The organism is Nostoc sp. (assembly GCF_036917095.1).
Taxonomy (GTDB): domain Bacteria; phylum Cyanobacteriota; class Cyanobacteriia; order Cyanobacteriales; family Nostocaceae; genus Nostoc.
Genome location: NZ_JBALFH010000014.1, coordinates 115,344 through 173,014 on the forward strand (window position 1 = coordinate 115,344; position 57,671 = coordinate 173,014).

Consider the following 57,671-nt stretch of genomic DNA (forward strand, 5'->3'; position numbering starts at 1 on the left):
TATTTTTATTAATTACTAGTGAATAAGTGTAAATATTATTATCAAATAAAGCTCTCAATTCAAATTTTGTAGGTTTTTGCTCAGAGATACTATCTAATTTAAAAGAGTCTAGTTTTACATATTTCAATAATTTCTGGAATGTGACTGCTTGCTGTGTGCCATAAGCTATTATGAGCAATAAATAATCCAAAGCTTGGATAACATTACTCTTACCTGAAGCATTAGCTCCAAAAATTGCCAGAACAGGTAAAAGCTCAATGTCCCACCCTTCAACATGATATCCAGGTGCAATTTCACGATCTGACTTTACCCGTTTGCGTTTGCTGCTTTGGCTTGTCTGACGATCGCTGTGTTTTTGAGCAACCGCACTTAGGGTTACAGGTTCTTTAATTGAGCGGTAGTTTTCAACCGTAAAATCTACAAGCATAATTCAACGCCCACAAGGCAGTTTTTTGTGATTTATTCACGTAAATCTTATCTTAAAGGTAGGCAAATCTCCACTTTCAGCACAATACATCACATGAACTCGCAGCCAGTGTAAGCTGTTACTACACTTTAATACACGCATTAATCCACAACTCACCACCAAATTTAGATCGACAATAACAATATAAGAAGTCTAACCAAAGCAGGTGTAGGGCAATGGTGCGATTAAAACCGTGGCAGTGGGTCGTCTTAGCAATCCCGATCGCGTTTATCATTATTTTCTTACTGGTATCCGCCGGTTTGCAAATCCATGCGTGGGGCATTAATTGGATTTGGGGTGTATTCACCGTTTTATTCGTTGGTTGGCGTTGGCTACTGGTCAAATGGACTCAACCAGCTGTTAACCAGGTGGAAGCTGTATTAACTCAAGTCCAAGAAGAACTGGAATCCAAAGCAGAGGATACAGTAGGGCTACCAGTCGGAAGTGATATCACAAAGCAAGCAGAAGAAGCCCTTCAAGAGATTTTGCAAGCAGCACAAAGCGATCGCCCGATTTGGGAAGACTGGCAAACTTTTTGGACGCGATGCCAGAATTTAGTCGTAGCGATCGCTCATATCTACAATCCTCAAATTCAATATCCGCTACTGAACATTTACGTCCCCCAAGCTTACGGGCTGATTCGGGGAACGGTGGATGATATGGATCGGTGGATGCAAAAGTTATCCCCTGTCCTCAATCAAGTAACGGTTGGGCAAGCATACCAAGGCTACGAAGTCTACCGGAAGTTGGAACCATCGGCTCGGAAATTCTGGAAAGCTTGGAACTGGGCACAGTGGGTTTTAAATCCAGTGGCGGCGGTGGCAAAACAAGCCAGTAAGGGTTCTAGTAATCAAGCAACTCAGCAATTGTTGGGGAATTTGAGTCAGTTATTTCGAGAAGCTGCCCTGAGAAACTTATGCCGACAAGCGATCGCTCTTTACGGACGTACCACATTACCAGTTTCAGCAACTGTAGTATCCACACCAACTCCACCCAAGGTAAAAACCCAAACACTCCGAGAAATCTTAACTCAAGCTCAACCAGCCGAAGCGGTTGAGCAAAAACCCGTGAATATTCTGCTGGTGGGGCGCACGGGGTCAGGGAAAAGTAGCCTGATTAACACGCTATTTCAGGCGGATCTCGCAGCCGTTGATGTTTTACCCAGTACCGATCGCATTCAAAATTATCAATGGCAGACTCAAAGTGGGGAAACTCTAACGCTTTGGGATACACCTGGTTACGAACAAGTCAACCGTGCCGATCTGCGAAATTTGGTGCTTGATTATGCCATCAACGCAGATTTGCTGCTGTTAGTCACCCCTGCCCTCGATCCTGCTCTGCAAATGGATGTGGACTTTTTGCAAGACATCAAAGCAGAAGTTGCAGATTTACCTGCGATCGCGATCGTCACTCAAGTAGATCGTCTGCGTCCGATCCGCGAATGGCAACCGCCTTATGATTGGGAATGGGGCGATCGCTCCAAAGAAATTGCGATTCGCGAAGCCACCGAATATCGCGCCAAACAGCTAGGAAACTTCTGTAATCTAGTTCTACCTGTGGTTACAGGTGACAGCAAAACAAATCGAGTTGCTTGGGGAATGGAGGCGCTATCGTTAGGATTAGTAGATGCGATCGCACCTACCAAGCAACTCCGTCTCGCCCGCTTTTTGCGTAACCTAGAAGCCCGCACTATCGCCGCTGCCAAAATCATCGACCATTACACCTTCCAAATGGCGACAACACAAGGACTAACGTCATTGCTCAAAAGTCCCGTCCTCCAGTTTGTTTCTACGCTCTCAACCGGTTCTCCAGCCCTAGCCTATATGCTGGCCGAGCAAATTCCCGTGGAACAGTTGCCGATTGTGATTGGGAAACTCCAAATGGGATATGAGCTTTTCTCGCTCTTGAATACAGCCAACCCTAACCCGGTCAACTTTGAATTGCTATCCCTCTGGCCGCTACTGCTGGAAAACTCCGCTTCACCAGATCGCAACGCCTGGGCATTTGGTCACGCCCTAGTGGAGTACTGGACTCAGAATCTAACGGTTGAACAACTCCGGCAGCGATTTGAGTATTATCTGTCGATTGCCAAATAATTGTCTGCATTGAGGAATTAAGGGAACTCCAAAAAATAAATTATCCAATTTTTGGAATCAAAACGACTTTTCCCCTCCCTGCCCTAAAAGTGAGGAATATTTTTTATTTGGAAGTTTCTAATGTCTATAAGCAATATCTACAACGGACTACGCCTATGCATCTTCCACTCTCACAATTTAAATTATTTTTTACAGTATATTCACGAGTAATTAATTGGGGAAAAGGAATGTATTTATACTAATTCTATAAAAAAAAGCGTTAGCGGGTCGTAATCTTAACATCGAAGTTAAGATTACGATTAAGAGTAGGTGTCTGCTGAAACCTACCCGCTTTACAAGAGTTTTGACACAGACATCCCTTTTGTTCGGAGTTATTTATGAAAAATATATTAGACATCTCCATCTCTCAAGAACAGAATTCAGGTCAGAGCTATAACATTTCGTCTTACAATCGGCTGCTTGCGGTTGTGAAAGATTTGGCTTGTGTGCGGACTATTGAGGAAATTATTGAAATTGTGCGTTTGGCGGCTCGCGATCTCACGAATGCTGATGGAGTAACTTTTGTACTGCGGGATGGTGAATGTTGCCACTATGTCGATGAGAACGCCATCGGGCCACTTTGGAAAGGTATGCGTTTTCCGCTCAAGTCTTGTATCTCCGGTTGGGCAATGCTCAATAAACAAGCAGCCGTGATTGAGGACATTTACCAGGATGCTCGAATTCCACTTGAAGCCTATAAAGTGACTTTTGTCAAGAGTTTAGTGATGGTTCCCATACGAGTTTCCGATCCACTGGGTGCGATCGGAGCCTACTGGAGTACACAACACCGCGCCACGCCCGAAGAAATCGGACTGCTTGAGATTTTGACCGATACTACGGCAGTTGCGATCGCCAACGTTCAACTTTTCCAGAAACTGACGAACCAAAACGCCCTTAAAGACAAATTTATTGCGATGCTAGCTCACGAGTTGAGGAATCCCGTTGCCCCCATCTCGAATGGGGTTCAGCTTCTCAAGTTGAAGCTAGGCGAGACTGGCGCAGTTGGACAAACAGTTTTAATGATGCAACACCAGATTAAGCACCTCTCGAAATTGATCGATGAGTTGCTTGACGTATCGTCCATCACATACGGGAAGATTTCATTAAATCTTGAGAAGCTTAATCTGGTGGAATTAGTTCGTCAAAGTCTCAATGACCATGCACAAGCAATAAAGAGATCGAACCTTAACGTAGTGCAAGACTTACCAAACAAGCCTCTGTGGGCTTATGTTGACCCGACGCGGTTCTTCCAAGTCTTTGGGAACCTTCTTGATAACGCCTTAAAGTTTTCCAAGCCAGATGGAACGATCTGGGTGGATCTTTCATTTATTCCAGGTGAAAATGGCTCAGGCAGTGTAGCAGTATTATCTGTCAGAGACTCAGGTATAGGGATAGAGCCGACAATCTTACCAGAACTATTCGAGCCGTTTACCCAAGCCGATCGCAGTTTAGACCGTTCCAGGGGTGGGCTAGGTTTGGGACTTTCGGTAGTAAAAAGTCTTGTGGAACTTCATGGTGGTAATGTTGAAGCCTCAAGTAGAGGGATTAATTTGGGAGCAGAATTCAAAGTCACTTTCCCTGTATGCGAAGAGATTACAGCTTGGCATAACGACCCGGAGATTATAGAAGCAGCTAAAAAATCGTTGAAGATTTTAGTCATCGAAGATAACGACGATTCAGCCATAACATTAAAAGCAGTGCTTGAGCACTTTGGGCATGAAGTTTCCATTGCCAATAATGGAATTTCAGGGGTAGAAGCTGCAAGGAAGCTTGAGCCTCAAGTGATTATTTGTGACATCGGACTTCCCGAAATGGATGGATTCGCCGTTGCACAGGAACTGAGTAAAGACTCCAAGTTTACTCGCTCAATTTTGATTGCACTCACCGGCTACGGTGGCCAGGAGGATAAGGAGCTTGCGCTTCAGGCTGGTTTTAAATGCCACTTGACCAAGCCTGTAGACTTTGAAATACTTACGGCAGAAATCGATCGATACTTTCTCATAAGCGCGTAAACATAGCCCGTCGTAGACATCGCTTTTATCCCATTAAATCAACTGTTGCAGGCTCACCCGGATAAAAGCGATCGCTCTTAACGCATATAACTAAATATTTTTGGCTAATTACTAACAGCAAATGTCTCTAAGCCTTCTTTTATCGTAGATACTAGCTAATTTACTATGATTACATTTATGCCCTACAACCTAACTACACAAAAAGTTTGATTATTTTCGGAGATGACACTCGAACCGGGACAGGTTGTGGTAATGGATAATGCCACATTCCACAAAGGTGGTCGGATTCAACAACTGCTCCAGGATGCGGGATGTGAACTGCTGTACCTACCACCTTATTCTCCAGACCTTAACAAGATTGAAAAATGCTGGTCTTGGTTAAAAAGTCGAATCCGCAAAAAACTGGAGCAGTTTGATTGTTTACGAGATGCGATTGAGGATGTCTTACATTCTGTCAACTTCTTGAAGACACATATACTCAACAACAATATCGGCTAAACCAATCAATTAACTCACCACTTTTACCTCGTCTCCAACTTCGCCTAAATGATATCCTTCCTCTTTAAATGTTGCACAGTGAGATGTTAACCAAACAGCAAATTCTTTCTGAATTATTTATCCTTTAGTAAATGGGTTCTTTTTATGTTCGTCGATTAACTAAAGTAGCGCTAGCTTGGTCAACAGGCATCAGCACAACTTCATTAATATTGACATGGGGCGATCGCGTCGCGCAGAAAAATATCACATCAGCCACATCATCTGCTGTCAGGGGCTTAACTCCCTGGTAAACTTTGTTGGCGCGTTCAGTATCTCCGTGAAAGCGCACCTCGCTAAATTCTGTTTCTACCATACCAGGGTCAACGGAAGTTACACGTACCCGCGTTCCCAACAGGTCTTGTTTTAAACCTTCAGAAATTGCTCTCACAGCAGCTTTGGTAGCACAGTAGACATTACCACCGGGATAGGTTTGATGTCCGGCAATAGAACCTAAATTTACCACATGACCGCGATCGCGACTTACCATTCCGGGAACGACATAGCGGGACACGTAAAGTAAACCCTTAACGTTGGTATCAATCATGTCTTCCCAGTCTTGAAAGCTGCCTTCGTGCAACTTGTCTAAACCACGACTTAAACCAGCATTGTTAATAAGAATATCGATGTCAGACCAGGCAGAGGGTAGAGTAGAAATGGCAGATTCAACAGCATTGCGATCGCGCACATCTAGCTGTAACAAATGAGTTTCAATGCTAAATTCTTTATTGAGAGAATCTGCTAACTGCTGCAAACGTTCTAAGCGTCGTGCCGCCAAGATCAGTTTTGCACCCGCACCAGCGAAAATTCTCGCACAAGCAGTACCAATACCACTACTTGCACCAGTGATCAAAATGATTTGATTTTGTAGGGAAGTCATTATGATTGTTAGGAGTGAGGAGTTAATAGTTATGAATTATGAAATAGTAGAGTTCCACAGTTCATAATTTATCATCAGTCGTCTATAACTCCTAACTCCTGTACGATTAATCTGACTTTTCACGGTATCTGGAAAACCTCACTTCTAATTTCTCTCTCGTAAAAGGAGAGAGACTTTGAATTTTCCCCCTTCCCGCTACGTGTTGGGGGTTAGGGGGTTAGGTTTTTCATGCGCTTTTCCACATAACATGAAAAGTCAGACGATTAATCGCATCTCCTAACTTTTGTACAGACGCGATTAATCGCGTCTCCTAACTACTTCACCACTTGAAGGCGCTGAGTTATCATCGTCATCCCATTACCCCGGAGGATGACAGCAGAAACCCATTGGCTACCAGGGGTAGATGGCGCTTGTGCCGTTTTAAACAGTCCGCCAGATGTGAGTAATTCCAAATCCACGGGTGTGGGGTTGAGAAATTTATCTGCTTGGATAGATTCTTCTAGCGCCGTTCCTAGTAGAAAATCATCACCAAGTGGCTCTTGGACGATCGCATCAAAATTATACTTCTGACCAACTTTTACCTGCTGCGGTAATTTAATATCAATTTGCGGCGGCTTGCTGCCAGAGGTAAGTAGGGTGCGTTCTGACAAAATGTCTTGGCGGACGATTTTTCCGCCTGCAATGCGCTGACGCGATTTAATCGTGGCATTGAGAGTCGAATTATTACTGTTACTGGAGGGTAAACCAGTTATCTTCGTTTCTGTTTCAGCAATAATCGCATTGCCTTCAGGTTTTGAAGATAGCAGTTTTGTGCTGTATTGTAATTTGGGATATCGCTGCCAAAGTGAAACCAAAGACCTTTCCAGAGTTTGGAGGTTTAATCCATCCCCATGAGTGAAATTGGGGCTATAGAATTGCAACACTCCTTTGATATCGCCCCGACTGGCGGCGGCGTCAACTTGTGTCAACAGGTTTCTCAGTTCGGCTGGTGCATTTTGGGGTGTACCAGCTTGGACTAATTGCTGTGGTGTCGTCGCTTGAGTGCGTTGCCAACCAGTTGTTAAACCAATGGTTAGCAGGAAGGAAATCAACCCGATGCTGGGAAATCTAAGTTGGCGTCTCACTAAGGCGGGAAAAATGTTAGTCATTGGTAAGAATTTACTGATTTGATTAGAGAAAGTAAGCAAATTGTTTTATCTTAGTTAAGCTAGACGCTAAACGGTAGAGGTTTGATGGCAAACGCACCGATACGATTATTAATAGCTGCCAGTGGGACTGGTGGACACTTGTTTCCGGCGATCGCGCTGGCAGAAAAACTTCCAGATTATCAAATAGAATGGCTGGGAGTACCCAATCGGCTAGAAACTCAACTTGTCCCCAAACAGTATCCTTTGAATACTATTGCAGTTGAAGGGTTTCAGCAAGGGTTTGGAATTTCCTCGGTTCGCACCTTGGGTAAACTCGCCCTTTCGATTCTGGAAGTTAGACGAATTCTGAAACAGGGAAATTTTCAAGGGGTGTTTACCACAGGGGGTTATATTGCTGGCCCAGCCGTGATTGCGGCGCGTTCCCTCGGTTTACCCGTGGTTTTCCACGAATCTAACGCCTTACCAGGGAAAGTAACTCGCTTTTTTGGCCCTTGGTGTAGTGCGGTAGCCTTGGGATTTGAAGTAGCTGCTAAGTATTTACCCCGTGCCAATAATGTCTATGTTGGCACTCCTGTGCGAGCGCAATTTCTCGATGGGGCAATTGATGCACCGCTAGATTTAGCGATTCCTGATGGTGTTCCCTTAATTGTCGTCTTTGGTGGTAGCCAGGGTGCAGTTGCGGTTAATAAGTTGGTGCGCGAATCTGCAAACGCCTGGTTTGATGCTGGTGCCTATGTAGTACACTTAACTGGCGATCGCGACGAGGAAGCAGATAGTCTCAAACATCCACAGTACATAGCCTTACCTTTTTACAACAATATGGCAGCATTGTTGCAACGAGCAACTCTTGCCATTAGTCGTTCTGGGGCGGGTAGCTTGACAGAATTAGCAGTGTGTGGAAAGCCAGCGATTTTGATTCCTTACCCTTTTGCCGCAGAAGACCATCAATCTTACAATGCAGACGTATTTACTTCATCTGGTGCGGCGTTAACGTTGAAGCAAGCGGAGTTGACGACAGAAGTATTGCAAAGTAGTGTGTTAAATTTGTTGCAGTCACCCCAAGAGTTAGCAAAAATGGGGGAAAAAGCAAAAGCGATCGCAGTTCCCGATAGTGCCGAAAAGTTGGCGCAATTACTGCGTGAGGTGATAGAAACTTAAAAAATTCAAATTTCAAAATTCAAGATAGTAAGAGAAAATAGGGATTTATTCTCCAGGTTATGAACATCTTATTTAACCAAAAATTTCGTTTGACAGTAGGTTGTGTTGGTTTATTACTTGTTAGTTTAGCCAGTAGCTGTTTATATACTCAGTCAAAAGCTAAACAGCTAGCTCAACAAGATCGGTCATTTACTCAGCAAGAAAATCTTGCCCCACTTCAATCACAGATTTCCCTTACCTCAAATCAAGCTGCTCGTACAGCCACCTCAAAATTTCAAAATCCTTTTGCCGCTCAACAAATATCTGATGAGATTATAGGCAAGCAAAACGCTTTTTCTGATCGGCAAAATTTGATATCAGCATCTGCACCATATCCAGTTGTCGATGAGTTCAAAAAATATAAATTTAGCATTAATGGTAGCCAAGTTGTTACTCCTGGAAAACTACCAAGTAGTAAGGTTAATTTCAATCAAGGAGATTTATTAACTGTTCTCGTTAATACTAGAAAATATTTTCAAGATTACGCTTCACAAGACCCAGATATTCTCCGTACAGGAATGCTTGCTACTCAAGGAGTTACTATTCCAGATGTCCTTAAGACTTTGGATTTCATGATTGCTGTCTTAAAGGAGGATATTGCTAATAATCGGGCTACTCGTTTACAAGACCCTAAATTTATCAATGCCAATTTTAGAGTCATTAAATGGTCTGCCTACAACCCAAATAATAAACAGCAAAAACAATTACGAATTACCAAATATGCTGTTTTTACTCACCCCGGTTCTCGCAAGAAAACCTCTACTTTTAATACACCGATTTATAGCTTAAAAGATAACTCTAATAACGATAAATTCTACACTAGATACACAAAACAGGACGTTTTGTCGGGTATTTATGAGCCAGGTGGTAGAGAATTTGGAAAAGTTACAAGTCTCGCTTATCTAACCAGAAATGGCTTAGAAGAAGCAATTATGGAAGGAACAATCCTGATTAATTTTCCAGATGGTTATAAGGCATTCTTTAATGTAGATAGAAATAATGGAATGGCTTATATTCGCGGATTGAAGGCAACAGCACAAAAGCGCTATTGGTATTTTCGAGAAGTTGATGCTATTAAAGGCTATGGATACAAAATAGATGCAAAAATTTCTATCAAACCCGGAGTCACTTTTGCTGGAGATGTTTTGAATATTGGTTTAGGTAAAGTAGTTGTGATCGAGCATACTACAGGTGGTCGCAAACATTTACAAATGGGAGTCATTGCCGATACAGGCGGAGCATTTTTACCCAATCTTTATCAACTCGATTTTTTGGCAGGTATTTTTAAGAATAAAAAAGATTTTGGGCAGCATATCACGCAATTGCCTGAGTATGCCACCGCATATTTTTTAGTAAAGAACTAAAATTAATTAAAAATTATGGCGTTGCATATTTGCGGGATGATTTTGCTAGTTTTGTGGGATGGGCATCTTGCCCGTCCCTTGTATTTCAGGGCGCTCGTGTCGCCCACCCTACAAGAATCATCCCTTGATTCAGCAACGCCAAAATTATTATTCTTTTTAATTTTTAATTAAAACTCAAGGGGAATAGAAACAATAAATTCAGCCCCTTGTCCTAAAACGGATAGACATTTCAACTGTCCTCGATGCTTATTAGTCACAATCTGGTAACTAATAGATAGCCCTAAACCAGTGCCTTTACCAACAGCTTTGGTAGTAAAAAAGGGCGTGAAGAGTTGCCGCCGCACATTTTCGGCGATACCAGAACCGTTGTCAGCAATGCGAATGACGGCGAAATCGCCTTCAACAGTAGTACGAATTTTAATCATACTTGGTTGACGTGCGATATCGGCATAAGTCCGATGTTCGTTAAATTCCTCTAAAGAGTCGATGGCATTTGCGATCAGGTTCATAAATACCTGATTCAGTTGGCCAGGGTAGCACTCTACAGGTGGCAGGTTGCCGTACTCCTGTATTACCTGAATTCCCGGAGAGTCTGGTTGGGGTTTGAGCCGATTTTGCAAAATCATTAGGGTACTATCAATGCCCTCATGAATATTAACGGCTTTAACTTCAGCTTCGTCTAGGCGGGAAAAGTTTCGTAAAGATAATACAATTTGGCGAATGCGATCGGTTCCTACTTTCATTGAAGCCAACAGCTTAGGTAAGTCTTCCATCAAAAAATCTAAGTCAACTGCATCTATTTCATCCCGAACTTTAGGTGGTAAATTCTGGTTTTGCTGCTGATAAAGTTGTACTACACTCATCAAGTCTTTGACATAATCATTTACGTAAGTCAGGTTGCCGTAGATAAAGCTAACTGGGTTATTGATTTCGTGAGCAACGCCTGCCACCAACTGCCCCAGGCTAGACATTTTTTCGCTTTGTACCATCTGGGACTGGGTGAGCTTCAATTCATCAAGGGTGTGCTCTAGCTGCTTTGCTTTCTCACGCGCTTGTGTTTCCGAAATTTCTAACTCCTGGGAGTATATGTGCAAATTTGTGTAGAGCCGAGCATTTTCTATTGAGATGGAAACTTGCGAAGTCAATAAGTTGAGTACCTCTAATCGCTCTGGGGTAAAGGCTCCAGTGGTGAGGTTATTTTCCAGGTAAAGAACTCCAGTTAGCTTACCCTGATGAGCAAAAGGCAAACACAAAACTGATTTAGGTTGATTGGCAATAATATAGTTGTCACTCAGAAAAAGCTCTGTGTGGCTAGCATCGTCTAAAACCAAATTTTCTTTTGTTCTTTCAACATAGTTAATCAGTAAAACTGGCAATTTAGGCTTTACTTGCACCAGACTGGACGATCGCACTGTCAGTCGATCTCCCTCAATCCTTCCTTCAGCTTCAATCACCCACTGGTTATCCTGTTTGACAAGTAGATAACCCATTTGGGCCCCAGCATTCTCGATCGCAATTGTCATCATCTTCTCTAGCAAGCGATTTAGCTCCATTTCGCTTGAGAGTGCCTGCGATGCTTTAATCGCCGTGCTGATATCTAGAGTTTGGGTTTTAGCTTCAGAAATATCCTGAATCTGGTTTGTAGCCGTACCCCACCCAGCTACTTCCCCGGCTGTATCTCTAAAAAATTGGGAATATTGTTCTTCCAGTTGCCGGACTTTACCCGTAGCTTCCCACTTTAAATAGCAATAGTGGGCTTCTTTAAAATAAACTTTGGCAAAGTTTTTCCTATCTTTGGCCAAGTAAAATCGAAATGCGAGTTCATTTGCCAAGGCTTCATTTTGTAAATAACCGTTTTCGGCAGCAGAAGCGATCGCCTTATCGTACAGATCCATTGCCTGATAATCTTGTTGGTGAATCCGAGCCACTTCAGCTTGAATCAGCAGTAACTTGTGTTGATAATTGGTTGGGCTGTGCATTGCCCATTGCTGGAATTTTTCTAAGTTGGCATTTAGTTTATGCAGATAAATGGCTTGAGTTTCCGTATCTGCCTCAGCGTAAGCCCCAGCCAAGGCAATACTTTGGTGAAAATAGAAAACAGGATTAATAAAAATCCCCCGCGCTCCTCCTACATATTTTTCTGCATTCTCTGCATACTCAACAGCTTTGGTATACTCTCCATACCAGTTACAGAGCGCAAGTTTATAGATGTAAACTACAAATGCACTCAACATATCCGAAGATGCCACCGCAAACTCTAGCACTTGCTGTTCATCTGCCCAAGTTCCAACAAGCCGATCGATCTTGTCTGTTGGCTTAGTCAGGTTAGCGATCGCTTCCATCGCCAGCAGATGGTAGTTCAACATATTTTTGTCGATCTTGCGGAGGGTAGGAATAAAATCTTCGGCTACTTCTGCGGTTTTTTCCAAAGATTCATTCCCAAATAAGCATTGCCATAAAAAATTAACTGAACAATAACCAGACCATTGATAAGAGCCTGTTTCTAAACCGCTATTAAATCCCTTTAATAAATAAGGTTTACTCTGGCTAATATGAACTTTGTAATGACAGATTAAACCTCCCCACATATTCAAAATATTTGCTTCTAATTCCTTCGTTTTTAAAATCTCATGTAAACGCAGAGATAGCTCGCCAAACTCATAACCTGAATCTACCTCACCATATTGAAATACTAAGTTGAAGGAATACAGCATGTAACCAAATACCGAAATTCGGGAGTTGCCATACTGAACTGAAAGTTGAGTGATGTTCATAGATGTGATGTGCAACGCTTTAGATCCTAAAAAGTAGGCAATGGGCCAGACTTCTTTTAAGATGCGTTGAGCCATTAGCTTCTCTTCGTCTTGCATTTGTGGTAACTCTGCGAGACTAAAAGTTGAGCGATCGCCAATAATTTTTTTGGTATGATTAAGTTTTTCTAACAAATATGCATCATCGGGATAAGCTGTAAACTCGAAGCCTAAAAGCTCTAAGGTATTTAGCCCAATTTTATATGCAGAGTTTAAATCATTTTTCATCCGATGACACATAATTCGATATTCATTCACTCGACACATATCAAGAGAAGTTTTAACCTGGCTGAAAGTCTGCTCAAAAATCAGCAAAGCTTGCTCATATTTCCCATTTAAAAATTCTGCTTCTCCAACTTGTAAATATAAATTTAATGTGAGCAAATATTTATCTTGCCAGCTATTTTCATGAAGATAGACCATTCCTGTTTTCAGCAATTTCAGAGCAGTTACAAAGGCTGATGATGATTTTGCTCGCTGACCTGCTTTCAGATTTAATTCTGCTAGTTCGTATCTTTCTGTTTGTTCAACAATCAATGATTCACCAGCATTTAGATGGTTAAGAATATCAAAAATATGTTCTTCTAATTGAGCTTTTTCAGTATTATGTAATAGTAATTTTCCCACCTTTAGGTGTACTTGTTGTTGCTGGTCGGTTGGAATTAAAGAATAGGCAGCTTGCTGAACGCGATCGTGCAAAAACTTATAGTCAACTTGTACCGCAGTATCGCAATATGTTGCCAATTCAGACTGATTCAACAACTGAGGAATTTTGTAAGTATCGCTTAAAGGAAGAATTAATCCCGCCCGCAAAGCTGACCATAAATCAACTGCTGTTGCTGATGGAGATTTTTCGTTGACTACAGCTAGAATTTCTAAATTAAAACGGTTGCCAACACAAGCAGCTAATTGTAAAACTTGCTGCGTCGGTTCTGACAGCCTTTGAATTTTTTTCACCATTAAATCGACTACATTATCGGTAATGGCTTGTTCTTGAATTTTGTTGAGATCCCAATCCCATAAACCCAAACGATAATCAAACGTTAAGAGATTATCTTGATGCAGTACTTTTAGTAACTGAGTCAAGAAAAAGGGATTACCTTGGGTTTTTAGAAACACCAAATCGGCTAAAGGTTCTGCCTGAGATAATTTGCAATTGAACGTGTCAGTAACCAATTGAGTAATATGAGGTGTTGCTAATGGCTTCAAAAGCAATTCTTCAACAGTTGCCCCAGATGCTCGAATTGTCTCTAGCATTAGCATCAACGGATGGGTGGGACTAACTTCGTTATCTCGGTAAGCCCCAATCAGCAATAGATACTGACTTTCTGGGTCAGTCATCAAATTCTCGACTAGCTTTATAGAGGCAGCATCTGCCCATTGGAGGTCATCTAAAAACAGTACTAAGGGATGAGCGGCGGCAGTAAAGGCATGGATAAATTTCTTAAACACCCGATTAAAACGGTTTTGAGATTCAGCAACCCCCAACTGCGGTACAGGCGCTTGCTCCCCAATAATCAGTTCTACTTCCGGGATGACATCAATAATAACTTGACCATTAACTCCCAATGCTTGTAGTAATTTAGTTTTCCAAACCTCAACTCTGGCTTGGCTTTCAGCTAACAGTTGTCGCATCAATTCTCGAAATGCTTGAATCAAAGAAGCATAAGGAATATCTCGCTTGAGTTGGTCAAATTTGCCACCGATGAAGTAACCTCGTTGCCGGACAATCGGTTTGTGAACTTCGTTAACTAGTGAAGATTTGCCGATACCTGAGTATCCTCCTACCAACACAACTTCGCTCGAACCAAGGCTAACTTTTTCAAAGGCAGCCATTAAAGCCGCCACTTCTACTTCCCGACCGTAAAGTTTTTGAGCTATTTGAAATTGATGCGAAAAATCTTGCTGACCTAAGTTAAAAAGTTCAATGCTGCCTTTTGCTTGTAGTTGTATCGCTGCTTGCTCTAGGTCAGCCTTTAAGCCGTAAGCGCCCTGGTAACGGTCTTCAGCAGTTTTGCTCAGTAGCTTCATGGCGATCGCAGATATTGCCAGTGGTACATTAGGATTAATCTCATGAGGAGCTATTGGAATTTTCGCAATGTGACAATGCACCAACTCCATTGGGTCTTGGGCATTCTGGAAGGGGAGCCGACCTGTCAGCATTTCGTAGAAAATGACACCTAATGAGTAAAAATCTGTACGATAATCTAAAGTTCGGTTGATGCGTCCAGTTTGCTCTGGTGACATATAAGCCAGCGTTCCTTCTAGGAGATTGAGGCTACTCATTTCTGGGCTTTCTTTTGACAGCAGCGAAGCGATGCTGAAGTCAATCAATTTTATTTTCTCGGTATCGGGGTTATAAAGAATGTTTTCGGGTTTAAGATCCTTATGGATAATGTGGTGGGTATGTAACTCTCCCAAAGTTTCAGTAATTTGACCGGCGATGTTGAGAAATTTTGTAAGTTTAAAGCCTGTATTAGATATCTGAACTTTTAAAGATTCTCCACCAAAGTCTTCTAAAACCATTGCTAGACCATTACTGTAACCGTTGTCGTAACTGATTAATTCATAAGCTCTGATTACACCTGCAACGTTCAAGTTTTGGATAATTTCGTATTCGTGCTTGAGTTGAGCAATTTCTTTGATAGTAGGATATTCTGCTTTGAGCAGTTTGATGACAACTGAGTGTTCCTTAGCCTTGGAGTATGCTCGATAAATTACTGTGGCAGTAGCTTCATAAATTAAACTTGTAATACTATAGTCAGGGATGCGAGCAATTAATTTAAACATTAATACTTGCCTGAATGCTGTTTTTTAATAGATTTTGGTAGTTCTTATCATAATTCCCAAAATTTAAGTCAAGTTAACTCTTCAAATCCTAGTTAAGGAAAGATTAGCCTCGCTAATCTTTCCCACGACACAATGACTCTAAACTTATTCATGCAGCGCGTGTAGATCGTTTGTCTACCTAATAATCGTAATAGTCTAAGAGGTTGTTTGAAAAGTCTAATTTATTACAGCCCTGGCGACTGGAAGTCGCGGCTACACAGACGAAACCCACCTGCGTGGGTTTGAAAACCTTAATTTTGTATTAGTCCACGGAGGTGGACTTAGCCTGTGTAGTAGCGAATTATATTCGCCGAAAACTTTTCAAACATCCTCTAAGTCTAGTTGTGCCGAATAACTGGCGAATTCGCTTACTTGCGTCAGTTCGACAGGTAAATCGAGTATACAGCACTGCATTCACTTGGTAAGAGCAACTCCCCTTATGAGCAGAATTCTTTTCTCAGGATAATGCCACTGTCTCAGGTTGTGTTGAAAGCCGCTTCTTGTTTGTGTTAATGCTTCGTTGTGAATTAGCTATTTCTGGGCAATTTCCAACTTCAATTCTTGTAAAAATTCAGTGCTAATAGGTGATGTTGCAAGAATTGGATGCTTAATACCTCCCCAAATCCTTCCAGTGCGAATACGATGGGAAACTAACACTTCAGGAATTTGGCTAGAGATTAAAACCTGTGGTGCTGCAAGTTGACCGAGCGATCGCGCTCTCTTGTAATGATACGATTCTGATAGAGCCAGATCCAGTTGTTGAGCGATAATTTCTGGGGTTTGTTTTGCCGAATCTAATAATAAAATATAGTGTGGAGGATCGGCAATAGGCATCAAGCTTTTAAAATTAGTTTCTTGCAAGTTCAAGAGAGTTAGAGCATTATTTACAAAGGTTTCTTGCAACTTTTCGCCCACTAAATCGCTAACAGCTTGATGTCGTCCGAGAAACTCTAAACAGGGAGTGTGGCGATAGTAATGAGTTACCCGGATGCGATCGCCAATTCGATAACGATACAATCCTCCTTTCTGCGATAAAATAATCGTGTATTCCTTGCCAATGTTGAGTTGGTGTAAACCATACAGGAAACCAGCATCATCCTCAAACTCAAAAAACACTTCATCAAGAACCGGTACACATCCCCCAGCGACAATCAACGGAATTGTCATAGGTGCTTCCGTTGCTAGTAGTCCTTTACCTTGAATTAATACACCTGGAAATTGCGATCTTAATCCTTGCGCTCGATCTGCTGCATTGGCACTATCCCAGCAAGAAATTAGCTTTAAATTTGGCCAGAGTTGCATCCAGGGAATATTACTTTCACTGAGAAGTTGCAGCCGATGATGTGAAATCCGGTTGTGTAATTCTGTTCGCAATAAATCCTGATTTTCTTGAATATATTTTAAATGTACTTGCAAAAAACTAGGACTCCAAATAGAGATAATTTCTAGTTTTTCAGCCTCTAATAATGCTAAAGCCAGTTGATGTTTAAACAAGTTCGCATCATGCAGCCGATTAAGTTTATTTGGCATCACCAACCAAGGACGCAAAAACCAACGCAACCAACCATCTAAATAATCTAAATCATCCTGTAAAGTTTCGCTATCAGCTACATTTAATTGCGGCGAGATACAAGGATAAAGCTTGCCTGTGGAAAATTTTGGCCCGTGTACAATCAAATCATGCGCCCATATACAGAACATTTGATTAAAAGATCGCCGCAAAGATTGAGTATAAGGAATCCATTTTATTGCCCCACTACTACCAGAGGTTTTTTCATAGAACAAAATCGGTTCTGGTGTGAGGGAAATTTGCTGCTGTTTTTGATTTAAGCAGGGTTCGAGTGCATCATAATCTACGATTGGTACACGCTGCCAATCGTCTACAGAATGAATTCCCAAAGTTTTACCATACTCACTCTTGATTAAGCGATCGCAAATCTCCCTCTGTACAGATGTCTGCGTTAACTCTGGGTTATCCAAAGCTTGATGAAATCGCCTCGCTGTTGGCGCGAGAATTTGCCCAAAAAGCTGAATAATCGGACGCATTATTGCACCTTTTGATTAGGATAAAGGTTGGTGGCTGCTGGTACATAAGAACCATCAGCAATGACGACACCAGCAGCAAGATTAGATCCAGCACCAACAAAAACATTGCTGCCAATCTTAACTTTTTTGACATACAACATTAGATTTTGCTTACGGGGTTTAATGATGTGAGAATAGATACCGACACCATGCCCGATAACGACGCGATCGCCAATTTCTAATAAACTGCGATCGGCAATCTCCAATCTTGTTGTCCAGTATACATCTCGCCCCACTTTAGCACCCCACAATCGCAACCAACAGGAAAATACCCCCGGAATCAATCGCAGCACTGCTTCCAACACCGGAATTGCAATATAAATTACCTGGATTTGATGACTACCCCACCAGGGACTATATTCTTTACCTTGTAGATAACTAATCCCCTCCCGCACAGGATAAACCCATTCATGCAAGCGGTAAACTAGCACTGGTAGTCCATAAATAGAAAGTAACACCGCCAGAATACTGAAGATGTTGGGTGAATAAGCAAGGTAGATTATTGCTGCCCCAGTTAGCAATAATATAAAGGTGGGAAAAAACGAAATAATTTTACTTATAACTGTCATTAAAATGGGAATAAAAGTTTTTGGAACAAGTTTAATGAGCTAGGAATTCCGATTATAGATGGCAAGTTTTTGCTTTCATAATATGTTCCATGTAACTTATCCCAAATTTTCAGATTAGCCCCATAGTTATAATTATGGATTTCCCGGCAATGATGCCAAGCATGATCCTGTGGTAAGATTAGCCAAGAAGATAAAAATTGATAAAGCCAGCTACTTTCAGGAATTATCAAGCTGCTATGTCGCCATAAATCTAAGGCAGAAGTTAGACTTACTCCAAGTAAATAACCTGTTGGATCGGCTAACAGATATAAAAATAAAGTGTGTATCCATAAATAAATAATTAACAAACTTGTCCAAAGTGTGTTGCGAGAAGTTCCTAATACATCCATCTGAGTAACAGTATGATGGACTTGATGAACTTTCCACAACAATTTAGTATGTAATAAACGATGATTCCAATAATATAAATAATCAACTATAACAAAACTGATCAGAAAAGCTGGAATTAATGATATTTCTAAATATCCTTGTTGAGTGGGTAGTAAATATTGATAAAGCCAATAAACTAAAGTAGCTTGTAGTAAAGGAATCAATATTCCTTGAATTGTTAATCCTGTACTATCTATCAGCCAATCTTCACGAATTTTCGCTTTAAGTTGAGTTAGTCCAACTTGATTGGTAATAGTCCAACCAAGTAATCCGATAAAAGAGCCAAAAATTAGTAGTTGTGAAAAGTTTTGTATTTCCACTTTTGATTGCTCACACTGATTTTAAACATGGATTTTACCCCACCCTAACCCTCCCCTTATAAAGGGGAGGGAACTGGATTTTCCGATCTCCCCCCTTTACAAGGGGGGATTAAGGGGGGTAATTACAAATTATTCTTAAACCCAAAATGTAACTTTTACTGATTGATTTGGCAATAAACGCGGATCTTCTCCACGAGATATAGCTGCCATAATTGACTCTACAAATATATGAATTGTGTCCGCAGGCGTATTATAAAATTGTGTCCCGTATTTAGCGATCGCTTCCCCCTGAATACCCAAAATTTCCACATCTTGGCGGATAATGTGTTGAGCAGTCCACCGCACAAAGGGACGTGCTAACTTATTCCAGATGCCATAGTTATAGGTGACATCTGTGTAAACCAGAGTGGAATTATCAGTTTCTGGAATAGATTGACTGGTAATGAACAAATGGCGATTATCTGCCATCTTATACTCTACAGAGGTAATGTTGGGCATATAAAAGCGATCGCTATGTTTAATCTCTGCACCCTGCAAATTCAGAAAACGGCTGTACCATCCCAAATTACTGTTTTCGTTGCGATACTCCACCAAAACTGAACCATTCCACCGTTCTACAGTCATCTCTAACTTTTGTTGGCGGGAAGTACGGAAAACACCAGGATGAACAAAAGCTGTATGGGGAATATCAATAAAGTTCTCCGCACAATTGGTAACATTATTAGCAAAACGGTTAATTACCCGTACCGTCTCCCATCCTGTTTGTCCGTATTGAGGCATAGAAAATGGTTCAAAATCAACGCTATCGGCTAACCGCACATAAACATAGCCATCTTGTTCTTTGGTAGCGTAACACTTGGCTCGACGCTGTGGGGAAGGTTTGAAATCATCTCCTTCGGCTGGAACAGCAATCACGTTTCCAACCGCGTCATATACCCAACCATGATAGGGACATTGTAAAGCACCGTTACAGATTTTACCTGATGATAGACGGCTATTGCGGTGTAAACAGCGATCGCGCAAAGCTACGGCTTGTCCATCTTCACCGCGAAATATCGCTAACCATTCTCCTAAAACGGTGCGTGATAATACTTTGTTAGCTTGTAACTGTTTGCTGAGTGCGACAATGTACCAGAAATCTGCAAATTGCATGGTGGGTGGGAGCGATCGTATTTAAATTATGGCAACCGTTCGGTAAGCTGGGCGTTAGATTTCATGTTATTTAAGGGCAACCTAATTTTAAGCATAAGTTGAAGTATATCCCTCAATCTCGTACTAACAATTTGAGCTAAAAACTAAAAAATTAGGTAGCTGAGTGCAACAATGGTAAATCAACCACAACGCCCTTTTACGGTAGATGCTAGTACCCATGCGTCAAATCCTGGAAATCTGCATATTGATTATTTTTATTGGATTCGTTCGTTTCCTAGCGAACCAATTGAATTGATTTTTCCGCTCACCATTGTGGTTGTATTAGCTTTTATTATCAATTGGATTTTTGGGTTTGCCTTTTTCGGAATACTGCGTGAGGGCAAAAGTTTACATCTTCTGCCATCTGCATTATTTGGAGTTGCTATATTTAATATTTTTTTCGGCATAGGAATATTTTGGTTTCTTAAGAAACTTATATTTCTGACAACTCGTACCCGCGAACACTTCCTTTATGGTTGTGTTAATCCTGGTGTTGTTGTTGCATTAAAGCCACCTCTAGTTGCAGTATTCACAGACCTCACTACAGGTAAAGCACCACATCATGCGATCAAAATTTTGCCTCAACCCCTTAAGTGGATGAAGAACGGAGTACCACCAGTGGGTACAAGGTTGGCTACAGTCGCTCTATATGAGGGCAACCTTCATAAAGGTTACTGGGACGACTTTTATCCAGTAGTAGTTGATTGCGTAACTGGCAATCAAGCCGATATACAAAAAGTCTTAGAAAGTATTCCAGATTGGGAATGGGAGCAGCTTGAAGCAGGACTTGGATATATTAGGACAACTAAGCCAGGACTGTATACCATACCTTTTGTTCGTTGTGCATTCTGCCACCAACTCATCTTCCTGCCGCTTTATCCTATGCACAGAGAAAAGCACACAGAACCTTTGGCAGATGGTCAAATGACTGACCATGTTACTATCCATCCAGAACGCCGTTATCAGGGCGCACTTGATGTAGTTCCGCAAGCTTACATCCACCCACATTGTGGCGGTGCAACAGGGATGCCAGAGGAAATAATTCGTAGCTACCTAGTTAACCCATTTCTATACAATGAGTACACATTTTGTTGTGGATGCAACGATTACATACATCAAAAAGAACTTTACTGGACTGAAACAGGGCAATGCTTGGCAGAATATTTTCAAGACTTACAAGAGGAATACATCCGTATACATGGTAATCCTCCTCCCAATCCATTCGTGTAGCAGCAAGTAAGTTGGTTTGAGGCTAGGAAAAAACTAACATTTTACAATACTCATAGGTGATATGAGCGATCGCCAAGTTGATAGTATAGACAGTGGGAAATTAAAGTTTCACTCCTCACCGCCCTCAAATGCTGCTAACATCTCATCTAATAAAAGGGTGTTAAAGTCCTCTGGCACTACAAAACGCCCTTTATCTTGTCCCAAACTATCGCGGCGATTTGATAAAGTGCGAAACGGAACCAATTTGGCAACAGGAATGCCTCTGTCAGAAATAATGATTTCTTCTCTATCCTCTACCCGTAACAAAAGCTGTGAGAGATTTGTTTCAGCTTCATGGATATTCACAGTTTCCATGATTTTATTTCACTAAGTCTTTAAACTAAGTATTTAGTCACCGCCAGCATCACAACTACCACCTCCATCAGAACCCCCACTATCGCAACTGCTTGAGTCATTACTGCTTGTATCGCCATAACTTAGAGGATCTAAAGAATTCCAACTAGTATCTGTGTCATGAGAGTAGTAGCTAGAATTAGTTATATTTGTTTTGTAGGAACTCTTTTGATCCAATAAAGTATTTAAAATATAGGGTATCAAAAACGCACCAATAAAACCTATTGATATCACGATGAAAATAATCAGGGGAAAAAAGCGATCGAGGTGCATAGCTTTTATCTTTTGGTGATGTTTTCAAATTATTCAGCAAAAAGTAAGTCTCAGTATAAACTTCAGTGCCATTAAGCCTGATTCCAGATTCAATCTTAACTAAATTTATCCTTTCAGTCTCCGAATTTCAATATTAACTGTAACATCATCAATCTGACAAGCTAACCGCGCATGAGGATGATTAGTTGCTAACGTCTCTAACATTTCCTGTTCATCAGGTTGGGGAGGCGGAATATCACCAATAACTTCAACCAAACAAGTACCACAAATACCAGTCCGACAACCAAATAGAACAGGTGAATTATGAATCGTAAGATGTTCAGACAAACTTTGATGACATTCCAAAGTTATAGGAGTAAAATCACTTTCTGGAAACGATATCTTACAGAAGTCAGGCATAATACGAAATAATTTTACCTAAACAACACTCTTCCATTCCTCTGTGCGCCTCTGTGTCTCTGCGTGAGATAAAAATAAATCCCCTTGGTGTTCAAAACCTTGAAAAGCTCTTTGTTGAGTTGCCAAATATCGAGAAATTGAATTAGTAGCCATCAATGACATATCCCGATTACGTGGCCAAATATAATCGAGCTTTTCAACATACACTTGATAAGATTTCATCGCCTCCTGATGAGTTGAAAAACTGCGCTGCAACCCTTCCGACTCCTCCGTAAAGCAACGCCGCATCATTTCTTTAGCATCCTTGTCACTCATCTCAAAAATAGGCGATCGCAACACCTGATAAATCTTACTATACAGCGCCGGATCGTACCAGAAAATCCCGTTAATCGCAGCAGAAAAATGAAAATGATCGCGTTGACATCCTAGCAATCCTAAATTAGCAACCAGTCGCTCAAAAGCAGTCGGTGGCTTAAGGCAGGTGATAACATCGTGAGATATAATTGTCGAACTATTGAAGTGAAAACTTTCATCCATGAAGTGATAATAGGAGACTTTAGCAGGAATTGGAGCAGCTTCAGGATGGGGATGTTTTTGATAATAATTACTGAGTTTGTGCTGTACTAACTTGCCGTTTAGTGTCCTCACTCCCCGGACTGTGAAATACTGACAAGCTAAAAAAGTATTATTCGCAGAAATCAGCCCAAAGTATTGAAGTTGAATTTTTTTCCACCAAGTTTTTAGGGCATTGGTGTCAGCATAAACCATCGTTTCTGTAAAGGGGCCGCGCATGGGGTAGGTAAAGATAAGTTCCCCAAATAACGCTTGTTCAACCTGTTTGGCAATTGTGCGGAAGGCGTTAATGTGCGATCGCTCTTGGGCGGATTCCAAATCTAAGGTATCGCAGATTAAGCGAAAATCTTCTTGGGCGTAAAGTCCGGCTGCACTGGTTTGATTGAAAAAGATAGTTGCAATTTCAGCAGAAACAATTTGTGAGTAGTAAGCTACCCAGTAAAGTTGGTTCAAAATTATACGCTGATGTTGGCTGGATTGTTCCCATAAAGGTGTACCGTATAGCAGGGAAAATTCCTCTGGGTTCCAATACTCGTTTTGACAATCCTCATAGCGAAAATTGATAACTGCTTCATCCATTAAAGCAGTATGATCTTGCTGTTTGTTACGAGTGTGGTTAATTTGTAATTTGCGATGAATAGTTTTTTCCATATCCGTTTTTATTTTACGCAGAGATAAGATTGAGATTTATTACACACATTGATGGGCGGGGAGTGGTTCAAAGGCTCCCCGTTCTTCTAAATTTTGCAGGATGGACTGGGCTGATGTTCCCCCCATGAGCGATCGCAATATTTGTAATCGCGTTCCGCTATGAGTCTCTGTATCTAGTTCTTCTAGAATTTGGATTTTTTGCGATCGCGTCAGATGTCCTTTCACTTGTTCAACTGCTGCTACTACGCTTTGCGGCCCCACCTGTACCATAAACAAAAACTGTGCCAATACATCAAGAATTGTTGTTTGACTAAATGCTGAAACAGTAATTTGATTAAACAAGGTGGTTCCCGTGGCGTGATGACGGGATTCAGATTGTAAAAAACTGGAAAAAAGTTCTGCTAAAACTGGATAGTGGCATTCCTTCGCTAAACGCCGATAATGGCTTAAACCCCATCCTTCTAAAACGACTTGCAGCACAAATAACAAAACTGTTTTATCTGTACTTTCAACCACTTCTGATAGTAAGCGCAAAAACGGATCGTCCGTGCTAGTTACTTCCATTTCTGGTAAAAAATGGCTAATTTGGTGAAGGTGGGTAGCTTCATCAGCCGTAAACAGTCCATAAAGCATTCGTTCTTCAACTGTTTCGGCTAACAGTACCATTTTTGCCATGTAGCCAACGCCCGCTTTCTCAATGAAATATGATTCTTCTAACAGGCTGCGGTTGGCAAGTTCCAGAATAGCAGATTGTTCATTAATATTAGATTGTTGAAAAATTTTGACTTGATGTAAGTTAAAAAATTCAGCATCCCAATAATTTAATTGCGGGTAATTAGCATAATTGTTCTGATTGGGTAACGCTGCTGTTAATATCCGTCGCAAACGGTCATGAGAATCTGTGTGTGGTAGGTTAAAACCGACAATGTTATATTTTGAATCCATGTTCAGGGCTAGGTGTTGATAAGGTTTGAATATTTGGATGATTAACAGTGTCCCAAGTTCCCCAGGTTAAGGCTTTCTGGTGATTAACGTGCTGAATAAATTCCAGAATAGATTGATCTGCTTTAGTAGGAGTCTTTAAATCAAACTGAATTGTCTGAAATACCTGTGTATCTCCCTTGGCAAAGTAATTACCAACTTGCTGAGTTAACCATAACAAACCACGATTTAAAACCCATCCCCAAAATCCCGGACGCTTGGGAGTGACAAGAATTGTTTGCCCTTCAGTTTTACCACCTTCTATCATTCGCAGCGTAAATATAATGTAGAAGTGCAGGAAATCCGGCCCTAGCGTCACAGTGCCAGTGCTGCCATACCAGTAACACATACTATAAGTAACTTCGTTGCGATATAGAGGACGAATCAGGCGAATTAACCAAGAATCATCCCCTCCGCGTGTAGTGTTGCTGAAGGTAATAGCATTGGGGTTCAGGTTTTGAGAATCAAATACAATCTCTAAAGGCAAATTGTGTACTGTATTGAAATGGTGAGCATCAATCGCATTAATTAGCAAGACATTGGGATGGCAGTTTTTGACAAATCGAGTCCCCAATATATGATCGCAATCTGCCTGTTCTAACTCTGGTACAAAAGGCAACGAACCTGGCTTTTTTTCACCCACCCAAACCCAAATCATGCCGTACTTTTCTGCCGTGTGCCAAGTTTTAATACACACAGGTAGCGGTTTTCCGAGAGAAGGAACATCTACACAAATTCCGCGACTGTCATACTTCCAATTATGAAAAAAGCAGCGAATTCCATCACCTTCTACCTTACCTTCTGCTAAATGAGCGCCCATGTGTGGACAATAAGCATCTATAGCTACTACCTGACCACTAACTCCCCGATAAATTGCCAGATTTTTACCTAGTAAAGTTATAGCTTTTACCTTGCCAATTTTTAATTTTTTTGATGCTAATGTCCAGTACCATCCCTCTAGAAATTGTGTCGGATTGTTAAAGTTGGATTGTGGATTTGTAGATGCCATAAAAGTTAAATGAGAACACAATCTTGCACAAATTGTAACGATGATTCTGACTCCCACATCCGTTTTCCAGCACGAGTGAGATTGTCATAGTTAATTTCAGTTAAACAAACTAATTCATCCCCTAATCGATAGCCGGGGTTTTTTTCTTCAAAAAACTGGATATGGGGGTTAGCCTGTCTTCCTGTGGGGATTTCAATTAACCCTTCAGAGAGAATTTGGGGATGCGGAAAATTGACGATACCAGTTAATTCTTGGTATAAACTACCATAGTATTCGCTTGCTAAACTCGCCATCAGATTTGTAACATCGGCAGGTGTTGTAACATCATAACGCGGATAGAAATCTTGCCAAAAAGTAGGGAGAAAACGATAAGTACGAAAACCAGAGCAAATTAGCAGCCAGTAAAGTTTATTTTCTGCATAGTGTTGACGCAGAAAATTAATAGCGGCAATCCAACTACGTGGTAGTGTTGTACTCGACCAAGCACTAGGATCAACAATAGTGTCGCCAGAATACACCACACTAATTTTTTCTCCCAAAAAAGTTGTTTGGCATAGCATCAGAGTTGAAAATCCTTTGAGTGCGTTGGATGTTTCATCTCTCAACAACAAAACCCAGTTTTTGCGCTCTAGATCCATTTGAAACCCATCCCAGGTTATACCTTGGAAGTGATTTTGCAGCAACGCATACATGGCGATGCGATCGCTTGGCTGCAAATTTTGAACAGGAATCAGCAAACTTTTCATTACTCGTAAATTACTTAGACTCGATTTGTATTATATTTAATTAAAACTTTATCGACCATTATGGTAAATTTACGGTGTAATGTGACAGATTCCAGAATGGTTATCTGCGCTACAATTCTGTATTCACATCTTGCACCTTCTCAATATAGAGTTGATGTAAATCGCGCACTCTACAAAATAATTAAGATGTATTTAGATTGAGAAACAAAACGCAACATTACCAAAGCTTTTGTTAGGTTACGCGATCGCTAATCCAACCTACTATTCTACACCCCTATTTTTTGACCATCGAGACGGTTTTAGCTGATTTACATACTCCATATATTCAGCTAATGGACGATCGATACTAAGCAGTAATTTCGGATTAAAGCGAATATTGTCGTAAATTTTGCCATCCTCATCTCTGAGCATATAGTAAGCTAACCGAGTACAGAATAACAAAAACTGACTCAGCAAATATCCCACAATACCTTGACGCTTTTCAGTTACATAAATCGGTTGAATTCTCGTTCTTCCAGGTGCAATGGGAGTATAAGCATATATCATAAACAGTGGTGGAAAAAGCCTGACATCCTTCATCATTGTTAACAAACCAATGCAACCATGAGCATAACGCATTGAATACTGATATGTAGAACCAAGAAATCTTTGACCTAACTTTTCTCGAAATGTAGTTTGAGGAAATTGTCCCCGCATTGTAAAGTCAATTTGTGTTCCTAATTCGCTGCGATGTAGCGACAGTTCCATTTTGATATCTAAATGATGGATTGTTTTTAAATGTTGAGCATCAATCCCATTCATCATACAAATATGATGATGGCAACTTCTTTCAAATGCAATATCAGCTTGTGCAACAATTTCTTTTCCCTTCAACTCATCAAAATCAGCCACTCTCTCTGGTGCTTTAGTATCTGGATAAATCCAGATAAATCCATACTTTTCCTCTGTTGCATAAGCTTGCAATTTAGCTTGAGTAGGAATTTCTGATTGACAGGGAATATTTTGACAAATTCCTGTTTCATCAAATGCCCAATGATGAAATGCACAACGAATCCAATTACCATCAACCTTCCCAATTCCTAAATCTGTACCCAAATGAGGGCAGTAAGCATCTAAAGCCCTTACTTGACCATCTTCACCTCTAAAAATGGCAATCTTATGACCGCATACTTCTACAGATTTTGCTGTTTTTTTAGGGATTTCATCACTAGGACAGGCAATATACCAACCCTTTGCAATTACATTCCAATTATTGAATATTTGCATAATTGTTTGATAGATAATTATTTAATATTTCTTGTCTTTGGCGAATGTCATCTCGATATTTACCCATCAAGATTCTAAATAACATTTTACCTAAACAATAAGAAGCCCGCCAAGAAAATACAGCATCTTGTAAATCAATATGGCTACGCTCAAATAAAAAATGTCCAGTTAATCCCAATAATTGAGTTAACGGTAAGGCTAAGAGTAACCAAAAATTTTGCAAATTCCAAGTATAAAAGAGTAAACTGTAAAAAAACAATATTCCTAGAATGTGTAGAGTAATATTAATTGGATGTTGATGTTTAAGAATAAAAATATCCCAATAGTCTGTAAAAGGATGATCTAAAATTTGATTATTAATCTGATTTTTAAAACTTCGTTGAGGATTAGAATTCATGTCAAAACCTTACAATTTTCACCTCGTTGCATCACCAATTTTCCTCAGATATCGTATGGGTTTCTAGCTTTACAAACAATGGATCAAGACTACTGTCTTCATCAGCATATACGGCATCTAACTGTTGAGTAATTTGATCCTGTTTATGCGATCGCAAGTATTCTTGAAGTGCCACAGCATAAAGCTGACTACGGGATAACCCCATAAGTTTTGCAAATTTTTCAGCAGCTTCAAACAGAGGATCGGGAATGGAAATAGCTATTTTCATAGATTGCTATAACTAATGTTATACCCTCATGCTATCGATTTTTTGTAATGAGGGCAATTATACAATCCCCTACTCACAGCAGGTACAATGATTAGTTATGTATCTTCAAAGTCAGACCACTCAATTCCTAGTTGTTTTATAGCTGCTCGTAATGTTCCTAGTTTTAGATCGCGGTCACTCCAGTCAGGAAGTACAGTTGCTTTCTGCGTAATTGGATTAAACCACTTCCTATGCGAGCCTCCACCACGTCTGGGAATTTCTTCACATCCAAGCCTAGATAATTTCTTGCAACTTCTCTATAGTTCATTTGGTAGAGATAATTGTTTCTATCAAGGCTGGTGAGCTTTGGTCTACAGATTGTAGGTTGTGAGGAAGCTCTTTACCTAAATCTTCATACACTTCAAGAACCGCTTCAAATGCATCTCTAGCATTCACTAAAACTTCGTCCACAGAGTTACCCTCAGTTATCAATTCTGGCAAAAGCGGAGAAGTTACCGTAAACCCACCTTCTGGCTGAGGTGTAAGTAGTAGTGGAATTTTGTAGAGCATAACTAGATTTGTTTATTTACTGAATTCAGGTTAACAGCATCATAGCATTGCCAAAATCGTTGGGTTGTGTAGTGCATCAAATTTAGTTGCTATACTCTGTTTGAAACTCAGCGATCGCACTTTATCCACTGTAGGCATCGCTTTCATAAAAATAGTGCTTTATATTTCGTTAACATAGCCTACAAGAACGAAGATCGATATAATTTATACCTTAATAGTCATTATCAGCTACACAAATACCTTTACATTTAATACCGTTTGTAGCAGTGCGCTGACAATGAGGACATAGAACTTTTTCGTTTTCTGTTTCTTGATTTATGTTTATACTAGTGCTTGCCTGTAGCTTGTCTTTTTCGGTCTGGAGTTTTACATTCATAAGAATCGAGGAATTATTCGCTGTTTAAATTTTACAAGTTATTGAGAAGTGATTATCTGTGAGGCACAATTGCTGAATAAAGCGATCGCTCCACTCGCCGTAGGTAGTACTCTCATAAAAATGGTGCGTTATGTTTCGTTAACGTAGCGTACAGGAAGAGCGCTCGCACTGTCTCTTGAACCTTAACCCAACCGACAAGATCGGCGATCGCACTGTACTCGCAGCATAACGTTTCAGTGGCTGATAGTTGATCTCTGCATCCACTCTCATGGATTTCAGCAGTCTGTTCCAAGCGAATTGTTAGATTTTTTGCTTAGTTTCCCGAATAAGATTCTGAAGATCGTCAAATGTAAACGAGGATATTATAAATCGTTCCGCCTTGGCAATAGTTAAATAATTCATATGCTCTACTAATTCTAGCGGGACATCATAAACTTGATTCTCATCTAAAGAGACTTCCCCTCCCAGAAGCAACAAGATTCTCGGCGTGATTGCAATATGAATATGAACACCATCTGTACATATTCCATATGGAGAGGCTTTTGGATGAAATACCGTAATCGGATTATCTGAAGTTACAAAATATCCATCTACTGAACGTAAAAGGCACCATTTTTTCTTCAACAGAGATTGAGCAAGTGTGGTCGCAGTGTCAATGATTGAGCGCACAAAAAAAATGTGCTTTCCTTCTTGGTCTAGTTGAGAGAACCAATCCGATATTTCTCTCAAACTTTCCCCATTTTCCTCATCTATTATAAAATCTGATATTTTACTTTCCAAGCTGGAGTAATTGCTATTCTCTCTTAAATCCTTTAAATCACGAAAGCCATTTTCTTGAACTTCCAGCATATGGGGATTACGCATAAGTAAGGTAGCAAAGAATACTGCTGCAATGTATTTCGATTGGGGATTTGTATGAATTGTTTGTCCTTTAGAAAAAGCCTCTATGCATGACTTACTCCATCCCTCAATTTTTGCCAGAGTTTTTTCAACTACATATAGAGGTGAATCGCTATCTGCTCCAAGTGTATACAAGTGTTTCTGAACAAGAACCTTATCTATTGAGGTACAAAATTGTTTCTTAAAACCTAAATCGTACACATTAACCTTCGGACTACTCATGTTAATGCTCTCAGGTGTAGCAAAATTCCGAAGATATATTTTTGGCACCCAATGTTGACGAACGGGTTCACTCATATCGTGATTAGAGAAAATCTAAATATTTATTATGCGGAAAAATTTTTTATATCACACCAACCGATTCAGCTAGGTAAAATATTAGTGCCATTTTCATGAAAATAGCACTAATATTTCTAAATATCTTAAATATTCAACTTTTATACAAAATTCCTCCTAACAACTCTTTGCCTCTCTGCGTGAGATAATTCAACAAGGAAACAAAACAGTTCCCAACTTTTCCCGCCCTAAGCGATCGCTCACCTTGCCCACACAAAGAAGCTGAATCCCATTAATATAAGTTCCCTTTCATAGGTATATTATATCGATATATCAGATATGATATAAATAGAGCATGGGAGATCAAAGCAAACCTTTAGTTTGGTTACATGGTGAAGTTAAAACCCCACCTTTCACCCAAGAAGCACGCATAGAAGCGGGTGTTGTGCTCAGACAATTACAAGAAGGTGAATCCATTGGGTTGCCAGATTCGCGCCCTATGCCAAGTATAGGAATTCACTGTCATGAATTACGTATTCGAGATGCAGAAAAAAACTGGAGGATCATTTATCGAATTGATGACGATGCAATCTTGATTGTTGAAGTCTTTAATAAAACAACGAGAACAACATCTAAGAAAGTAATTGAGGTTTGCAAAAAGCGTCTGAGCAAATATGATACCGATCAACAGGAGTAATGTAATGGAGCAAGCAAAGAGAGAACGTTTGGAATCTAAAGGCTGGAAAATTGGCACAGTTTCAGATTTTTTGGAGTTAACGCCCGAAGAAACTATCTTTGTTGAAATTAAGCTAGCCCTCAGCCAAAACTTGAAGGAGCGTCGGCAAAAACTGATGACTCAAAGTGAACTCGCTGCTAAGATTAGTTCTAGCCAACCTCGGATTGCTAAAGCTGAAAATGGCGATGCTTCAGTATCAATTGAATTGTTGATCCGGGCAATGTTAGCAACAGGTGCAACTCCTCAAGATATTGGACAGGTGATTGCTGGTGTGGGGTAAAAGCAATTCAATGCTCCCCTCTCAAGCTTCCGCATGAGATAATTCAACAAGGAGACAAAACCGTTCCCAATTTTTCACGCCCCAAGCGATCGCTCACTTTCCCCCGACAAACAACCCGAACCCCATTAATATAAACCCCTTGCACAATATCATCCGAACCACGCTTAACCATCCGAGGTTCACCATCTAAAACTGGATCTGATATCTGCACCTGCGGGCTAATTGGCTGATTTAAAGCATTAGGATCGAGTAAAAGTATATCCGCTTTCGCACCAACTTTGAGAACTCCCGTATCAAGACGAAACCAACCAGCAGGTTCTCCCGTAACCCGGCAAATCGCAGCTTCAGGTGAAAGAAACTTGGTTGCAACTGCTTGTTTGAGCAAAGACAAAGCTCCATCATAGTAGCCCAGGTTACGGACGTGAGCGCCAGCATCGGTAAAACCAGGCAAAATATGAGGATGCTGCATCATCGATAAACGGGGTTTTAGGCGATCGTTCGCTCCTGTCGCCACCCAGCGTAAATCTGTATCGTATTTTTGTAATGCGTGGATAAATAAATCTACTGGTTCTTGTTGCTTTTGACGAGCAATCTCTGCAAAACTTAACCCTTGCCAACTTACTTCGGGACAGTGAATAACTTCCATCAAATCTAACTGACGATGGAATGATTTACGCCATTTACTGAGCCATTCTTGGCGAAATTGACGACGAAAAATTTCCGATGCCCATAGTTGTTGCCTTTCCTCTCGTGACTGACAGCCATTGAGTTGTGCGCCTGTGGAGAATTCTTCAAATAAGGGAGTCACAGATCCATCAGAGTAAATGGTGAAGGGTTCAGTTAGGGTTTGAAAGCGCACATTCCCATTTAGAAGCCGATTCCAAATAAAAAGTAGGGGGGAAAATATTCGCCATAGTTTGCGATCGTGTACGGCATCTAAGGCTGAGAGGACTGTTAGCCGCAGTGGTTTTTGTCCAATCCCTGAACCCATACGCAGAATATCTGCAAAGGAAGATAGCTTTTGTAAATTGGGTGTGACTTGAAAAACGCGATCGCACCGCCGACATAAATCCGCCAACATTGCATATTCTTTAAATTTGGCGTGTTGAGAAGGAATTGTGCAGCCTTGCCATTCTCCACTCATCCGATGCCAGGGAAACATATCAATAGAAATGCCAATAAAGCCAGCATCTATTGCATCTCTGGCTATGCGCTGCATAAGATTTAGTTCAAATTTTGTCGGCTGAACGGTTAAGCTGCGTTCTAATCCCATCACATAAGCGCGTAAGGCACTGTGTCCAAACATTGGGGCAACATTGGGGCCAAGGGGTAACTGTTGCAAATGCTGTAAATATTCTGCTGGTGTCTGCCAGGAAACCGACTTTTGTAGCCATTTTGCAATCAGCCGATGAGAAAGTGTCTCTACCCTCTGAAAAATATCAGCCAAGATTTGGGGTTCTGCGATCGCAACAGACAAGCTACAGTTACCAATAACCACGCTAGTAACACCATGACGAACTGATTCGCTCAATCCTGGTGCAATTTCTAATTCTAAATCGTAATGAGTATGAATATCTATAAATCCCGGTGTCACCCATAACCCAGAAGCATCAACCACTTCACGCGCTGGGATAGTTAATGAGGGTGCAAGGGTGACAAGGCGGCCATTTTGAATACCGATATCTCCGCGCACAGGTGAAGAACCTAAGCCATCGAAAATTAACCCGTTTTGAATCAGCAAATCTAACATAATTGTTTGTTGCCCTTCTTTGCTCTACTCCCCACTTAAACGTCGAAGCTGATCTCGAAAATAGCAGAAACTTGGTGATTGATTATTGCCAATGTCCATAAGGGGAGATATCCTTTCAGCCCAAATTGCTTTCTCTTTACCAATTACCTGATAAGCAAGTTTAGATAACTTTTGGCAACCACCGGAATATACTGCGTCAGCTAACTTCTCCCATGTGCCACAAATCTCATCGTTGGTGTATGAATTTAGGACTGCTTGTTTTGCATTCGGATAAGCTGCCTTCACTGCTGCTAAATCACCTAAGTACCATGCTTCTCCTTCCTCAATAGCGATGCAAAGTTGTGTCTTTGGTTTAGGATTACAAGAATTTACGAGTTCAAGTAGTTCTTTGCGAAAAGCACTCAGGCATCGGTCATCAAGATCGCAAATGATTATCAGGACAGCATGATAATCAGGGGGATAACTGGCAAATGTATTGCCGTAGCCTTGAATAAGTCGCGGCAACTGGTCGAGCAGAATTCGTTTTTTGGGATCAGAAGTAGATGTTAGATTTTTAGGAATATGCCCTATTCCTTTGTAAGCATGGATATTAAATGTGTGTTGTTCGGTGTTAATAATTTTTGGAACAAGAATCTCAAGAGCAGTTTTGCCGGAAATATCCTCAACGAGTATCTCAAAGTGCATATACTCAACTTGCATCCAAATAGTCACTGTACCAAAGTCCGCCAAGGGGTAAACCTTCAGAAACAAGGTTATTGATCAGAGGATCTTCACTAGCTCGCTTAATTTTAGCAAATCCATCTTCGCCCTTTTCCAAGACCCAAACCTCGTCAGGTTCAAGGGCATCCACAAAATATGGCTGATGTGTTGTTACAAATATTTGTGATCCACCTTTCTGACCTGTAGCGTGTTCCCGAAATTCTCGCGCTAGGGTTTCTAAAAGTTTATGGTAAAGTCCATTTTCTGGCTCTTCAATACACAAAAATGGTGGCGGTGAGGGATCTTCTAACAAGAGTAGATAAGCGAATACCTTAAGTGTTCCATCTGACATTTGTTGTGCATAGAAGGGGTCTTGAAAACCCTTGTCATTAAAACGCAGTAGGAGCCTTCCGTCTGGACTTCTTTCGGTGCTAATCTTGTTGATACCTGGAATTTTGCTAGATATCTTTTCAAGTATGGATTGAAACTTTTTAGGATGTTCTCTCTCCATAAACTGAACTACATTGCCCAGATTATCGCCATGAATATTCAAATGCTTTTGTGGCCCAGCCAAAGGCAAACTTCGTGCAGCATCTGGAGTAAAATAGCTTAAATACCATCCTTCAATAAATCTCCTAAATACAGAAATTCTTGGGTGTTGTTTTAGTGATCCCAAAGTTGCAATACCCAGTTTTCGCTTATCGTCAAGTTCAACTACTTCGGTTTCTTTACTCTCTTCTTCTGCTTCACCTCTCTGTATTTTTTCTATTAGTTTTGACAAATCAAAATCACCTTCTTCTTCCTCAACTTGTTTGCCTTCTTGTTCGCCCTTCCATGCGATTCCTCTACCTTCATTGAGAATTAGAAAAGAAAAAGGTTGTCCCCTGCTTTGTCCTTTTCTTCGTTGTCTGAGTCTCTCCCGTTTTACATAAGGTCTTCCAGAGGAGTCAATATCTATTGCTAACTCATAGGTAATTGGTCTGGCATTACGATCCTCTTTATAATAAATATCAAACTCAATACTTCCCTCTTGCCCTTGGGAACGAATTCTCTCAAAACCGCCACGACCACGAGAATCGCACGCTTCCTCTACTCCATTTTTTAAGCAGTCTGCAAGAAATCCAAAAGTGTCGAAAATGGTGCTTTTTCCCACACCGTTCTTACCGATGACTGCTGTCATTGACGTTAATGGCTTGGCATTCTGTGTGTTCCACAACTTTCCCAAAGTGATATCGCGAAGAACTCTATAATTTCTTACCCTAAAGCCTTCTACTTTAGACATTTAAGCCCCTCTACTCAACTAAAATAATCCTACAAGTTGCTCCAATTATCTGACAATTCGATAAATTTAACACTATATTTCATTTTCTTTATGCCGTTCCACCACGATGCTCAGTTTTCACCCAGCGCGATCGCTCTTTTTGCACACACATCTTTAAAGTTGTCACAATCATCACAGGAATCCAATGCACCATGTATAATGATCCTTGAATTGTTGCCCAAAGCAAAGACCATCCTCGTAAATTTTGAAATTGGTAAAGTCCAGCAATAAAGGCAATTGTCAAAATGATGCTGAGTAATGTCTGAAGGGTAAACAAAACTGGATGATGGCTATAAAATATTGTCCAAAGTAAGTCGGGTATTAGTCCAATTGGTAGAATAAATTGTAAGAGAAAAAACAATAATAAATCAATTTCTTTCGCCCAACCTAAAGTAAGGATTTGCGGAAAATAATCCAGATAACGCTGATACCCACCTTCAGCCCAACGACAGCGTTGATACCAAAGTTTTTCCCAAGTAGTTACACCTTCTTCCTCAATTGATGGAACTGTAACAAACTCAATTTCTGCACCTGCTAAATAGAGTTTGAAGCAAAGATCCAAATCATCGGTGACAGTGTTCTCATTCCAACCTTGACACTTTTCTAACAATTCCCGACGGACTAACATCCCATTACCCCGTAGTTCAGACATTCCACCAATAGCAATGCGATGGGTTTGTAGAAAGCTATCACAGCACATTTCCATTTGTTGGCAACGGGTTAAGAAATTCGTATTAGCATTAGAAATCGCTTTTCGCACTTGCACTGCACCGATCGCTTGCTTCTGAAACAGAGGTACTGTTTGCTGGAGAAAATTGGCAGGTAATTGAGCATCCGCATCGCAGACTAGGATAATCTCGCCTTGCGTAAAGGGAAACACTGCATTCAACGCCCCTGATTTACCACCTTTTGATTCCCGTCGATGAACTTGTAAAGCTGGAAATTGAGTTTGTAATTCCCTCAATATCTGGGGGGTTTCATCGGTACTCCCATCATCAACAACCCAGATATCTAGGGAATCGCTGGGATAATTCAATTGGCATAGGCTGTAAACTAGATTAGCCAAGACTGAACTTTCATTTTTAGCCGGAACTAAAATCGAGACTGGCGGTAAATAAATCTCACTCTCCATCACCGCCGCCACTGGTTTTGCTAACAGCATCCGTAATGTTTGCACAGTTAGGACTGCCGTTAATCCCAGCATCAACCATTGTGTTTCTGGTAGCCAGTGCAGCAAACTCACGCTACCCCAAACTAATAAAACTACTATGGTTGCTTTGAGACGGCGATGAAAGCTAGTATTTTTACTGTGCTGATAGGTGCTTCTTCCCACTTTATTTGCTATATCCTTTGGGTTCGTGGCTTAGTCCTGCGACGTAATAATAGCATCGTCACTGCTCCCAGAAGGAAACCGCCCACCGCTGCTGCAACTGCTAGAATGCGCCCCAATTGTTGAGCAGCATTCAACACCGGGTTATTCAGCAGATTTGAGGAAAAATGCAGCGATTGAATCGTCCATTTATCTTGGAGTTTTTGCAGCACTGCTGTCCATCGCAACGCCATATCAGCCGCTTTGCCATCTTTGAAAGAGAAAGATGCGTAGGCGTAGCCCGTCGTAGACATCGCTTCTCCAGAGGCAACATCTATATCTGGAGTGAGAAATGTTCTGAGAGTATCTCCTTTCAGTTGCATTTTGATATCTTTAATGGAACTGGAAAACTGCTGATTCCAGTACTTTTCAAACTCAGGAACTTGATGAAAAGTCTGGTTATCAACTGTTGTGATTGTGAAATTTGGGTGCAAGTAAGGCTGTATTTTGGCAAAATCGCGGGTATTTAGGGCTTGCAGGGCAATATCCCGCGTGCGAATAATTAATTGCATTTATCTCCTGTGGGTTGACATCTGCTAGAGCGGATTGGGGTAGATTCCAAATCACCAACACTAACAAAAAACTCCAAAGTGCGATTGCTAATTGCACATGATGTAGCCCGGTGGAAATGGAATCAAAAACGTCCTATTGAGGATCGAAAGCGCGAACAAGAGTTACTATTAAAGGTTAGGCAACAAGCAGTAAGCCATAGCCTAGAACCCGATAGAGTTGCAGCATTTTTTCAAGCACAAATAGAAGCAGGAAAACTCATCCAAACAGTTGATTTTCAAAATTGGCAAAAGCAAGGCATTAAATCTTTTCCTCACGTGCCAGACTTAAACCAGACATTGCGGCCATCCCTAGATAAATTAAACACAGAATTTCTCTTTGCTTTAACAGAACTGACTCCTGTTCTAGGTTGTCCGCAGATACGGGAATTAATTCAGTCACGTTCTCAGGCGATTATTCAAGGAGATGGTATTGTTCAGGAAGTGCAGAGTCTAGCAATTTCACCTCTGCTGCAATTTCAAAGCACTTCTTGCAAAGTGGGTAACTTGTCAAACGGCATCGTCGGGTATTAATAGAGAAATTTGGTATCGAAAACAACTCCTTTATCTTATGGGATGAAATAGCCCTGGGGGGAGCAGGGGAGACAAGGAGAGTAAAAGGGGCAGAGAAAAGCAATGATGAAACAGCTTGAGGGTAGAGTGGCGTTGGTTACAGGTGCTACGCGGGGAATTGGTAGGGGAATTGCTATTGGCTTGGGTGAGGCTGGTGCAACTGTATACGTCACGGGTCGCAGTCTCAACAATTTTTCCAGCGATGGGGTTTCAGGGAGCCTTAGTGAAACCCAATCAGCCATAGAGGAAGCCGGTGGTGTGTGCATTCCTGTCCAAGTAGACCACAGCGACGACGAGCAGGTGCGTTTACTGTTTGAGCGCATCCAAGATGAGCAGGATGGACAACTCGACCTACTGGTGAATAATGCTTACTCAGGAGTTCAGGCATTAAAAGACGCCTATGGGCAGCCCTTTTGGGATTGTGAACCAAGTATTTGGGATGCTAGCAATAACGTTGGTCTTCGTAGCCACTATGTTGCGAGTGTTTTTGCTGCCCGAATGATGACCAAGCGTAACTCTGGACTAATTTGCACCATTTCCTCGTGGGGTAGTATGTCTTATATTTTTAATACAGCATACGGTGCTGGGAAAGCAGCTTGCGATCGCCTAGCAGCTGATATGGCTGTTGAGTTAAAACCCTATAACGTCGCTTCTGTTTCAATTTGGCCAGGTATTGTTGGTACTGAGCTTTTTTCCCGTTTTGCTTCTGAAGCGAATCAAACCAATGCTACTGAGCCAAAAAACTCATTTTTGGGCGATCGCTACAACTGGGAAACTCCCTTATTTACTGGACGGGCGATCGCTGCACTTGCTGGTGAGCCAAACCTCATGCGCCGTACAGGACGCGTCCAGATTGTTGCCGAACTAGCCAAGCAATATGGAATTGTAGATGAAAATGGCGATCGTCCTGCATCGCTACGTTCTCTGCGTTTTGTGCTGCCAGCTGCATTACCTATACTGAGAAACTATTCATGGCTCATACCTGATATTAAAGTGCCGTGGCCACTACTGCTACTGAGTGCCCTTAGCTCGCCTAAAATTTAATGAGTGCTAGGTTCGTCCACCTTTGATACTTGTGAATGAGGCTTTTATAGGACTTACGCAAACTCTACGATTCTTCTGAGACACTACGCGTTGGCGGAGCCTCTCGCAGAGAAGGCGTTCTTGGCGGTTCGATAAATTAAGCTTTTTAGCACTTTTTGCGTAAGTTCTATTTCAATACTGTTCGGTTAAGGCAAGAGACGCGATGAATCGCCGTCTCTACAATAATCAATCTTTCGTCTTGACGGCGATTTATCGCGTCTTTGTGATGATTTATTCCCCCTCTGCCCCATACAAATTTTGTCGTACCTTCACTAAACAAGCTGTTTGAGATCGTAAAACTTTGTATGCTGAATTAATAGGTCTTAATTAATAGTTCTTTTAAAACTGGTGCAAGAAGATTTTAGGCTAATTGTTGATTTAGTTTTAGTTTTAGGCGTTGCAGCCTGCGGTGGACTGCTGGCGGCACTTTTGCGACAACCCGTGCTGCTAGGGTATCTCATTGGCGGGATGATCGTTGGCCCAGCCGGACTGGGATTGATTAAAGAACTTATTCAAGTAGAGACTCTGGCACAGTTCGGGGTTGCCTTTTTATTATTCGCCTTGGGTGTAGAATTTTCTTTTGCGGAACTCAAGAAGGTAAAAGCGATCGCTCTTGGCGGAGGTGGACTCCAAATTGCTTTGACGATTTTGGTCACAGTTATGGTGTGCGGGTTAAGCGGAGCCTGGGGAACCTTACCTGCTAAGGGCATGTTCTTGGGGTGTATTCTGTCCTTGTCTTCCACAGCCGTTGTCCTCAAATGCTTGATGGAGCGCAATGAAACAGAAACGCCTCACGGGCAAGTGATGCTGGGGATTTTGGTAGTACAAGACTTGGCTCTCGGACTGATGTTAGCAGTCTTACCAGCCCTTAACCAACCAGCTGAAACTATTGGCATCGCCGTCCTCACAGCGCTAGCTTCGATTGCTTTATTTGCCGCTGGTGCAATAGCTGCGGGGATTTGGCTGATACCGCCTTTGTTGCAACTGCTAGCCCGTACCGAAAGTAAAGAACTATTTTTATTAGGCGTTGTAGCCCTGTGTTTGGGCATTGCTCTGTTGACAGAGCATTTAGGGCTGTCGATTGAGATGGGGGCATTTGTGGCCGGTTTGATGATTTCTGAGGTGGAGTACGCCGATCAAACCCTGACTTATGTCGAACCACTGCGAGATATTTTTGCCAGTTTATTTTTTGCCGCCATTGGGATGTTAATCGACCCAGTGTTTTTGTGGAACAACCTAGAATTGATTTTGGGGCTGGTGGCACTAGTTTTCGTAGGGAAATTTTTGATTATCACCCCCCTCGTGAAGCTGTTTGGCTACCCTTTGAAAACAGCGATAATCGCCGGTTTGGGACTGGCACAAATTGGGGAATTTTCCTTTGTTCTCGCAAGTGAAGGGCAGTCTTTAGGGCTGGTGTCCCGACAAATATACTTATTAATTTTGGGAACCACCGCAGTCACTCTGATGCTGACTCCTTTTGTACTGCGGTTAGTGCCATTTTTATTTAATTTTGCCGAATCAATGCCCTGGTTGAAACCGTATTTACTAGAAGATCGGGTACGGGATGTGTCGGAAGATTTGCCTTTCAAAGACCATGTGGTAGTCTGCGGTTATGGGCGAGTCGGCAAAAATTTAGTGAAGTTGTTGTTGCAACACGACCTGCCTGTGGTAGTAATCGACCAATCAGAAAGTAGAATTCAGCAGTTGCGTGAGGCTGGGGTGTCTTATGTTTATGGCAATTGCGTGAGTTTACACGTTCTGGAAACCGCCGGCGTGAATCATGCCAAAGGAATGGCGATCGCACTTCCAGACCCCATGAGTACCCGTCTTTGCTTGAAACGCGCTCTGGAATTGCGCCCAGAATTAGATTTGGTTGTCCGTGCTACCCAGGATAAAAATATTGAGGTGCTGTATCAATTGGGAGCTAGGGAAGTTGTGCAACCAGAGTTTGAAGCCAGCTTAGAAATGGCAACCTATTTATTAACTGGCTTAGGCTTGTTGTCGCCAGCTGTCGTCCAACGGGAAATGCAGCAAATCCGCAACGATCATTATTTAGATTTGCGCCCAGAGCGTTCTGCAACTGAAGTCGCTCGTGATTTACGGCAAGCAACTCGCGATCTAAATCAGCGCTGGTATCCTCTACCAGCTGATTCGCCCTTAATTGGCATGAGCATAGAAGAAGCAGATATGCGCTACTTAACAGGAGCGAGTTTGATGGCAATTCGCCGCGCTAACGGGGATGAAATCGATTATCCCAATAATCAAACCAAATTGGCAGCAGGCGATCGCCTACTGGTAGTGGGAGCAGATGAAGAACTGGCGGCTTTGGCAGAATTCGCTAAGGGACAAGCGGCGGTTCCCGGAGAAAATAGTGCTTGCCAGTGGGTTACAGTTAATGCAGATACGCCAACGCTAGGTAAAACCCTTGCAGATTTAGATATCGCCAAGCAATATGGAGTACAGGTACAGGCGATCCGGCGAGATGGCAAGTTTATCCGCTATCCAGATGGTGGCATGGATTTGCGAGTTGGCGACCAAGTATTATTATGTGGTGGTTTGACAGGTCTAAGTCAACTAGAACAGTTATTTGCGATCGCAAATTCAGTACCCCTTTCTATCCCAATGGTGAAAGCGGCTGAGGCAGAAGCGCTCAAAGAGTTTTTACCTGCCGATAGTGCGATCGATTAAGCTTTAAGACTCCCCTAGTTGATAATCAACTGAGTACAATAGCGATCGCGCCCTTTTTCTTTAGCATTGTACAGTGCTTTATCGGCTGAAGCAATGAGTGTATCTGGCTTGATGTTGCAAGTGGGTATGACACAACTAATACCCAAACTAAGGGTAACGATATCCTTGACATCAGACTGTGCATGGGGAATGGCCCGATCGTGGATTGCTTGTTGAATATTTTGTGCTACTTTGATTGATCCCGCTAAGTCAGTATTGGGGAGGAGTACCGAAAATTCTTCTCCACCGTAACGCGCCACGAGATCGGCAGAACGATAAACTGTCTGTTGCACTGTTTGCGCTATTCTGATTAGACAATCATCGCCTCCAAGATGACCATAGTAGTCGTTGTAAGATTTGAATTTATCAACATCTAATAAAATCAGTGACAAAGGTTGTTGTTCTCGTGCAAGGCGTTTCCATTCTGCTTGCAGTCGTCCATTGAAGCAGTGACGGTTAGCCACCTGAGTCAAACCATCTACATTTACCAGTTGTTCTAGTTTTTGATTTGCATCTTCTGCTTTTTCTTTAGCAATTACTAACTCTGCTGTTCTCTCCTGTACCCGTTGTTCCAAAGTTTCCAAAGATGTTTGTAACTGAAGTGCCATGTTGTTAAACGATTTTGCCAGTTGACCTATTTCGTCTTTTGAGGTAATTTTGGCGCGGATATCTAAGTTACCTACGGTAAACTGGAAAACTATATTGGTAAGGTAAATTATTGGCTGGGTTAGCAGTTGCCCAATGGCAAAAGCGATGATTGTCACTACTGAAGCGATAATTGCAAATAGCAACATTGCGTTACTAATTTGCTTTTTTACAGGTGCTAGGGCAACAGCAAGGGGCTGTGCGAACAACACAGACCAAGGTTTATATTTTAAAGGAGCGATCGCAATCAGATTAACCTGATTACCTGTCGCTTCCAAAGATGCAATTAAATCCGACTGTTTATTCTCCAATGCTTGCTGAAGTTTTGACTCATTAGTTGCCAATTCTTTAACAGGATAATTAGGTAAACGCCCTTCTTGTTGCAGTTGAGTTATAACATTAGAAGGCAGAGGCACAACTGATTTAAAAAGCAGTTTTGGTGCGGTGCTATGTGCCAGATAAATATTATTTTCATCTAAAAGAATAGCAAATGATTTTGCTCCAGCCCGTTCAGTTTCTCTAGTTACTAATTGCTGGACAACAGTAGCATTGTATGAAACACGCAATACACCTAATATATCTCTCTTGGCATTGCGAACTGGACTGCTAAAAAAGACGGTAACAAGGTCTGTATTTGTCGGCGATCGCTTCATGCTAGAAACAAAGGATAACCCAGTTTCTAGCGGTTTTTTAAAATAATCTTCAACTGATTCATCTTTGCCAATGTTCGCTGTTTGTGTATCCAATACATTTTTCCCGTTTAAGTCGAGCAAAGCATAGGAGAGAACATTGAGCATATCTTTGCGACTGAGATGGATTAATGTTTCTGTCGCCAATTGCATTTCGGGGCTGTCATCTCGCTGTTTTGGAATTAGGCTGAGGTAGCGTGCCAAACCTGGTAAAATTGCCTCTACGCGCACGGCATTGAGATTTCCATCAATAAAGGCATCTATTCTGTTAGCGGTTTCCTTAGCCGCCGCAGATAGGGCTTGTTTCGCGTTGTCAGTTAGTGCTTTTTCAGTTGTCTGTTTGTTGATAAATGCCAATAACAGCAACGGAACCAAAGCAACAACTAGAAACGAGGCGATCAACTTTGTACGGATGCTGCCCAAAATATAGTGTTGCATGGCTTTAAACTAGGAGGCAGGGTTCAAGAAGGAAGAATTGAAAAAACTTTTTAGCTCAGGAATGCGCGTCACGTTTCCAGAGCGAATAAAAAAGTCTGCATAAATCTTGGCAGTTTTGTAGATAGAGTTAGGGTTGCTAGATTGAAATAATTTTTGATTTTCAGCTAAATCAGTTAGCTTTATTCCCTCCAGAGAGATTGTATTACTAGGAATTTTTAACGCTTTGCTGACGATCGCGTTTCCTTCCTGAACGTTTGCTTTCCAGTAAGCCGAGGCTTGCAGCCATCCTCGCACAAATGCACGAATGTCTTCAGGGCGATCGCGGATTGTATCACTGCGAAAGACAATCATATCTAAAATCAAGCCAGGGGTTTGTTTGCTGGTAAATAGGATATGTCCCCCTGATTTAATAGCTTCAGAAAGATAGGGTTCCCAAGTGTGTCCGGCTTGAATAACATTATTTTTCAGGCCTTGAGGAATTTCTAAAGCCTCTAATTTAAGCAAGTTCACATCATCGCTAGTTAATTTGGCACTTTTCAACATCTCAGTCACAAAAACTTCGCTAAAACCGCCTAGATTTGCACCCAGCTTTTTCCCTTTCAAGTCAGCGACGGTTTTAATTTGTGATTGAGCGACTACCACATCTGCTCCTGTTGATTCATCTATAACTGCCACGCCTTGTATATCTGGATTTGTGGCACCCAAGTTTATAAGACCTCCCAAGGTCAATATGATACCATCATACTTACCCGCACTGAAATTTGCTATTTCCAATTGGATGTATCGCTTATGAATTAGTTCTACATCTACACCTTGAGCCTTGAAGAATCCTTTTTCTTGAGCAATGATGCCTGAATGCTCCCCAACAAAAGATGTAAATTCCACTTTCAAGGGAGGGCGTTTGAATTCGGTCGGTGCCCAAGCATGGCAAGCAAATAGCAAACAGGCAATAATGAGAAAAATGCTAACGTATCTGAGAAATTTAAACATAGAATATTTGATATTTTTTAACCATTGTCAAATCAAATACTCAACTAAATCAATTAGTTGCTAAAATTTAAATTACTAGACAATTTTTGTAAAAATTTAAATTAGAAAATTCTGTTTTAGGAATTTTTCTAATTATTTTTCAAGCAGCCTCATAGAATTGATTAATCCCTTGTTGAAACATACAAATTAGCTTATCAGATGTTAAATAATTTTCTTCTGTATATTCAAAATTTGAAGAGTTATTTTCAGCAAATATATATTTAACACTTAGATAGTCGCTAGTGTATTAAATGCTACGTTTCACCAATTTTTTACGTAGAAAGTCATCACACCCGGCTGAAAGAACGATCGCTTTCTCTTCTTCTAAAACACTTCGCCGTTAAAGCGATCGCAGCCTTAGCCCTTAGTAGTGATTTAATAGGTGGGGATGGAGGTTTGCTGAGAGCGGTATTAGCGCTACCCAGCAATAAAAGGCAACTTTCATCTCCTAAGTTGTTTTCGGCTTGATGTATGCGATCGCTTGTTTCCAAACGGTGGTTTGCTGACTGTTTTCATCCGCAATAGAGATACACTGTGGGTCTTGCCATAAAACCCTTCCTGTGAGTACATCGCCAGTCAGCAACTTTAACTCTACTGGCGTTGTTTGTTTAATCAGGTTTTGGACTTGGATAATACTAGGCAAAGTGGTGTCAAATTCAGTAAGCATTTTTAGTAAAGATGAACCTACAAGGCAAAATAAAGAGTAACTAATCCTTGATAATTCATCCTTGAAGAAATGGCAATCGAATTTACTAAGTATCATGGTCTAGGCAACGACTTTATCCTGATTGACAATCGCTCGTCATCTGTGCCTGTAGTGACTCCAGAGCAAGCGATCGAGTTGTGCGATCGCCATTTTGGTATCGGTGCTGATGGTGTAATTTTTGCCTTACCTGGAGAAAATGGCACTGACTACACCATGCGGATTTTTAATTCTGATGGTTCAGAACCAGAAATGTGTGGCAATGGCATTCGCTGTTTAGCTGGCTTTTTAGCAGATTTAGAAGGCGAATCCCGAAATCAAGATTCATATCGCATTCATACTTTGGGTGGTGTAATGACTCCCCAACTCTTATCTGATGGGCAAGTTAAAGTAGACATGGGTTTACCCAGGTTACTCGCTGGCGAAATTCCGACTACTCTTGCACCCGCCCAAGAAAAAGTCATTTCTCAGCCGTTAGAGGTGGCGGGGCAAACTTGGGATGTCACCTGTGTAAATATGGGAAATCCCCACTGCATTACTTTTGTGGAAGATGTCGCAGCAATTGAGTTAGAAAGCATCGGCCCGAAATTTGAGCATCACCCAGTTTTTCCCCAACGCATAAATACCGAATTTATTCAAGTGGTACGTCGCGACTATTTGAAAATGCGCGTGTGGGAACGGGGGGCTGGGATTACCTTAGCTTGCGGGACTGGTGCTTGTGCTTCCTTGGTGGCTGGTGTGTTAACCGGGAAATGCGATCGCGCTGCGACTGTAGAATTACCAGGTGGCCCCTTGCAAATTGAATGGTCAGAAATTGACCAACGGGTTTATATGACAGGCCCAGCTGAACGAGTATTCACTGGTAAGCTGTAATCAGCCAGGGCTATTTCGTTCTAGACATAAACCGCCCAGAACTAAAGTTCCGGGCTAATAGCCTAACTCCACTAAAGTGGACTAAAAGCCTTTATTAGTCGTCTTTAGACGAATGAGTGCTATTAGCCTTAGAATTTATTCTGAGGCGGGCTAGATGAGAATGAAATAGCCCTGTGTAATCAACTTATTATTAGCATTACTCAAGTAGTAGTACCATAAAAGAATAAAAACTTATTTTATGGGTTTGTAGTAAGCACTTTAGTGCTTAATAAATCAGGACTAAAGTCCTTACTACGAACTTTTTAAGATTCACTTTCTGCTGGAGATTGAATCTGGGTATTAATTTTAGATTGCACAGATTCTTTATTAGAAATTGCTAAATATATACCTCCGACAATTAGAGCCAACCCTAACAAGTTAAAAATACTCAAGTTTTCCGAGAAAAGTATCCAAGCAAGAATCGCAACAATCACCGGATTGAGTAGTAAGAGTAAAGAGATAAATCCTGATGAAAAATTTTTGAGGCTGTATACAATTAGCCCATGACCCAAGGCTTCGCAAATAGCAGCTAGCGCAAATACTACTAACCACCCCGACAAGGTAACTGGGAAAACTTGTTTTTCCAAGATTAGCACTACTGGTATCATCAATGAAGTTGCGATCGCACAGCGCCACACAAGTATGGTGATAACTGAAAACTTATTGCGTATCTGCTCAATAAGTAAAAAGTTCGCTGCATAAAATATTGATGATATAAGGGCAACAGCATCTCCTGTAATATTATTATTAGAACGCAATAAATCTTCAAATCCAACAGCGATCGCACCGATTATGGCTAAGATCAGACCGATGATAAATTTGCGCCCAAAAATTTGATTAAAAAATAGCCATCCTCCTAAAGTGGTAAATAACGGATTAAGGCTACCTAACGCATTAGCATTAGCAGCACCAGTCTGAGTTAGCGCCCAAGTCCAAGATAATCGACCTAATACATGAACTAGACCGACTGCGATTAAAAGTGCTATCTCTTTGATTGGATAACCCTGTTGTGGTAATACAGGTTCATCATCTTTAATTAGAGTCCGTACTTGCTTAATTCCACTCCATAATCCAAAGATAATAGTCGCTATCCATAAACGATTAAATAATGTAGCAACAGCGCTCATCTCTCTAACAGCAATTTTAATAAATATTGCTGTTGAAGATAAAGCGAATAATGCAATTATTACTATGATTATCGGCAGTATTTTTGAATTCTCAGAGTTTTCTGGTGTTAGGCTTAATTGATTTTCTGCCATTTAGTTTATATTTATTATACAAACCGCCAAGTGCGCCAAGGAGAAAAAGTAATTATTTGGGATTGCTTAGGTAATAGTGCCATAGAAGTCTTGCCGCAACTGCTCGCCACGGTCGCCAGTGCTGTGTCATTGCTTCTAGTTGCACTGGTGTTGGACGCGTCGTCAAGTTTTTGAGTTTTTGGAAAGCGATCGCGATCGCTAAATCGCCTTTAGGAAAGACATCAGGACGTTGCAGCGCCATTAACAAGTAAATATCAACTGTCCAGTCTCCGATGCCTTTGAGACACTTTAACTCAGTTCTGATAGCAGTTTCCTCCATTGTTTCCAGCTTGGTTAAGTCAAGCTGACCAGTTGCGATTGCCTGAGCCAATCCACGAGAGTATATAATTTTTTGCCGACTGAATCCAATCGCTCTTAATTGAACATCATCCAATACCAGAAAATTTTCTGGCGTCAGAGTGACAACAACCCCACATAGACGGTTAAATACAGCCCTTGCAGCCGCTACAGAAACTTGCTGTTCCAGAATTATGCACAGAAGCGTTGCAAAACCCGGTTCTCTTTTCCACATCGGTGGAGGCCCCAGTGTTTCTAAAATCCGAGCCAAATCGCTATCAAGTTTGGCAAGCACCATTAAACCACGGGTCAAACTTTCTTCAGTCAGCGATTCTAGTTCAGGTGTTTTCATCTTCGATCGATTTCGATTCTTGTATAAGCAGTTTTTGTTTGCGCTCAATTCCCCAGTGATAACCACCAAGACTGCCATCACTCCGCAGCACCCGATGACACGGTACAATCAGCGCGATCGGATTAGCCCCACAAGCATTTCCCACTGCGCGGACTGCCTGAGGTTTGGCTATATTACGGGCAATATCAGTGTAAGTGCGCGTTTCGCCATAGGGAATTTTTTGTAATGCTTGCCACACCTGTTTCTGAAATGCTGTCCCACGGACATCAAGTGGTAAATCAAGATGTGCTTCGCTTCCGGCAATAAAGTCGAGGATTGCCTGTATCCATTCCTTGTGTGTGCGATCGTCACGCACGATATCAGCTTGGTGAAATTCCTGCTTCAAGATATGTTCGAGTTTGTCTGCTTCATCACCTAGTTTAACGGCACAGATACCTTTCTCTGTTGTGGCCACAAGCAAATATCCTAGCGGACATGGAGCGATCGCATAAACAATGCCGATCATCTTTCCAGCTTGTTGGTAAGTCTTTGGCGTCATTCCCAGTTGTTTAGGTGCTTTCTCATACAGTTGGCTACTTGAACCATACCCCGTATCGTAAACTGCATGAGCAATTTCTTCCCCTGACTGGAGACGTTGCTTCAATCGTTGGCTACGCAGCGCATCTGCATATTGAAAGGGGGATACGCCAATTATTTGCTTGAATATCTTTTGCAGATAACTGGGACTCATTCCCACCTGAGAGCATAATTCTGAGAGCGTTGGGATGCGATCGCCTTGTGTTTCAATATATCGACATGCTGCTAAGACTTTAGCCTTAGCTGTATTTGGAACTGTTTCAAATTGTGGCTGACAGCGCTTACAAGGTCGAAAACCTGCACTTTCAGCCTCTTGTGCGGACTGGAAGAAGCAAACTTGATTGCGATTTGGCCTGCGACTAGGGCAAATAGGTCGGCAATAAACGCTTGTAGAGCGAACACCATAGAAAAGCTTGCCTTCATAAGTAGGATCTCGATTTAGAACTGCTTTCCAAAGAGTTTCTTCCAAAACTGATGCCTGTTGTAGTTGCATTTATGCCTCCTTGGATGTATCGCAAACTATCCACTCGGAAATATTCATGATTAGTTCCTATATGTTGGTAACTCTATTTATTCTTTAGATAAAGCTAGATTAAATATATTGCTTAACTAATTTCTATCTGATTATTGCGATCGAATCTGAAAAAGTGCCGTTGAGCACTATTTACAACTAACTTTTTTGTCACTTAATTCTCCCCCTGGCAAATGGTTCACCCGATTGGGGGAATGCGATCGCCTCATCAAGAACTACCCTGAAATAAGGTGCAGTTTTGATTCTGTTAGCGATTATGCCCACAGAATCAAAACTCTTAAATTGATTATTCTGGCTTTTAATTGTAGATCAATAGCTTGTCTATCAAAGGGTCAAAGAGTGGATGAAACCGTTGTAAAATCGCTGTATACACCAAATTGCCAGCAACAGGATATTAACCTGCTATCAAAAATTGCTGTGAATTTACCAGGAATGATTTTCCAAATTCTGCAACGGCAGGATGGTTCTGTGTTTGTCCTTTATGTCAGTTCTGGTTGTGAATATTTGTATGAATTAGAACCAGAAGTTGTACAGGCAGACTTTCGGGTGCTATACAAATTGATTCATCCACAGGATATGAAAGCCTTTGAAGAATCTATTGCTGTTTGTAGTACCACTTTTAAACCTTGGCATTGGGAAGGTCGGATTATCACCCCTAGTGGCAAACTTAAGTGGATTGAAGCTACTTCCCAACCCGAATTGCAAGAATCAGGCGATTTTATTTGGAATGGCTTGGTCATAGATATTACAGACCGAAAACTAGCCCAAGAAAAATTGCTTGAGAGTGAGGCGCGGTATCAAGCAATTTTGGATGCTATCCCCGATTTGATGTTTCGTATCAGCCGTGATGGCGAGTATTTAGATTTAAAAAATGAAGGAGCAAATATCACTCTTTCGAGAGAAGAAATAGTTGGAAAAAATTTACAAGAATTATTGCCCAGTGATGTTGCGGCGATTAGCCAAGTAGCGATCGCTAAAACTTTAGATTCTGGAACTTTGCAAACTTGTGAATATCAACTACCAACGCCTTTGGGAGTCAGAGATTATGAGGCGCGGTTGGTAGTGAGCGGTCAAGATGAGGTACTAGCAATTGTGCGAGATATCACAGAACGCAAACAAGCAGAAGTCACCTTGCAAAATCTTGCCCAAAAATTTGCTAAAGCTTTTAGTTGCAGCCCCGATTCAATTACCATCAGTACGCTTCAAGATGGACGCTTTATTGAAGTTAACGACAGTTTTGTGGAACTCTCAGGTTACGAGCGAGATGAGGTGATTGGTAAAACTTCTTTTGAGTTAAATCTTTGGGTACACGATCGCGATCGCCTAAATTTGTTACAGGAGTTACAAGCCACAGGAGTTGTTCGCAACTTAGAATTTGAATTTCGGCAAAAGTCTGGCAAGATAATTACAACAGTGCTTTCAGGCGAAGTCATTGACTTGGATGGTATTCCTTCGATCCTAGCAGTCCATCACGACATTACAGAACGCAAGCAAGTGGAAGCGCAATTACACCTTTGTGCACAACGCGATCGCTTGTTGGCAGAAACCTTAGTGCGAATTCGGTCTTCGCTTAACTTGGAGCAAATTCTCCAAACCACCGTGACGGAAGTCAGGCAATTTCTGCAAACAGATCGGGTTTTTATTGGTTTAAATAATACCAATTTAGGAGCGAGAACTCTTGCTGAATCAGTAGATCCCAAATATCCATCAGTCTCAGGGTGGTCTACTAATGATGAAGCTTATCTACAAGAATTGAGAAAGTTACTCAAAGATAATGTTGTGCGTGTCGTTGAAGATATAACGCAAGTAGCATTCTCTCCCAAAGTCAAAGCGCACTTTCAAAAATTCCAAACGAGGGCAACCTTGACTGTACCAATTATGCTAGGCAATGAATTATTTGGGGCATTAATTGCCAATCAATGTTCAGGGCCGCGTCATTGGCAACCAATAGAAATTGATTTGTTACAACAGATGTCAGAACAGGTAGCGATCGCCATTCACCAAAGCCAGATTTACCAAGAATTAGCAGAACTCAACACTAATTTAGAACACCAAGTCCGAGAACGGACAGCACAATTGCAGCAGAAAATCCAAGAAGTTGAAGAATTGCATCGGGTAAAAGATGTTGTTTTACACACAGTTGCCCACGATTTACGAACTTCGGTGATGGGTAACTTGATGGTGTTAAAGAATTTGTTAAATCAGGGAGTGGAGAGCAAGGGAGCAGGGGAGCAGGGGAGCAGGGGAGCAGCGGAGCAGGGGAGCAGGGGAGCAGGGGAGCAGGGGAGCAGGGGAGCAGGGGAGCAGGGGAGCAGGGGAGCAGGGGAGCAGGGGAGCAGGGGGGAAATTACAGCAAGTCTTTCTCCTCTGCCCCCCATCCCCTCTGCCCCTCTGCCTCTTTCCCATGCCCAATCTTCAATTCCTGTATCTCGCTCAATCATCGAGCGGATGATTCAAGGCAACGATCGCCAACTGACAATGATTAACTCATTGCTAGAAATTAATTCCTGTGAAAAACACGGTATTGAAATCAAGCCCGAACCTGTGCAATTTAACAGCCTACTGGGAGGAATATTCGCCCAGTTGGAACCCATACTGACACAAAATCAAGCGACTCTGAAGAACTTGGTTGCCGCCGATTTACCGTTAGTGATGGCAGATGCAACTCGGTTAGAGAAAGTTTTAGCACATTTGGTAACACATCGCTTGCAAAATAATCCACCAGGATTAAATTTTATTCTGAGTGTCAGCGTTGAGGGCAAAACGATCCGCACTCAAATTCAAGATGACGGTGTGGTAATGAGTAAACTAGAGTGCGATCGCCTTTTCGATCTGCATGTCCGCGATCCCCAAGACTGTTGTTCTACAAGCATTGGCTTAAAAATGTATCTTTGTCGGAAAATTATTAAGGCACATGGCGGCGAAATCGGTGTTACTAGTAACCGCAAGCGTGGGTTAACTTTCTGGTTTACATTACCTTTAGCAACATCCGCAACAAATCGCCCATAAATCACCAAAAAATGAGAGGGTGTTATCTATGGCAATGTTGAGTAAGGGAAACACCCTCAAGGTATGGGCAAAGTTGCTCGGATGTTAATGGCTACTCCATTCACAACAGTGCAAAGCTGGTGGAGAAAAACCTTTTCTGCACCAATAAGAGATGAAATCGTTACTCTTTACAAAGCTTGGCGTAACCATTTTTTGTGGCAGAGATTACGTTTATGGTTATGGCTGGCGTTAATCTGTCTGTTGTCTTTTACTTTGCGAGACGTTTACGGCTTGTTTTTCCCTTTTCAAGAGTTGCAGAAGCTACCAGAAGTACTTAGAATTCAACGCCTTGTAATCAATATTGCAATCCTCCTGAGTATACTGATCTGTCTTGCCTTACATAAAACTAAGTTAGGTCGCGATCGTCCAGATTTATTATTTTTAGGGTCTTCTTGGTCAATTAGTTTAGCATCGCAGTTGTTTGCAACTCTTAGAGGTTTCGCACTACCCGATACCATCGGTTGGTCGCTGCTGTTCTTGAGCCAAGGTATATTAATGCCAGTGCGCTGGATTGTTCACTTGTTGTCTCAAGTGGGCGTGCTAGTTTACTATTTTGGTGTAAATACTGTACTGGGGCTAAAGACACCAGTCCCCGAACTGCCACAAATGTATAATGTAACGTTCATTTTATACATTTTTTGGTTTTGTGCTATATGTGACTTCGGTGTTTATCTCTACGATCGCCTACAATGCTCTGAATTTTACGCTCGTCAAGAACTGGAATCTGCTTACCAAAAACTCAAGGTTGCAGAAGCTAAATATCGCACCATTTTTGAAAACGCTGTTGAAGGAATTTTTCAAAGCAGTCCCGATGGACGTTATATTACAGCAAATCCGGCTTTAGCACGCATTTATGGCTACTCCTTAGCAGAGGAGGTGACAGCAAATTTCACTGATATTCAACAATTGTACGTCGATCCCAACCGCCGCGCAGAATTTGTGCGCCTGATGGAAAAGTATGGCAGGGTTTCCGAGTTTGAGTCTCAAATTTATCGCCGAGACGGGAGTATTGTCTGGATTTCGGAAAAAGCCTACGCAGTGCATGACGAACAGGGTAAACTGCTTTACTACGAAGGTTTGATTGAAGACATTACCCAGCGCAAACAAACCGAAGAAGAACTACGAGTATTTTTTCATGCCGTTTCCCACGACTTACGCAACCCAGTGCTGGGTACTTTAATGGTGCTGAGAAATTTGCTTGCACGTCCAGAGGAAAATATTTCGATTTCACGCTCAATTTTAGAGCGGATGATTCAAAGTAGCGATCGCCAACTTAATTTAATTAATTCCTTGATGGAAGCTCATGTCAGCGAAGTACAAGGTGTTGTTTTACAACGTCAACCCGTACAATTACTGGCAGTTGTCGAAGCTGCGATCGTAGATTTAGAGCCATTGCTGACACAAAATCAAGCAACCTTGACAAATCTGGTATCCGCAGATTTGCCATCAGTGAATGCAGATCCCACGCAACTATGGCGAGTTTTTTCTAACTTAATTGTTAATGCTTTGAAACATAATCCCCCTGGTTTGCTCTTGACTATCAACGCTACCCGTGAGGATGACAAAATTTATTGTACTGTTAGTGACAACGGCGTGGGAATTAGTCAACAACAAAGCGAACGACTTTTTGACCTTTACTTTCGGGGTGCAAGTATCCGCAATTCTGTAAGTTTGGGATTGGGATTGTATTTATGTAAGCAAATCATCCATGCTCACGGTGGCGAAATTGGTGTAAATAGTGCATTGAATGAAGGGGCAACATTTTGGTTTACCTTACCAATTAGTAGCTCACAGGATGAAGTTGCTAATTAAACCTTTTTGTTAACGAATCACGAATACAAGAATAAAGCTAAGGAAGAAAAGAAGTAATTGTGTGACGAAAGAATTTTTTAAACAGATGTGATAAAACTTTACCAATATTTGGAAGCATCTATAATCTGGCGGTTATGTTTTCAGAAATATTCTCAAATTTGCTATTATTCAGGGAAAAAGAAACGAATAGAACAAGAAAATCCGGGTAAAAGTGGCGATGTTATTTCATCATCACCTAACAATGTAGCAACTAAAACCAACTGTGCTTTTTCTCGCCGATAAACTTCAACTTGTTTAGTAAAGCCATCGACAATCCAATACTCGCGCACGCCTTGAACTGAATAAAGTTTCACTTTTGCTTCTTTGTCTCGAAGTTCGTTTTGTTTACCAGGCGATAAAACCTCTATTACTAATTCTGGTGCGCCTGTCAAATGTCCCGCTTCATCTTCAATTTGCGCCAGTCGTTCTCGACTTACCCAAACTACATCTGGTATGACACTATCTGCTTGCGAAAAAATCACGCCTGGAGCCACAATTGTTTCCCCTAAACCACTCGAATCCGACCAAACATCGAGTTGCCCTGCAATTTTTACACAAACTTGTTGATGACGGCGGTGAGGAGTGCGAGTCACAAAGAGTTCTGCGTTAATAATTTCATAGCGCGTCCACTCATTTTCGGGTAGAACCTCTAAATCGTGAATTGTCCAGCGTACTCCCTCAACGGCTTGGTTCATAATTGTCCCCATTTGGCTCGTTGCCTTTATTTGTTTAATTTTATCTTTTCTTCAGGCAAGGCAACTATGAGGTTTAAATTACAACCATAATGAAAAGCGGAAGTTCAGGCGAAACTCTGTATGCTGACATTTACCCAACTTAAACCACCTAATCTTGATGTAGCAGTTACTTTTACTCTGGCGCTGACAGCAGAAGAACGCACCCGCAGCCGTCATCGCTTTGAAACGGAAGATGGGATTGTGTTTTTCCATTTACCCAGAGGAACTGTTTTACACGATGGCGATATTCTGCAAGATGAAATCCATAGCAGTTTAATCAGAATTACCGCCAAACCAGAACTAGTGCTGACTGCCTTTGCCCAAACACCACTTTTATTATTACGGGCAGCATACCATCTGGGAAATCGCCATGTACCTGTAGAAATTACTCCAACTTATTTACGCTTGTCTTCAGATTCTGTTTTACGCACGATGTTGGAACAACTGGGGTTAGAAGTTGAAGAGGAAATTTTACCGTTTCAGCCAGAATTAGGAGCTTATGGACAACACCACCATGCTCACTGATAGCCATCTTTTGAGTATTTTACAGTTGGCTAGCCCCGCTTTACCTGTGGGAGCATATAGTTATTCTGAAGGCTTGGAAATGCTGGTGGAAAATGGTATTATCGCTAACCACACACATCTCAAAGATTGGTTAAAAGCAGAGTTGCTCTACGGCGCAATTCGGTTAGAGGCGGCGGTGATGGTGCGATCGCAGCAAGCTGTAAAAATGAATGATTTAGAGTCCCTATGCCGTTGGAATCTGTGGTTATCCGCTGCTAGGGAAACAGAAGAATTACGCGCTTCTAGTTGGCAAATGGGGCGATCGCTGATCCAATTACTTGGTAAACTAGAACCGCAAATTGTACCTATTGCTAATGCTGTCGGTAATCCTTGCAATTATGCGATCGCTTTTGGCATTGCCGTTGCCCATTGGCAAATCAGTATCAAAGCCGCATTACTGGGATATCTGCACAGTTGGGCAAGTAATTTGATTACTGCTGGCGTGAAACTTATCCCCCTTGGACAAACCGCAGGACAGCAGTTATTACTAGATTTGCAACCATTATTTAGCATTGCGGCATCAGAAATTCTCGCGTTGGAGGATGATGAACTCGCCTGTTGTAGTTGGGGTTTGTCGCTAGCGAGTATGCAGCATGAAACGCAGTATACAAGGTTGTTTAGGAGTTAGTCATTGGTCATTAGTCATTAGTCATTGGTCAAAAACTAAGAAATAATAACCATGTACCAAGAAAAAGTGATAAATGACAAAGGACAAATGACAATGAATGCATTTCGAGTGGGAGTTGCTGGCCCGGTGGGTTCGGGGAAGACGGCTTTAGTTGATGCTTTGTGTAAGGGATTGCGCGAGCAGTTTCAGATTGCGGTGGTGACGAATGATATTTATACTCAAGAGGATGCTCAGTTTTTAGTCCGTTCTCAGGCGTTGGCAAGCGATCGCATTTTGGGTGTAGAGACTGGCGGTTGTCCTCATACTGCTATCCGCGAAGATGCTTCGATGAATTTGGCCGCAATTGAACAGTTAGAAGAACGCTTTCTCGATTTGGATTTGGTATTTTTGGAAAGTGGCGGCGATAATTTAGCTGCTACCTTTAGTCCAGAATTGGTGGATTTAACGATTTACGTCATTGATGTTGCGGCTGGTGATAAAATTCCCCGCAAGGGTGGCCCTGGTATTACTAAATCTGATTTGTTGGTGATTAACAAAACTGATTTAGCACCCTATGTCGGTGCAGATTTAAGTGTGATGGAACGAGATGCTAAAAAAATGCGCGGTGATAAACCTTTTATTTTTACTAATTTGAAAACTCAGTCGGGACTTGCAGATGTAATTAACTTTGTTTGTATAAATATCTGTTAAAAAGAATTTTATAACCCACGGAGGTGGGTTTTGTCTGTATAGACGCGGTTTTTGAGCCTTTTTACTCGGAAGTTAAGGCTTAACTCTTTGTCAAAGTCAATTTTTTTAACGAACCCCAAAGGACGCAAAGCACGCAAAGAAAGAAAAGGAAGAGAAGAAAGAAATGCTTAACTGAACTGTATTGGTTTGTAACTGCCTTTTCTATAAAGCCTTCAGATGCCGACTTTGCACCCGTTCAGCACTACCAGTAGGAATCGCAGCAATTAATTTTTGCGTATATTCCTCTTTGGGTTCTTGGTAAATGCTTTCGGCTGTGCCTTCTTCAACAATTTGACCGCGATTCATGACTAAAATGCGATCGCTCATAAATTTCACTACACTTAAATCGTGAGAAATAAAAATATAGGTAAGCTGAAAGTCTGATTGTAATTCTTTGAGAAGATTTAACACCTGCGCCTGTACTGAAACATCCAGCGCAGAAACTGATTCATCGCAGATGATAAACTTAGGATTTAATGCCAAAGAACGAGCTATACAAATCCGCTGGCGTTGACCGCCAGAAAACTGATGAGGATAGCGGTTAATCGCATCTGCACTCAAGCCCACCCGTTCTAAGAGTTCGGCTACTCGCTGGCGTCGTTGTTGCTTTGTCTTCCCAACGCCGTGAATTAACAACGGTTCCATCACCGCATCCCCAACCTTCATTCGGGGATCGAGGGAACTAAAAGGATTTTGGAAAACTATTTGCATTTCCCGCCGCAGTTTTTGCAACGGTTCTCCTTTGAGGCTAGTAATATCTTGTTTCTCAAAGATAATCTGACCACTCATCGGTTCAATTAATCGCAGCAAGGTTCTGCCAAGGGTGGTTTTACCGCAACCAGATTCTCCCACCAAACCTAGTGTTTCTCCTGGTTTGACATCAAAAGAAACGCCATTAACTGCCATATTGTAGCGTTTTGTACCACCAAACACCCCGCGCACTGGAAAACCAACTTTCAGGTTACGGATTTGCAACAGGGGTTCCTTTTTATTGAAGTTTGCCAATCTTGCAGCAATCTCTTCTGTGGTGACTTCTGTGGGTTGTGCAGGTTCTTTCGCCTGAATTATGACTTGTCCCGTTGGTGTCTCTTCTGCACTCATGTAGTCAGAAACGGTGAGTAATTTTTGGGGACGGCGGTCAAGTGTGGGGCGGCAAGCTATCAACCCTTTAGTATATGGATGCTGGGGACTGCTAAAAATTTGCAGAGAAGCACCAGATTCGACAACTTTGCCTTTATACATCACCGCTACTTCGTCAGCAATTTCCGAAATTAGTCCCAAGTCGTGGGTGATGAAAATCATTG

50 protein-coding genes and 2 pseudogenes (2 of these 52 cut by a window edge) are annotated in these 57,671 nt (G+C 41.5%); 18 read left to right on the plus strand and 34 right to left on the minus strand.

What is annotated here, in order from left to right; all coding sequences use genetic code 11:
* A protein-coding gene (locus V7L01_RS03395) for an AAA family ATPase (protein WP_335031916.1) crosses the window boundary here: on the minus strand, window positions 1–427 show its start. 890 nt of this gene lie to the left of the window's left edge; only the first 427 of its 1,317 coding nucleotides appear in the window; its start codon is at window positions 425–427; the stop codon falls past the left edge of the window.
* Between the two features lie 215 nt (window positions 428–642).
* Here V7L01_RS03395 and V7L01_RS03400 point away from each other — a divergent pair, with 215 nt between their 5' ends.
* The 4 genes and pseudogenes from V7L01_RS03400 to V7L01_RS03415 all read left to right on the plus strand — a co-directional run.
* Window positions 643–2,562, plus strand: a complete 1,920-nt coding sequence (locus V7L01_RS03400; protein ID WP_335031918.1) for a GTPase family protein — start codon at window positions 643–645, stop codon at window positions 2,560–2,562.
* A gap of 377 nt (window positions 2,563–2,939) precedes the next feature.
* Window positions 2,940–4,613: a hybrid sensor histidine kinase/response regulator gene (locus V7L01_RS03405; protein WP_335031920.1), complete on the plus strand. Its 1,674-nt coding sequence runs from the start codon at window positions 2,940–2,942 to the stop codon at window positions 4,611–4,613.
* 225 nt (window positions 4,614–4,838) lie between these two features.
* Window positions 4,839–5,111 (plus strand): annotated as a pseudogene (locus tag V7L01_RS03410) (transposase); the annotation flags it as partial.
* Window positions 5,060–5,179: pseudogene (locus tag V7L01_RS03415) on the plus strand (Uma2 family endonuclease); the annotation flags it as partial. The pseudogenes V7L01_RS03410 and V7L01_RS03415, both read left to right, overlap by 52 nt.
* A 74-nt stretch (window positions 5,180–5,253) precedes the next feature.
* On the opposite strand, the gene V7L01_RS03420 reads toward V7L01_RS03415, so the two are convergent.
* On the minus strand, window positions 5,254–6,027 hold the full coding sequence (locus V7L01_RS03420) for an SDR family oxidoreductase (RefSeq protein WP_335031922.1): 774 nt from the start codon (window positions 6,025–6,027) through the stop codon (window positions 5,254–5,256).
* Window positions 6,028–6,341: 314 nt separating this feature from the next.
* A complete protein-coding gene (locus V7L01_RS03425; RefSeq protein ID WP_335031924.1) occupies window positions 6,342–7,175 on the minus strand; it encodes a nuclear transport factor 2 family protein in 834 nt (277 codons plus the stop codon).
* 84 nt (window positions 7,176–7,259) lie between these two features.
* On the opposite strand from V7L01_RS03425, the gene murG reads away from it, so the two are divergent.
* Together murG and V7L01_RS03435 are read left to right on the plus strand one after the other, a co-directional pair.
* Window positions 7,260–8,333 carry an undecaprenyldiphospho-muramoylpentapeptide beta-N-acetylglucosaminyltransferase gene (murG, locus tag V7L01_RS03430; RefSeq protein ID WP_335031926.1) on the plus strand — a complete coding sequence of 358 codons (1,074 nt, stop codon included), beginning with the start codon at window positions 7,260–7,262 and terminating at the stop codon, window positions 8,331–8,333.
* A gap of 59 nt (window positions 8,334–8,392) precedes the next feature.
* Entirely contained in the window at window positions 8,393–9,736 is a 1,344-nt protein-coding gene (locus tag V7L01_RS03435; protein ID WP_335031928.1) for a hypothetical protein, read from the plus strand.
* Between the two features lie 167 nt (window positions 9,737–9,903).
* On the opposite strand, the gene V7L01_RS03440 is transcribed toward V7L01_RS03435, so the two are convergent.
* From V7L01_RS03440 to V7L01_RS03460, 5 genes are all read right to left on the minus strand, one after another.
* Entirely contained in the window at window positions 9,904–15,336 is a 5,433-nt protein-coding gene (locus tag V7L01_RS03440) for a trifunctional serine/threonine-protein kinase/ATP-binding protein/sensor histidine kinase (protein ID WP_335031930.1), read from the minus strand.
* A 570-nt stretch (window positions 15,337–15,906) separates the two neighbouring features.
* Complete coding sequence (locus V7L01_RS03445; protein ID WP_335031932.1) at window positions 15,907–17,421, minus strand: GH3 family domain-containing protein; 1,515 nt, start codon at window positions 17,419–17,421, stop codon at window positions 15,907–15,909.
* On the minus strand, window positions 17,421–18,029 hold the full coding sequence (locus V7L01_RS03450) for an acyl transferase (protein ID WP_335031934.1): 609 nt from the start codon (window positions 18,027–18,029) through the stop codon (window positions 17,421–17,423). The genes V7L01_RS03445 and V7L01_RS03450 overlap by 1 nt, the downstream gene beginning before the upstream one ends.
* Window positions 18,029–18,778 (minus strand): sterol desaturase family protein, encoded by a 750-nt coding sequence (locus V7L01_RS03455; protein WP_335031936.1) that lies wholly within the window; start codon window positions 18,776–18,778, stop codon window positions 18,029–18,031. Before V7L01_RS03455 ends, V7L01_RS03450 begins: the two co-directional genes overlap by 1 nt.
* A gap of 135 nt (window positions 18,779–18,913) precedes the next feature.
* Entirely contained in the window at window positions 18,914–19,930 is a 1,017-nt protein-coding gene (locus tag V7L01_RS03460; RefSeq protein ID WP_335031938.1) for an aromatic ring-hydroxylating dioxygenase subunit alpha, read from the minus strand.
* 171 nt (window positions 19,931–20,101) lie between these two features.
* Between V7L01_RS03460 and V7L01_RS03465 the strand changes: the two genes are divergently transcribed.
* Window positions 20,102–21,199: a DUF3239 domain-containing protein gene (locus V7L01_RS03465; protein ID WP_335031940.1), complete on the plus strand. Its 1,098-nt coding sequence runs from the start codon at window positions 20,102–20,104 to the stop codon at window positions 21,197–21,199.
* A 108-nt stretch (window positions 21,200–21,307) separates the two neighbouring features.
* On the opposite strand, the gene V7L01_RS03470 is transcribed toward V7L01_RS03465, so the two are convergent.
* From V7L01_RS03470 to V7L01_RS03525, 13 genes are all read right to left on the minus strand, one after another.
* Window positions 21,308–21,553: a type II toxin-antitoxin system Phd/YefM family antitoxin gene (locus V7L01_RS03470; protein ID WP_335031942.1), complete on the minus strand. Its 246-nt coding sequence runs from the start codon at window positions 21,551–21,553 to the stop codon at window positions 21,308–21,310.
* Window positions 21,554–21,586: 33 nt separating this feature from the next.
* Entirely contained in the window at window positions 21,587–21,865 is a 279-nt protein-coding gene (locus V7L01_RS03475; RefSeq protein WP_335031944.1) for a hypothetical protein, read from the minus strand.
* Window positions 21,866–21,970: 105 nt separating this feature from the next.
* Window positions 21,971–22,264, minus strand: coding sequence for a 2Fe-2S iron-sulfur cluster-binding protein (locus tag V7L01_RS03480; RefSeq protein WP_335031945.1), 294 nt, complete (start codon window positions 22,262–22,264; stop codon window positions 21,971–21,973).
* A gap of 18 nt (window positions 22,265–22,282) precedes the next feature.
* Window positions 22,283–23,488, minus strand: a complete 1,206-nt coding sequence (locus tag V7L01_RS03485) for a P-aminobenzoate N-oxygenase AurF (RefSeq protein WP_335031947.1) — start codon at window positions 23,486–23,488, stop codon at window positions 22,283–22,285.
* A 39-nt stretch (window positions 23,489–23,527) separates the two neighbouring features.
* Complete coding sequence (locus V7L01_RS03490) at window positions 23,528–24,433, minus strand: ferritin-like domain-containing protein (protein WP_335031949.1); 906 nt, start codon at window positions 24,431–24,433, stop codon at window positions 23,528–23,530.
* Complete coding sequence (locus V7L01_RS03495; RefSeq protein WP_335031951.1) at window positions 24,417–25,478, minus strand: aromatic ring-hydroxylating dioxygenase subunit alpha; 1,062 nt, start codon at window positions 25,476–25,478, stop codon at window positions 24,417–24,419. The genes V7L01_RS03490 and V7L01_RS03495 overlap by 17 nt, the downstream gene beginning before the upstream one ends.
* Window positions 25,479–25,483: 5 nt before the next feature.
* On the minus strand, window positions 25,484–26,224 hold the full coding sequence (locus tag V7L01_RS03500; RefSeq protein WP_335031953.1) for a hypothetical protein: 741 nt from the start codon (window positions 26,222–26,224) through the stop codon (window positions 25,484–25,486).
* Window positions 26,225–26,485: 261 nt separating this feature from the next.
* Window positions 26,486–27,490: an aromatic ring-hydroxylating dioxygenase subunit alpha gene (locus V7L01_RS03505; RefSeq protein ID WP_335031955.1), complete on the minus strand. Its 1,005-nt coding sequence runs from the start codon at window positions 27,488–27,490 to the stop codon at window positions 26,486–26,488.
* Window positions 27,474–27,887: an Mpo1-like protein gene (locus tag V7L01_RS03510; protein WP_335031957.1), complete on the minus strand. Its 414-nt coding sequence runs from the start codon at window positions 27,885–27,887 to the stop codon at window positions 27,474–27,476. The genes V7L01_RS03505 and V7L01_RS03510 overlap by 17 nt, the downstream gene beginning before the upstream one ends.
* Window positions 27,888–27,918: 31 nt before the next feature.
* Window positions 27,919–28,155, minus strand: a complete 237-nt coding sequence (locus V7L01_RS03515; RefSeq protein ID WP_335031959.1) for a ChpI protein — start codon at window positions 28,153–28,155, stop codon at window positions 27,919–27,921.
* Between the two features lie 95 nt (window positions 28,156–28,250).
* A complete protein-coding gene (locus V7L01_RS35310; protein ID WP_442936933.1) occupies window positions 28,251–28,412 on the minus strand; it encodes a type II toxin-antitoxin system HicA family toxin in 162 nt (53 codons plus the stop codon).
* Between the two features lie 46 nt (window positions 28,413–28,458).
* Window positions 28,459–28,704: a type II toxin-antitoxin system HicB family antitoxin gene (locus V7L01_RS03520; protein WP_335031961.1), complete on the minus strand. Its 246-nt coding sequence runs from the start codon at window positions 28,702–28,704 to the stop codon at window positions 28,459–28,461.
* Window positions 28,705–29,380: 676 nt separating this feature from the next.
* Complete coding sequence (locus tag V7L01_RS03525; protein ID WP_335031963.1) at window positions 29,381–30,277, minus strand: DUF4238 domain-containing protein; 897 nt, start codon at window positions 30,275–30,277, stop codon at window positions 29,381–29,383.
* 334 nt (window positions 30,278–30,611) lie between these two features.
* Here V7L01_RS03525 and V7L01_RS03530 point away from each other — a divergent pair, with 334 nt between their 5' ends.
* Both V7L01_RS03530 and V7L01_RS03535 read left to right on the plus strand, forming a co-directional pair.
* The gene (locus V7L01_RS03530) at window positions 30,612–30,953 is read left to right on the plus strand and encodes a type II toxin-antitoxin system RelE/ParE family toxin (RefSeq protein ID WP_335031965.1); all 342 of its coding nucleotides are present in this window, start codon (window positions 30,612–30,614) and stop codon (window positions 30,951–30,953) included.
* Between the two features lie 4 nt (window positions 30,954–30,957).
* A complete protein-coding gene (locus tag V7L01_RS03535; RefSeq protein WP_335031967.1) occupies window positions 30,958–31,272 on the plus strand; it encodes a helix-turn-helix domain-containing protein in 315 nt (104 codons plus the stop codon).
* A gap of 43 nt (window positions 31,273–31,315) precedes the next feature.
* On the opposite strand, the gene V7L01_RS03540 is transcribed toward V7L01_RS03535, so the two are convergent.
* The 5 genes from V7L01_RS03540 to V7L01_RS03560 form a co-directional block, all read right to left on the minus strand.
* Entirely contained in the window at window positions 31,316–33,022 is a 1,707-nt protein-coding gene (locus V7L01_RS03540) for an N-acyl-D-amino-acid deacylase family protein (RefSeq protein ID WP_335031969.1), read from the minus strand.
* A 24-nt stretch (window positions 33,023–33,046) separates the two neighbouring features.
* Window positions 33,047–33,733, minus strand: coding sequence for a hypothetical protein (locus V7L01_RS03545; protein WP_335031971.1), 687 nt, complete (start codon window positions 33,731–33,733; stop codon window positions 33,047–33,049).
* Window positions 33,711–35,003, minus strand: a complete 1,293-nt coding sequence (locus V7L01_RS03550) for an AAA family ATPase (RefSeq protein WP_335031973.1) — start codon at window positions 35,001–35,003, stop codon at window positions 33,711–33,713. Before V7L01_RS03550 ends, V7L01_RS03545 begins: the two co-directional genes overlap by 23 nt.
* A gap of 88 nt (window positions 35,004–35,091) precedes the next feature.
* Window positions 35,092–36,375 (minus strand): glycosyltransferase, encoded by a 1,284-nt coding sequence (locus V7L01_RS03555; protein WP_335031975.1) that lies wholly within the window; start codon window positions 36,373–36,375, stop codon window positions 35,092–35,094.
* An 8-nt stretch (window positions 36,376–36,383) separates the two neighbouring features.
* Entirely contained in the window at window positions 36,384–36,923 is a 540-nt protein-coding gene (locus V7L01_RS03560; protein WP_335031976.1) for a YybH family protein, read from the minus strand.
* A 78-nt stretch (window positions 36,924–37,001) separates the two neighbouring features.
* On the opposite strand from V7L01_RS03560, the gene aroQ reads away from it, so the two are divergent.
* From aroQ to V7L01_RS03575, 3 genes are all read left to right on the plus strand, one after another.
* Window positions 37,002–37,493, plus strand: coding sequence for a gamma subclass chorismate mutase AroQ (gene aroQ / locus V7L01_RS03565; protein ID WP_335031978.1), 492 nt, complete (start codon window positions 37,002–37,004; stop codon window positions 37,491–37,493).
* 105 nt (window positions 37,494–37,598) lie between these two features.
* A complete protein-coding gene (locus V7L01_RS03570; RefSeq protein ID WP_335032176.1) occupies window positions 37,599–38,576 on the plus strand; it encodes an SDR family NAD(P)-dependent oxidoreductase in 978 nt (325 codons plus the stop codon).
* A gap of 387 nt (window positions 38,577–38,963) precedes the next feature.
* Complete coding sequence (locus tag V7L01_RS03575; protein ID WP_335031979.1) at window positions 38,964–41,303, plus strand: cation:proton antiporter domain-containing protein; 2,340 nt, start codon at window positions 38,964–38,966, stop codon at window positions 41,301–41,303.
* 14 nt (window positions 41,304–41,317) lie between these two features.
* Here the strand turns inward: V7L01_RS03575 and V7L01_RS03580 are convergent, their stop codons facing one another.
* The 3 genes from V7L01_RS03580 to V7L01_RS03590 form a co-directional block, all read right to left on the minus strand.
* Complete coding sequence (locus V7L01_RS03580; protein ID WP_335031980.1) at window positions 41,318–43,114, minus strand: sensor domain-containing diguanylate cyclase; 1,797 nt, start codon at window positions 43,112–43,114, stop codon at window positions 41,318–41,320.
* 9 nt (window positions 43,115–43,123) lie between these two features.
* Window positions 43,124–44,104, minus strand: a complete 981-nt coding sequence (locus V7L01_RS03585) for an ABC transporter substrate-binding protein (protein WP_335031982.1) — start codon at window positions 44,102–44,104, stop codon at window positions 43,124–43,126.
* A 487-nt stretch (window positions 44,105–44,591) separates the two neighbouring features.
* Window positions 44,592–44,810: an Hfq-related RNA-binding protein gene (locus V7L01_RS03590; protein WP_323234006.1), complete on the minus strand. Its 219-nt coding sequence runs from the start codon at window positions 44,808–44,810 to the stop codon at window positions 44,592–44,594.
* A 69-nt stretch (window positions 44,811–44,879) separates the two neighbouring features.
* Between V7L01_RS03590 and dapF the strand changes: the two genes are divergently transcribed.
* On the plus strand, window positions 44,880–45,719 hold the full coding sequence (gene dapF / locus V7L01_RS03595; protein WP_335031985.1) for a diaminopimelate epimerase: 840 nt from the start codon (window positions 44,880–44,882) through the stop codon (window positions 45,717–45,719).
* Window positions 45,720–46,021: 302 nt separating this feature from the next.
* On the opposite strand, the gene V7L01_RS03600 is transcribed toward dapF, so the two are convergent.
* The 3 genes from V7L01_RS03600 to ada are packed head-to-tail and all read right to left on the minus strand — an operon-like array spanning window position 46,022 to window position 48,774.
* Complete coding sequence (locus V7L01_RS03600) at window positions 46,022–47,017, minus strand: DMT family transporter (RefSeq protein WP_335031987.1); 996 nt, start codon at window positions 47,015–47,017, stop codon at window positions 46,022–46,024.
* A gap of 52 nt (window positions 47,018–47,069) precedes the next feature.
* Window positions 47,070–47,705: a DNA-3-methyladenine glycosylase family protein gene (locus tag V7L01_RS03605; protein WP_335031989.1), complete on the minus strand. Its 636-nt coding sequence runs from the start codon at window positions 47,703–47,705 to the stop codon at window positions 47,070–47,072.
* Window positions 47,692–48,774, minus strand: coding sequence for a bifunctional DNA-binding transcriptional regulator/O6-methylguanine-DNA methyltransferase Ada (ada, locus tag V7L01_RS03610; RefSeq protein WP_335031991.1), 1,083 nt, complete (start codon window positions 48,772–48,774; stop codon window positions 47,692–47,694). Before ada ends, V7L01_RS03605 begins: the two co-directional genes overlap by 14 nt.
* 378 nt (window positions 48,775–49,152) lie before the next feature.
* Here ada and V7L01_RS03615 point away from each other — a divergent pair, with 378 nt between their 5' ends.
* Window positions 49,153–51,822, plus strand: a complete 2,670-nt coding sequence (locus V7L01_RS03615; RefSeq protein WP_335031992.1) for a sensor histidine kinase — start codon at window positions 49,153–49,155, stop codon at window positions 51,820–51,822.
* 63 nt (window positions 51,823–51,885) lie between these two features.
* On the plus strand, window positions 51,886–53,673 hold the full coding sequence (locus V7L01_RS03620; protein ID WP_335031994.1) for a PAS domain-containing sensor histidine kinase: 1,788 nt from the start codon (window positions 51,886–51,888) through the stop codon (window positions 53,671–53,673).
* Window positions 53,674–53,837: 164 nt separating this feature from the next.
* Here the strand turns inward: V7L01_RS03620 and V7L01_RS03625 are convergent, their stop codons facing one another.
* Entirely contained in the window at window positions 53,838–54,407 is a 570-nt protein-coding gene (locus V7L01_RS03625; protein ID WP_335031996.1) for a Uma2 family endonuclease, read from the minus strand.
* 120 nt (window positions 54,408–54,527) lie between these two features.
* Between V7L01_RS03625 and ureE the strand changes: the two genes are divergently transcribed.
* The 3 genes from ureE (at window position 54,528) to ureG (ending at window position 56,328) form a co-directional block, all read left to right on the plus strand.
* Window positions 54,528–54,971: an urease accessory protein UreE gene (gene ureE / locus V7L01_RS03630; protein ID WP_335031998.1), complete on the plus strand. Its 444-nt coding sequence runs from the start codon at window positions 54,528–54,530 to the stop codon at window positions 54,969–54,971.
* A complete protein-coding gene (locus V7L01_RS03635; protein ID WP_335032000.1) occupies window positions 54,946–55,638 on the plus strand; it encodes an urease accessory protein UreF in 693 nt (230 codons plus the stop codon). The genes ureE and V7L01_RS03635 overlap by 26 nt, the downstream gene beginning before the upstream one ends.
* 93 nt (window positions 55,639–55,731) lie before the next feature.
* Window positions 55,732–56,328: an urease accessory protein UreG gene (ureG, locus tag V7L01_RS03640; protein WP_335032178.1), complete on the plus strand. Its 597-nt coding sequence runs from the start codon at window positions 55,732–55,734 to the stop codon at window positions 56,326–56,328.
* 201 nt (window positions 56,329–56,529) lie between these two features.
* Here ureG and V7L01_RS03645 read toward each other — a convergent pair whose 3' ends face one another.
* A protein-coding gene (locus V7L01_RS03645) for an ABC transporter ATP-binding protein (RefSeq protein WP_335032002.1) crosses the window boundary here: on the minus strand, window positions 56,530–57,671 show its 3' portion. Its footprint extends 742 nt past the window's final position; the window shows 1,142 of its 1,884 coding nt (coding positions 743–1,884); its start codon lies beyond the right edge, outside the window — the gene reads right to left on this strand; it ends in the stop codon at window positions 56,530–56,532.

Coding starts and splice junctions, on each gene's coding strand:
- V7L01_RS03500 (WP_335031953.1), bottom strand. CDS start 26,224: ATGAAAAGTTTGCTGATTCCTGTTCAAAATTTGCAGCCAAGCGATCGC.
- V7L01_RS03580 (WP_335031980.1), bottom strand. CDS start 43,114: ATGCAACACTATATTTTGGGCAGCATCCGTACAAAGTTGATCGCCTCG.
- V7L01_RS03560 (WP_335031976.1), bottom strand. CDS start 36,923: ATGCAATTAATTATTCGCACGCGGGATATTGCCCTGCAAGCCCTAAAT.
- V7L01_RS03480 (WP_335031945.1), bottom strand. CDS start 22,264: ATGCCTGACTTCTGTAAGATATCGTTTCCAGAAAGTGATTTTACTCCT.
- V7L01_RS03520 (WP_335031961.1), bottom strand. CDS start 28,704: ATGCTCTACAAAATTCCACTACTACTTACACCTCAGCCAGAAGGTGGG.
- V7L01_RS03435 (WP_335031928.1), top strand. CDS start 8,393: ATGAACATCTTATTTAACCAAAAATTTCGTTTGACAGTAGGTTGTGTT.
- V7L01_RS03485 (WP_335031947.1), bottom strand. CDS start 23,488: ATGGAAAAAACTATTCATCGCAAATTACAAATTAACCACACTCGTAAC.
- dapF (WP_335031985.1), top strand. CDS start 44,880: ATGGCAATCGAATTTACTAAGTATCATGGTCTAGGCAACGACTTTATC.
- V7L01_RS03550 (WP_335031973.1), bottom strand. CDS start 35,003: ATGTCTAAAGTAGAAGGCTTTAGGGTAAGAAATTATAGAGTTCTTCGC.
- V7L01_RS03420 (WP_335031922.1), bottom strand. CDS start 6,027: ATGACTTCCCTACAAAATCAAATCATTTTGATCACTGGTGCAAGTAGT.
- V7L01_RS03405 (WP_335031920.1), top strand. CDS start 2,940: ATGAAAAATATATTAGACATCTCCATCTCTCAAGAACAGAATTCAGGT.
- V7L01_RS03605 (WP_335031989.1), bottom strand. CDS start 47,705: ATGAAAACACCTGAACTAGAATCGCTGACTGAAGAAAGTTTGACCCGT.
- V7L01_RS03460 (WP_335031938.1), bottom strand. CDS start 19,930: ATGCAATTTGCAGATTTCTGGTACATTGTCGCACTCAGCAAACAGTTA.
- V7L01_RS03510 (WP_335031957.1), bottom strand. CDS start 27,887: ATGAATTCTAATCCTCAACGAAGTTTTAAAAATCAGATTAATAATCAA.
- V7L01_RS03535 (WP_335031967.1), top strand. CDS start 30,958: ATGGAGCAAGCAAAGAGAGAACGTTTGGAATCTAAAGGCTGGAAAATT.
- ureE (WP_335031998.1), top strand. CDS start 54,528: ATGCTGACATTTACCCAACTTAAACCACCTAATCTTGATGTAGCAGTT.
- V7L01_RS03590 (WP_323234006.1), bottom strand. CDS start 44,810: ATGCTTACTGAATTTGACACCACTTTGCCTAGTATTATCCAAGTCCAA.
- V7L01_RS03625 (WP_335031996.1), bottom strand. CDS start 54,407: ATGAACCAAGCCGTTGAGGGAGTACGCTGGACAATTCACGATTTAGAG.
- V7L01_RS03490 (WP_335031949.1), bottom strand. CDS start 24,433: ATGGATTCAAAATATAACATTGTCGGTTTTAACCTACCACACACAGAT.
- V7L01_RS03600 (WP_335031987.1), bottom strand. CDS start 47,017: ATGGCAGAAAATCAATTAAGCCTAACACCAGAAAACTCTGAGAATTCA.
- V7L01_RS03515 (WP_335031959.1), bottom strand. CDS start 28,155: ATGAAAATAGCTATTTCCATTCCCGATCCTCTGTTTGAAGCTGCTGAA.
- V7L01_RS03505 (WP_335031955.1), bottom strand. CDS start 27,490: ATGCAAATATTCAATAATTGGAATGTAATTGCAAAGGGTTGGTATATT.
- ureG (WP_335032178.1), top strand. CDS start 55,732: ATGAATGCATTTCGAGTGGGAGTTGCTGGCCCGGTGGGTTCGGGGAAG.
- V7L01_RS03620 (WP_335031994.1), top strand. CDS start 51,886: ATGGGCAAAGTTGCTCGGATGTTAATGGCTACTCCATTCACAACAGTG.
- V7L01_RS03450 (WP_335031934.1), bottom strand. CDS start 18,029: ATGACAGTTATAAGTAAAATTATTTCGTTTTTTCCCACCTTTATATTA.
- V7L01_RS03465 (WP_335031940.1), top strand. CDS start 20,102: ATGGTAAATCAACCACAACGCCCTTTTACGGTAGATGCTAGTACCCAT.
- V7L01_RS03495 (WP_335031951.1), bottom strand. CDS start 25,478: ATGGCATCTACAAATCCACAATCCAACTTTAACAATCCGACACAATTT.
- V7L01_RS03475 (WP_335031944.1), bottom strand. CDS start 21,865: ATGCACCTCGATCGCTTTTTTCCCCTGATTATTTTCATCGTGATATCA.
- V7L01_RS03570 (WP_335032176.1), top strand. CDS start 37,599: ATGAAACAGCTTGAGGGTAGAGTGGCGTTGGTTACAGGTGCTACGCGG.
- V7L01_RS03585 (WP_335031982.1), bottom strand. CDS start 44,104: ATGTTTAAATTTCTCAGATACGTTAGCATTTTTCTCATTATTGCCTGT.
- murG (WP_335031926.1), top strand. CDS start 7,260: ATGGCAAACGCACCGATACGATTATTAATAGCTGCCAGTGGGACTGGT.
- ada (WP_335031991.1), bottom strand. CDS start 48,774: ATGCAACTACAACAGGCATCAGTTTTGGAAGAAACTCTTTGGAAAGCA.
- V7L01_RS03525 (WP_335031963.1), bottom strand. CDS start 30,277: ATGAGTGAACCCGTTCGTCAACATTGGGTGCCAAAAATATATCTTCGG.
- V7L01_RS03445 (WP_335031932.1), bottom strand. CDS start 17,421: ATGCGTCCGATTATTCAGCTTTTTGGGCAAATTCTCGCGCCAACAGCG.
- V7L01_RS03540 (WP_335031969.1), bottom strand. CDS start 33,022: ATGTTAGATTTGCTGATTCAAAACGGGTTAATTTTCGATGGCTTAGGT.
- V7L01_RS03635 (WP_335032000.1), top strand. CDS start 54,946: ATGGACAACACCACCATGCTCACTGATAGCCATCTTTTGAGTATTTTA.
- V7L01_RS03440 (WP_335031930.1), bottom strand. CDS start 15,336: ATGTTTAAATTAATTGCTCGCATCCCTGACTATAGTATTACAAGTTTA.
- V7L01_RS03530 (WP_335031965.1), top strand. CDS start 30,612: ATGGGAGATCAAAGCAAACCTTTAGTTTGGTTACATGGTGAAGTTAAA.
- V7L01_RS03470 (WP_335031942.1), bottom strand. CDS start 21,553: ATGGAAACTGTGAATATCCATGAAGCTGAAACAAATCTCTCACAGCTT.
- V7L01_RS03425 (WP_335031924.1), bottom strand. CDS start 7,175: ATGACTAACATTTTTCCCGCCTTAGTGAGACGCCAACTTAGATTTCCC.
- V7L01_RS03400 (WP_335031918.1), top strand. CDS start 643: ATGGTGCGATTAAAACCGTGGCAGTGGGTCGTCTTAGCAATCCCGATC.